At 38.8% G+C, this 57,671-nt stretch carries 61 protein-coding genes and 1 other annotated feature (2 of these 62 cut by a window edge); of the genes, 46 read left to right on the forward strand and 15 right to left on the reverse strand.

The genetic code is table 11. From position 1 onward, the window contains the following. The 3 genes from C1N55_RS02015 to C1N55_RS02025 all read left to right on the forward strand — a co-directional run. Positions 1-110, forward strand: the 3' end of a protein-coding gene (locus C1N55_RS02015) for an SRPBCC family protein (RefSeq protein WP_137727256.1). It extends 280 nt beyond the left edge of the window; the window shows 110 of its 390 coding nt (coding positions 281-390); its start codon lies beyond the left edge, outside the window; it ends in the stop codon at positions 108-110. Positions 111-381: 271 nt separating this feature from the next. Next, positions 382-1,176, forward strand: coding sequence for an SRPBCC domain-containing protein (locus C1N55_RS02020; RefSeq protein WP_137730498.1), 795 nt, complete (start codon positions 382-384; stop codon positions 1,174-1,176). Between the two features lie 89 nt (positions 1,177-1,265). After that, complete coding sequence (locus C1N55_RS02025) at positions 1,266-1,721, forward strand: SRPBCC family protein (protein ID WP_137727257.1); 456 nt, start codon at positions 1,266-1,268, stop codon at positions 1,719-1,721. A gap of 93 nt (positions 1,722-1,814) precedes the next feature. On the opposite strand, the gene C1N55_RS02030 is transcribed toward C1N55_RS02025, so the two are convergent. Continuing rightward, entirely contained in the window at positions 1,815-2,669 is an 855-nt protein-coding gene (locus C1N55_RS02030; RefSeq protein WP_137727258.1) for a dimethylarginine dimethylaminohydrolase family protein, read from the reverse strand. A 263-nt stretch (positions 2,670-2,932) separates the two neighbouring features. Between C1N55_RS02030 and C1N55_RS02035 the strand changes: the two genes are divergently transcribed. Beyond that, the gene (locus tag C1N55_RS02035; RefSeq protein WP_137727259.1) at positions 2,933-3,862 is read left to right on the forward strand and encodes a ketopantoate reductase family protein; all 930 of its coding nucleotides are present in this window, start codon (positions 2,933-2,935) and stop codon (positions 3,860-3,862) included. Positions 3,863-3,975: 113 nt separating this feature from the next. Here the strand turns inward: C1N55_RS02035 and C1N55_RS02040 are convergent, their stop codons facing one another. Beyond that, positions 3,976-4,467, reverse strand: coding sequence for a hypothetical protein (locus C1N55_RS02040; protein WP_137727260.1), 492 nt, complete (start codon positions 4,465-4,467; stop codon positions 3,976-3,978). Positions 4,468-4,724: 257 nt separating this feature from the next. Here C1N55_RS02040 and C1N55_RS02045 point away from each other — a divergent pair, with 257 nt between their 5' ends. Continuing rightward, a complete protein-coding gene (locus C1N55_RS02045; RefSeq protein ID WP_137727261.1) occupies positions 4,725-5,000 on the forward strand; it encodes a hypothetical protein in 276 nt (91 codons plus the stop codon). Between the two features lie 374 nt (positions 5,001-5,374). Continuing rightward, the gene (locus tag C1N55_RS02050; RefSeq protein WP_137730499.1) at positions 5,375-6,166 is read left to right on the forward strand and encodes an endonuclease I family protein; all 792 of its coding nucleotides are present in this window, start codon (positions 5,375-5,377) and stop codon (positions 6,164-6,166) included. Positions 6,167-6,262: 96 nt separating this feature from the next. Here C1N55_RS02050 and C1N55_RS02055 read toward each other — a convergent pair whose 3' ends face one another. Continuing rightward, complete coding sequence (locus C1N55_RS02055) at positions 6,263-7,228, reverse strand: SMP-30/gluconolactonase/LRE family protein (RefSeq protein ID WP_137727262.1); 966 nt, start codon at positions 7,226-7,228, stop codon at positions 6,263-6,265. 353 nt (positions 7,229-7,581) lie between these two features. Between C1N55_RS02055 and C1N55_RS02060 the strand changes: the two genes are divergently transcribed. The 8 genes from C1N55_RS02060 to C1N55_RS02095 all read left to right on the forward strand — a co-directional run bounded on the left by C1N55_RS02060 (position 7,582) and on the right by C1N55_RS02095 (position 14,046). Continuing rightward, positions 7,582-7,980, forward strand: a complete 399-nt coding sequence (locus C1N55_RS02060) for a nuclear transport factor 2 family protein (protein WP_137727263.1) — start codon at positions 7,582-7,584, stop codon at positions 7,978-7,980. A gap of 75 nt (positions 7,981-8,055) precedes the next feature. Then, the gene (locus C1N55_RS02065) at positions 8,056-8,682 is read left to right on the forward strand and encodes a hypothetical protein (protein ID WP_240758352.1); all 627 of its coding nucleotides are present in this window, start codon (positions 8,056-8,058) and stop codon (positions 8,680-8,682) included. 6 nt (positions 8,683-8,688) lie between these two features. Continuing rightward, positions 8,689-8,943, forward strand: a complete 255-nt coding sequence (locus C1N55_RS02070; RefSeq protein ID WP_137727265.1) for a zinc ribbon domain-containing protein — start codon at positions 8,689-8,691, stop codon at positions 8,941-8,943. A 101-nt stretch (positions 8,944-9,044) separates the two neighbouring features. Further along, positions 9,045-10,844 (forward strand): PDDEXK-like family protein, encoded by a 1,800-nt coding sequence (locus C1N55_RS02075; RefSeq protein ID WP_137727266.1) that lies wholly within the window; start codon positions 9,045-9,047, stop codon positions 10,842-10,844. A 196-nt stretch (positions 10,845-11,040) separates the two neighbouring features. Continuing rightward, complete coding sequence (locus tag C1N55_RS02080) at positions 11,041-11,481, forward strand: ORF6N domain-containing protein (protein ID WP_137727267.1); 441 nt, start codon at positions 11,041-11,043, stop codon at positions 11,479-11,481. After that, positions 11,462-12,256, forward strand: coding sequence for a conserved phage C-terminal domain-containing protein (locus C1N55_RS02085; RefSeq protein ID WP_137727268.1), 795 nt, complete (start codon positions 11,462-11,464; stop codon positions 12,254-12,256). The genes C1N55_RS02080 and C1N55_RS02085 overlap by 20 nt, the downstream gene beginning before the upstream one ends. A gap of 20 nt (positions 12,257-12,276) precedes the next feature. Next, complete coding sequence (locus tag C1N55_RS02090) at positions 12,277-13,578, forward strand: replicative DNA helicase (RefSeq protein WP_137727269.1); 1,302 nt, start codon at positions 12,277-12,279, stop codon at positions 13,576-13,578. Positions 13,579-13,695: 117 nt separating this feature from the next. After that, on the forward strand, positions 13,696-14,046 hold the full coding sequence (locus tag C1N55_RS02095) for a hypothetical protein (RefSeq protein WP_137727270.1): 351 nt from the start codon (positions 13,696-13,698) through the stop codon (positions 14,044-14,046). 149 nt (positions 14,047-14,195) lie between these two features. Here the strand turns inward: C1N55_RS02095 and C1N55_RS02100 are convergent, their stop codons facing one another. After that, positions 14,196-14,621 (reverse strand): very short patch repair endonuclease, encoded by a 426-nt coding sequence (locus tag C1N55_RS02100; protein ID WP_137727271.1) that lies wholly within the window; start codon positions 14,619-14,621, stop codon positions 14,196-14,198. Between the two features lie 334 nt (positions 14,622-14,955). On the opposite strand from C1N55_RS02100, the gene C1N55_RS02105 reads away from it, so the two are divergent. The 5 genes from C1N55_RS02105 (at position 14,956) to dcm (ending at position 21,377) form a co-directional block, all read left to right on the forward strand. Beyond that, on the forward strand, positions 14,956-16,887 hold the full coding sequence (locus C1N55_RS02105) for a hypothetical protein (RefSeq protein ID WP_137727272.1): 1,932 nt from the start codon (positions 14,956-14,958) through the stop codon (positions 16,885-16,887). After that, positions 16,877-17,725: a hypothetical protein gene (locus tag C1N55_RS02110; protein ID WP_137727273.1), complete on the forward strand. Its 849-nt coding sequence runs from the start codon at positions 16,877-16,879 to the stop codon at positions 17,723-17,725. Before C1N55_RS02105 ends, C1N55_RS02110 begins: the two co-directional genes overlap by 11 nt. A 4-nt stretch (positions 17,726-17,729) precedes the next feature. Then, entirely contained in the window at positions 17,730-18,488 is a 759-nt protein-coding gene (locus C1N55_RS20710; RefSeq protein ID WP_240758353.1) for a DUF6339 family protein, read from the forward strand. A 98-nt stretch (positions 18,489-18,586) separates the two neighbouring features. Then, complete coding sequence (locus C1N55_RS02125; protein ID WP_137727274.1) at positions 18,587-19,942, forward strand: Sau3AI family type II restriction endonuclease; 1,356 nt, start codon at positions 18,587-18,589, stop codon at positions 19,940-19,942. Between the two features lie 184 nt (positions 19,943-20,126). Beyond that, the gene (gene dcm / locus C1N55_RS02130; RefSeq protein WP_137727275.1) at positions 20,127-21,377 is read left to right on the forward strand and encodes a DNA (cytosine-5-)-methyltransferase; all 1,251 of its coding nucleotides are present in this window, start codon (positions 20,127-20,129) and stop codon (positions 21,375-21,377) included. An 84-nt stretch (positions 21,378-21,461) separates the two neighbouring features. On the opposite strand, the gene C1N55_RS02135 is transcribed toward dcm, so the two are convergent. Together C1N55_RS02135 and C1N55_RS02140 are read right to left on the reverse strand one after the other, a co-directional pair. After that, entirely contained in the window at positions 21,462-22,115 is a 654-nt protein-coding gene (locus C1N55_RS02135; RefSeq protein WP_137730501.1) for an SMI1/KNR4 family protein, read from the reverse strand. A 16-nt stretch (positions 22,116-22,131) separates the two neighbouring features. Then, positions 22,132-22,863, reverse strand: a complete 732-nt coding sequence (locus C1N55_RS02140) for a nuclease-related domain-containing protein (protein WP_168193776.1) — start codon at positions 22,861-22,863, stop codon at positions 22,132-22,134. 171 nt (positions 22,864-23,034) lie between these two features. Here C1N55_RS02140 and C1N55_RS02145 point away from each other — a divergent pair, with 171 nt between their 5' ends. The 13 genes from C1N55_RS02145 (at position 23,035) to C1N55_RS02205 (ending at position 34,709) form a co-directional block, all read left to right on the forward strand. Beyond that, positions 23,035-23,547, forward strand: coding sequence for a GNAT family N-acetyltransferase (locus tag C1N55_RS02145; protein ID WP_137727277.1), 513 nt, complete (start codon positions 23,035-23,037; stop codon positions 23,545-23,547). Between the two features lie 271 nt (positions 23,548-23,818). Beyond that, positions 23,819-24,199 (forward strand): YbaN family protein, encoded by a 381-nt coding sequence (locus C1N55_RS02150; protein WP_137727278.1) that lies wholly within the window; start codon positions 23,819-23,821, stop codon positions 24,197-24,199. Between the two features lie 463 nt (positions 24,200-24,662). Then, positions 24,663-25,805 carry an acyl-CoA dehydrogenase family protein gene (locus C1N55_RS02155; RefSeq protein WP_137727279.1) on the forward strand — a complete coding sequence of 381 codons (1,143 nt, stop codon included), beginning with the start codon at positions 24,663-24,665 and terminating at the stop codon, positions 25,803-25,805. Further along, entirely contained in the window at positions 25,802-26,854 is a 1,053-nt protein-coding gene (locus C1N55_RS02160) for an acyl-CoA dehydrogenase family protein (protein WP_137727280.1), read from the forward strand. The genes C1N55_RS02155 and C1N55_RS02160 overlap by 4 nt, the downstream gene beginning before the upstream one ends. Before the next feature lie 13 nt (positions 26,855-26,867). Next, entirely contained in the window at positions 26,868-27,674 is an 807-nt protein-coding gene (locus tag C1N55_RS02165; protein ID WP_137727281.1) for an enoyl-CoA hydratase/isomerase family protein, read from the forward strand. Between the two features lie 22 nt (positions 27,675-27,696). After that, positions 27,697-28,656, forward strand: a complete 960-nt coding sequence (locus tag C1N55_RS02170) for a TAXI family TRAP transporter solute-binding subunit (protein ID WP_137727282.1) — start codon at positions 27,697-27,699, stop codon at positions 28,654-28,656. A gap of 12 nt (positions 28,657-28,668) precedes the next feature. Beyond that, entirely contained in the window at positions 28,669-30,669 is a 2,001-nt protein-coding gene (locus C1N55_RS02175; protein ID WP_137727283.1) for a TRAP transporter permease, read from the forward strand. 25 nt (positions 30,670-30,694) lie between these two features. After that, positions 30,695-31,834, forward strand: coding sequence for a CaiB/BaiF CoA transferase family protein (locus tag C1N55_RS02180; RefSeq protein ID WP_137727284.1), 1,140 nt, complete (start codon positions 30,695-30,697; stop codon positions 31,832-31,834). Between the two features lie 63 nt (positions 31,835-31,897). Further along, entirely contained in the window at positions 31,898-32,674 is a 777-nt protein-coding gene (locus C1N55_RS02185) for an IclR family transcriptional regulator (RefSeq protein WP_137727285.1), read from the forward strand. A gap of 150 nt (positions 32,675-32,824) precedes the next feature. Further along, complete coding sequence (locus C1N55_RS02190) at positions 32,825-33,256, forward strand: general stress protein (RefSeq protein ID WP_137727286.1); 432 nt, start codon at positions 32,825-32,827, stop codon at positions 33,254-33,256. Positions 33,257-33,487: 231 nt separating this feature from the next. After that, positions 33,488-33,904 carry a general stress protein gene (locus tag C1N55_RS02195; protein WP_137727287.1) on the forward strand — a complete coding sequence of 139 codons (417 nt, stop codon included), beginning with the start codon at positions 33,488-33,490 and terminating at the stop codon, positions 33,902-33,904. A 232-nt stretch (positions 33,905-34,136) separates the two neighbouring features. Next, positions 34,137-34,517, forward strand: coding sequence for a general stress protein (locus tag C1N55_RS02200; RefSeq protein WP_168193777.1), 381 nt, complete (start codon positions 34,137-34,139; stop codon positions 34,515-34,517). 75 nt (positions 34,518-34,592) lie between these two features. Beyond that, complete coding sequence (locus C1N55_RS02205) at positions 34,593-34,709, forward strand: hypothetical protein (protein ID WP_137730502.1); 117 nt, start codon at positions 34,593-34,595, stop codon at positions 34,707-34,709. Positions 34,710-35,207: 498 nt separating this feature from the next. Here the strand turns inward: C1N55_RS02205 and C1N55_RS20715 are convergent, their stop codons facing one another. Both C1N55_RS20715 and C1N55_RS02210 read right to left on the reverse strand, forming a co-directional pair. Continuing rightward, entirely contained in the window at positions 35,208-35,435 is a 228-nt protein-coding gene (locus C1N55_RS20715; RefSeq protein ID WP_240758355.1) for a VWA domain-containing protein, read from the reverse strand. Continuing rightward, complete coding sequence (locus C1N55_RS02210) at positions 35,386-36,495, reverse strand: VWA domain-containing protein (protein WP_240758356.1); 1,110 nt, start codon at positions 36,493-36,495, stop codon at positions 35,386-35,388. Before C1N55_RS02210 ends, C1N55_RS20715 begins: the two co-directional genes overlap by 50 nt. A 362-nt stretch (positions 36,496-36,857) precedes the next feature. On the opposite strand from C1N55_RS02210, the gene C1N55_RS02215 reads away from it, so the two are divergent. The 8 genes from C1N55_RS02215 (at position 36,858) to C1N55_RS02250 (ending at position 45,390) form a co-directional block, all read left to right on the forward strand. Continuing rightward, the gene (locus C1N55_RS02215; RefSeq protein ID WP_168193778.1) at positions 36,858-40,127 is read left to right on the forward strand and encodes an Ig-like domain-containing protein; all 3,270 of its coding nucleotides are present in this window, start codon (positions 36,858-36,860) and stop codon (positions 40,125-40,127) included. A gap of 150 nt (positions 40,128-40,277) precedes the next feature. Then, positions 40,278-41,096: an enoyl-CoA hydratase/isomerase family protein gene (locus tag C1N55_RS02220; protein WP_137727290.1), complete on the forward strand. Its 819-nt coding sequence runs from the start codon at positions 40,278-40,280 to the stop codon at positions 41,094-41,096. Positions 41,097-41,596: 500 nt separating this feature from the next. After that, positions 41,597-41,962, forward strand: a complete 366-nt coding sequence (locus C1N55_RS02225; protein ID WP_137730503.1) for a Na-translocating system protein MpsC family protein — start codon at positions 41,597-41,599, stop codon at positions 41,960-41,962. 250 nt (positions 41,963-42,212) lie between these two features. Next, a complete protein-coding gene (locus C1N55_RS02230; RefSeq protein ID WP_137727291.1) occupies positions 42,213-42,383 on the forward strand; it encodes a multidrug transporter in 171 nt (56 codons plus the stop codon). 128 nt (positions 42,384-42,511) lie between these two features. Then, positions 42,512-42,789 (forward strand) — a binding site (T-box leader). Positions 42,790-42,854: 65 nt separating this feature from the next. Then, positions 42,855-44,111, forward strand: a complete 1,257-nt coding sequence (locus tag C1N55_RS02235) for an MFS transporter (RefSeq protein ID WP_168193779.1) — start codon at positions 42,855-42,857, stop codon at positions 44,109-44,111. 172 nt (positions 44,112-44,283) lie between these two features. Next, positions 44,284-44,397: a YjcZ family sporulation protein gene (locus C1N55_RS02240; protein WP_137727292.1), complete on the forward strand. Its 114-nt coding sequence runs from the start codon at positions 44,284-44,286 to the stop codon at positions 44,395-44,397. A gap of 183 nt (positions 44,398-44,580) precedes the next feature. Next, entirely contained in the window at positions 44,581-44,778 is a 198-nt protein-coding gene (locus tag C1N55_RS02245) for a hypothetical protein (protein ID WP_137727293.1), read from the forward strand. 177 nt (positions 44,779-44,955) lie between these two features. Next, complete coding sequence (locus tag C1N55_RS02250; protein ID WP_240758357.1) at positions 44,956-45,390, forward strand: putative periplasmic lipoprotein; 435 nt, start codon at positions 44,956-44,958, stop codon at positions 45,388-45,390. Between the two features lie 115 nt (positions 45,391-45,505). On the opposite strand, the gene C1N55_RS20425 is transcribed toward C1N55_RS02250, so the two are convergent. Next, positions 45,506-45,673, reverse strand: coding sequence for a hypothetical protein (locus tag C1N55_RS20425; RefSeq protein ID WP_168193780.1), 168 nt, complete (start codon positions 45,671-45,673; stop codon positions 45,506-45,508). 192 nt (positions 45,674-45,865) lie between these two features. Continuing rightward, positions 45,866-47,038, reverse strand: a complete 1,173-nt coding sequence (locus C1N55_RS02255) for an MFS transporter (protein ID WP_137727294.1) — start codon at positions 47,036-47,038, stop codon at positions 45,866-45,868. A gap of 82 nt (positions 47,039-47,120) precedes the next feature. On the opposite strand from C1N55_RS02255, the gene yeiL reads away from it, so the two are divergent. Continuing rightward, on the forward strand, positions 47,121-47,792 hold the full coding sequence (gene yeiL / locus C1N55_RS02260) for a transcriptional regulator YeiL (RefSeq protein WP_137727295.1): 672 nt from the start codon (positions 47,121-47,123) through the stop codon (positions 47,790-47,792). A gap of 236 nt (positions 47,793-48,028) precedes the next feature. On the opposite strand, the gene C1N55_RS02265 is transcribed toward yeiL, so the two are convergent. From C1N55_RS02265 to C1N55_RS02280, 4 genes are read right to left on the reverse strand one after another with little or no spacing between them, the layout of a single operon-like run. Further along, entirely contained in the window at positions 48,029-49,147 is a 1,119-nt protein-coding gene (locus C1N55_RS02265; protein ID WP_137727296.1) for a GerAB/ArcD/ProY family transporter, read from the reverse strand. 24 nt (positions 49,148-49,171) lie between these two features. Continuing rightward, positions 49,172-49,393, reverse strand: coding sequence for a hypothetical protein (locus C1N55_RS02270; RefSeq protein WP_137727297.1), 222 nt, complete (start codon positions 49,391-49,393; stop codon positions 49,172-49,174). Positions 49,394-49,400: 7 nt separating this feature from the next. Further along, positions 49,401-50,612 (reverse strand): Ger(x)C family spore germination protein, encoded by a 1,212-nt coding sequence (locus C1N55_RS02275; RefSeq protein ID WP_137727298.1) that lies wholly within the window; start codon positions 50,610-50,612, stop codon positions 49,401-49,403. A 7-nt stretch (positions 50,613-50,619) separates the two neighbouring features. Further along, on the reverse strand, positions 50,620-52,227 hold the full coding sequence (locus C1N55_RS02280) for a spore germination protein (RefSeq protein ID WP_137727299.1): 1,608 nt from the start codon (positions 52,225-52,227) through the stop codon (positions 50,620-50,622). 476 nt (positions 52,228-52,703) lie between these two features. Here C1N55_RS02280 and C1N55_RS02285 point away from each other — a divergent pair, with 476 nt between their 5' ends. The 4 genes from C1N55_RS02285 (at position 52,704) to C1N55_RS02300 (ending at position 55,695) form a co-directional block, all read left to right on the forward strand. Beyond that, the gene (locus tag C1N55_RS02285) at positions 52,704-53,222 is read left to right on the forward strand and encodes a sigma-70 family RNA polymerase sigma factor (RefSeq protein ID WP_137727300.1); all 519 of its coding nucleotides are present in this window, start codon (positions 52,704-52,706) and stop codon (positions 53,220-53,222) included. After that, positions 53,222-54,211: an LCP family protein gene (locus C1N55_RS02290; protein WP_137727301.1), complete on the forward strand. Its 990-nt coding sequence runs from the start codon at positions 53,222-53,224 to the stop codon at positions 54,209-54,211. The genes C1N55_RS02285 and C1N55_RS02290 overlap by 1 nt, the downstream gene beginning before the upstream one ends. A gap of 411 nt (positions 54,212-54,622) precedes the next feature. Continuing rightward, the gene (locus C1N55_RS02295) at positions 54,623-55,150 is read left to right on the forward strand and encodes a GrpB family protein (protein ID WP_137727302.1); all 528 of its coding nucleotides are present in this window, start codon (positions 54,623-54,625) and stop codon (positions 55,148-55,150) included. 260 nt (positions 55,151-55,410) lie between these two features. Beyond that, complete coding sequence (locus tag C1N55_RS02300; RefSeq protein WP_137727303.1) at positions 55,411-55,695, forward strand: hypothetical protein; 285 nt, start codon at positions 55,411-55,413, stop codon at positions 55,693-55,695. 238 nt (positions 55,696-55,933) lie between these two features. On the opposite strand, the gene C1N55_RS02305 is transcribed toward C1N55_RS02300, so the two are convergent. Then, a complete protein-coding gene (locus tag C1N55_RS02305; protein WP_137727304.1) occupies positions 55,934-56,332 on the reverse strand; it encodes a winged helix-turn-helix domain-containing protein in 399 nt (132 codons plus the stop codon). 213 nt (positions 56,333-56,545) lie between these two features. Here C1N55_RS02305 and C1N55_RS02310 point away from each other — a divergent pair, with 213 nt between their 5' ends. Next, positions 56,546-57,671, forward strand: the 5' portion of a protein-coding gene (locus C1N55_RS02310) for a TrkH family potassium uptake protein (protein ID WP_137727305.1). The gene runs 239 nt beyond the window's last position; only the first 1,126 of its 1,365 coding nucleotides appear in the window; it begins with the start codon at positions 56,546-56,548; its stop codon lies off the right edge, out of view.

Raw genomic sequence — 57,671 nt, forward strand, 5'->3', positions numbered from 1 at the left:
TTCACCTTGAACAAACAGGATTCGAAAAAGAAGACCAAGCGTACAATGGTGCAAAATATGGTTGGGCGAATATGGTGGAGGAACTTAAGAAAGTGATTGGGGAAGAGTAAACTCAACCTCAGAATCATTTTTAGTATTAAGTTAAACGATTAGAGAAAGGCAAACGGTTTAGTATAGGACTAAGCCGTTTGTTTTTTTGTGTACGGGAATCCCAAATAGTTAAACCTTTATTTCTGATAAATTTGTATCACCCTATTGCAGGTTGCAAAAAGTAAGAAAAAGTTTGACTACAGAATGTTTACATGTTACTATTTTGTCACATATTAAATGTTACCTTTTAGTCACATGAAATCTAAAACCAAAAATGAAAGGATCGTAGTGATGGAAGACGAACTTTCTATATTATTTAAAGCCCTAGGTCACCCAATTAGAAGAAGTATTCTTGATATTCTGAAGCAATCTGCTAAAACGACTGGTGATTTAAATGAGTATTTCCCCGAAGTCACAAGGTATGCAATCATGAAGCACTTGACGATATTAGAGGAAGCAAATCTAGTCGTGGTTCGACGTGAAGGAAAGTATAGACGGAATTTCCTAAATGCTGTTCCACTTCAAGAATTGAATAATCGATGGGTAGGAAAATATTCACAAACAACAGCCAATTCACTGCTTAACTTACGTTCAGTGGTTGAACAAAAAGGAGGAGATTTGAAAATGACAGCACACGAGCAAAGTCAGGTATTCCGTATTGAGCAAGAGGTATTTATAAATGCCCCGAGAGAGCAGGTTTACAAAGCGTTAACTGAACAGATTGGAGATTGGTGGGAATTTCGTTTAGCTCCAAAAGGGGTACTCTCTCACTTTACATTTAATGCAGTTCCAGGAGGACAATTAATTGAAAAATGGGGTGAAAAGGAGGGAGCTGTTTGGGGGAATGTATACTTTGTAAATGCTCCACAAGAAATCCGTCTTCAGGGTCATCTAGGAATGCAAGGCGCTGTAAATAGTGCTTATACCTATCGACTTTTAGAGGAGGATGGAGGGACAATGCTTCAACTCTCCCATACGGCTTCAGGTTTACTAGAAGAGAACTGGGAACAAGATCATACAAAAGGATGGAAGCATCTTCTTGGGACCTTGCTGAAAAATTATGTTGAACAAAATAATGATAACTAGGTGCAGCTATTTAAAGTCGAAATCCAAAAGTTTAGAGTAGGATCCATTATTAAGAAGATCGAAGATGAAACAATGTGAGGTGAGCAAACTTGGTAGATGTCTATACAGAGATAATCATTAAGCAACCTATTGAAAAAGTGTCTGAATATGCAGCGAACCCAGATAATGCGCCTTCTTGGTATGTAAATATTCATTCAGCCCAATGGCAAACACCAAAACCGCTGAAAATAGGTAGCCAGATTGCCTTTAAAGCAAAATTTCTTGGAAGAGAACTTGCTTATGTCTATGAAATTAAGGAATTGATTCCAGGGGAGAAAATGGTGATGAAAACGGCAAACGGGCCATTTCCGATGGAGACCATTTATACATGGGAAGCACCTGACCATGAAAGCACGAGAATGACTTTAAGGAACAAAGGAATTCCGAGTGGCTTTTCAAAAGTTTTTGTACCCTTTATGTCCCTAATGATGAAAAGAGCAAACAACAAGGACTTACAGAAACTGAAAGATATTCTAGAAAGGTATCGATCAGAGAGTAAAGCTTAAATAAGCTTCTTTCAAAGGCGACAGTTTAACAAAAAATTATACCCATAAAACAATTGCTCATCTAAGAGACAGTTGCTTGTATGGGTATTTTAGTTAGCCTTCTCTCAAAATCGGGAGCGTACAGCAACGGAAGGAGCCGCCGGATTTGATAATTTCGGTGATATCCACTTCAATGACCTCAAAGCCTCGTTTGCGGAGTTGGTCGTTAACATTCTTATTTACGGGCAAGCTAATGACACGTTTGTTGCCTATACTTAAGACATTGGTACCCAACTGAAATTGTTCTTCTTCCGAAACTTCGATTAAATCATAGCGCGAAGAGAAAAGCTCGATGTCCTTTTGTGTCAGGGCATGTGGGTAAATTAGAGCCACTTCCGGCGAGACCACATTAAACACACAATCCAGATGCAAATATTTGTCCTTGAAGGGAATTGTCACAATGTCAAAGTTGTTCAAAATACGCTTTAAATGTGTGGTCGCTTTTTTATCTGTTCGACTACTTAGCCCGACATAGATGGTGTCCCGATCGATTATCACATCGCCACCTTCAATATACTCCTTGACCAGATTAAAATAAGAAATCTCCTCATCTTCCAGCCACTGCTTTAAAACATTTTCTTCACCCGAGCGTGCATCCGTCGCCATATTCGCCACAAAAATCGTTTCGCCCAATGTAAACCCAATGTCCCGTGTGAAAACTTGTTCCGGATATTTCTTGTGATAGGGTAATAAAATCACATCGATATCATGTTTTTTAAGCGTATTAACAAATTCAGCATGCTGCTCGAGGGCACGTTCAATATGAATGCCTTCATCCTTAAAATGCTCCTGCGTATCATTAATTACATCGCGAATGGTCATATATTGAGGCTGACAAAGGACCACTCGTTTTAATGTGTCATACTCACTCTTACAAAAAACTTTACTTATGTTTGTCTGTTCTTCCATTCTTCTTCATCCCATCTTTTCCTACTTTGTATTAGTTTCTCCTAAAGATAGAGGATTCTATCCTTCAAATAGGGTACTTTTTCCGCCAGCATTCCTGCTAATACCCGCTCTTTTAAGAAGATAATCGCCATATCCAGTTCAACGCCGATTTGTCTGAAAAATTAGTAAGTTATAAGCACGCTATGTCGCAAATATGGTATATTTATTGATAATATGAATTTGGTAGTTTCTTGAAATGCAATCACGGGGATGGAGGCAGTATAATGAAAATTTTAGTATTTGGTGCAGGAGCGTTAGGGGTTTATTTTGGGGGAAGGCTGCTCGAGGTTGGACAGGATGTTGCTTTTTTTGTAAGAGAAAAACGCGCGGAGCAACTGAAAAAGGAAGGACTGAAAATTGTCAGTCCAGAAGGCGATTTTGAAAGCAGGGATGTCTCGATTTATACATCACGCCAACAAGTCCAAAGTGCAGATTTGATCATTCTTTCTGTCAAAGGCTATCATCTAGACACAGTCATTCCACAGATTGTAGCATTAGTAGAGCAGACAGGGGCATGTGTTTTACCTTTACTGAATGGTATCGAGCATATTGAAAAACTGCAAGAGGCGGTAGGTAAAGAAAAAGTAATGGGTGGACTTGCCACAATCGTTGCCACATTAAATAAAGAAGGGCATGTGGAGCATACAAATCCAACCAGTACGTTAAAATACGGGGCTCTTCATAGTGAACAAGCCCATATTTGTGCACAATTAGAAGAAATACAGCATCAGCTGAAATCGAACGTTATAAGAGAAGACGATATCCTAAAACATCTATGGATGAAGTATGCCTTCATCACGGCACTTTCAGGCATCACTTCTGCTATGCAATTGCCATCAGGTTTTATCGGAAGTAACCCTGCGACTTTGTCCGTTGCCAAAAAGGTAGTTCATGAAATGAGTACGCTGGCTGAAAAAGAGGGCGTTCCTCTAACGGATGCTGAAGTGGACGGGATCATCAATATGCTGCTAGGCTTTAAAAAAGAGGCGACCTCCTCCATGCACCAAGACCTGAGAAAAGGTCTCCCGATTGAAATCGAACATTTGCAGGGAGGGGCACTAAGATTGGCTGCAAAATATGAGGTTGAGATTCCGGTGATTGAAACGCTTTATGGGGTGTTGAAGCCTTATGAGTTTGGGAGACCGGAACAGTGAAGATAATGGAGCTTAAAAATCTAATGCTGACTCCTTGCTTAAAAGGGGTCGGCTTAATTATGAATAAATTGAACCTTGCACGAAATGCATAGACCATTTCGTGCAAGGTTTTTCTAACACCAAACAATGACTTCAGAAGGTGTGGTTTGAGCAGGAATACTTCTGGTAGTGGGGCCATAGATCACGATGAGGTTATGGTTGGCCGGATTTTGTGTAAAGGGCTGCCAATTTCTTAACAAGATTGGTGTATTTGGATCTAGATTTAGTTTTAATTGGCCATCACGACTTACGAATTGGCTGTTAAAAAAGTCTATTTTCACATTTTCGTTAAAATGTTCTTTGACGACAATCAGCGCTGGATATTGGGGTGGGTAAATTAAGATAGCTGGTGCGTCGCCATCATAATAGCCTGTCACTAAATCGCCTGGGTTCACTACTTCAGCGTAAACAAAGTACGTTGTAGGGGAGATGACGAAATTTACGATGCCACCTTGCCGATCCTCCACCGTCATCAATTTATAACAACCTGCATCTTCTCCATTTTGACCCATTCTAAAATCCTGAATCTGTGTCACCGTACCACGAAAAGATTGAAAATTTACCATAGCCATCCCTTTCCTTTATGAAATTTCCGCCCTCCAAAAGGAACAAACTACCATAGAATTCGTTCCCTTAGGTAGAGCTATTTAAATTTACTCCGAATAATCATAGTAATTTATGTGAGATTGCCGGGATAGGTGAAAAAAACACGAAGTTATTTTTGCGTAATGAAATCAATCAATCGTGGTCGATTAAAAGTGTTTAACTTTTGAATTCACGAGAATAAATACTATAAAGGGGGAGAAAAAAAGGAGGGGGTTCTATGTACATCGCCAAATTGATAGAAAATAAAAGTGAGAGATTACTAGGGAAAGTGGATAAGCCATTTTTTGTTCCTGTTCAAATGATTGAACTAAAGCTGAATGTGAATAGCTTGGAGAGCGCTGTAGCATTAGCAAAAGGTAAATTAAGTTCAATCATTAACAATCCAGCCAATATGCGAATCGAACAGCTAAAGAATGAAACACTCGTATTTTCTTTTAGAAATAGCCATGATGGCTTAAAGGTGACTTATCAAGTCGAAGAATACAATGAATAAAGAAACGAACCAAAGACCTATGTTGGATAAGCTTTTATCAACTAGGTCTTTTTGAGTTGAAAAACCGCTTCTTAGTAGAAGAAGTATTTTCCGAATTTTATAGATTGACATGAAGATTTTATAATTTCCCACCCTTGTACTCCCTATTTTCTACTAGAATCAAAACACGCCAAAAGTTACTATAAAATAATTTTTAGAATTGTTAAACTATTAACAACATCATGAATTGGCTTCAATTTAATCCTACAGGAGGGAAGAAAATGGAGCGTAAAGTGAGTTTGATTCCATATCAAGTAGTAGAAGAAATCAGTCGGATGAATGAAATTCCAAGAGGCGCAGAATTGACGCAGAATCAGAAAATCGGGATTCAAGAAATGCTGGCAAAAGAACTGGCTACTGCAAAGGAAGTCTACTTAGAGTACAGCAAAAACCGCATCTATTATGAGGAAGAGCGAGACGAAGAAATCAAACAAACGTATTATAAAAATACGTCACTTGATAGAAAGAGTATGCATGATTTGCTAGAAAAAACCCATCAAAATAAGTTAAGTTACGCTCCGCACCGCTATGTCTATCCATGGGTAGATCTGAATGAAAATGGCAAACTTAAAAGCATCTATTCCGGTGAGGAAATGGATCCGATCGCTGTCATAGAAGAGGATATAAGGCTTCTTAAAGATAGAAGTATGAATACTTTAACTGATAAGGTGACGTTAAATTGCGAGCATGTCGTCCCTCAGTCTTGGTTTGAAAGGCATCAGCCAATGAGGGGGGATTTGCATCATCTATTTGCTTGTCATCCAGGATGCAACAGCCGTCGTGGAAACTTCCCTTATCATGATTTCGATGACTATGTTCCGGAACCCCGTATTTTAGGTATTGTAGAGGGCTGCGGCAAAGCGGAGGAAGGAAAGTTCGAGCCTGAATATGGAAAGGGAATTGTTGCAAGAGCCACCTTCTATTTTATGGCTCGTTACCCAGGCGTGATTGACAATCATTTGGTGAATCAGGAGCTTTTACTGGAGTGGCATCAGAAGTTTCCAGTGTCCTTATATGAAAAACACCGAAATCTGGCCATCTATGACTTACAAGGAAACCGCAATCCGTTTATTGATGATCCGGAGCTTTGTGAAAAGTGGATATATGAGAAAGATGGTTTTGAGTAATAAATGAGGCTTAAAAAGTAACCTTATATAAATACTATAAATACTAACTGGAGCAACGAATAGTAATCGGTGCTCCAGTTTTAAATTCAAAAGATACTATTTCAATCCATAAGGTTTTAAGCCTTCTTTTTTCACTTTAATGCGCCACACTTCATTTTTGGATGATTCTGTTATATAGAGGTATCCATCATGGAAAGCGAGATTTGTTACGAATGTACCCGCATCTTCAGGAAGGCGTATCGTACCGTACTTAAAGCCACTCGAGTCGACCACCACAACTTCGCCAGCTTGGAAATGGGCGACATACAGATTTCCTTCCGTATCGACAGTTAAGCCATCAGGACCGATGCCACCTTCAAAACGCGCAAAAACAAACGGTGATTCAGGCGACTCGACTGCACTCAAAGAAGGCACAGAGAGGATCTGGTTTTTATCGAATTCTGAAATATACACGCGTTGGCCATCCGCTGAAAGTGCGATGCCATTTGGATACGCGATATGTTCTGAAAATAATACAGCTTCATTGCTGTTAGGAGGTAAGTAGAATACTCGTCCAGTAGGGTGTGTAGCACTAGATCCCATTGGTTCGGTAAAGTAAATACCACCCTTTTCATCGAAGACAAGGTCATTTAACCCATTGAAAGGTTTTCCATCATAGGAATTCACAATCGTTTGACGTTTCCCAGTTTTCGGATTATACGCATAAAGTTCTCCGGTCCCATCCGTTATAAAGAGGCGGCCATCCTTATGAAACTTAGCTCCAATCGGCATTGGCGTTTTGTTAACGGTTACAACTTTGCCGTTCTTAATCGTAAAGATTTCTCCAGTTGGCGGGCTGACCATCCAGATGTTGTCCTGGCGATCAAAATTGATTCCTTCCATGAAACCACTACCCGTTGCTACCTTTTCCCACTGGCTATTTTTCTTAACAATTTCAGATATCGTATGTCGTTCTCCCTTAGGCACAGGCTTTGACTCATACAACGCCTTTGCACCAACAAATGAAGCTGTTACAAGTGTAAAAATAAGAAGTAGGGTACCTAAAAATGCACCTTTTTTCATGACAAGAATACCTCCTCCATAATGAAAATGTTATGCTATCGAAAATATTCTCTGTAGATTCCTGATGATTTTTTCAAATATAAGCGCTTATATTCCTTGTATTCTATCATTAGATAAATCTTCTAAACTACTGCGAAACATACTGAGTTACCTGAAGACTAAGTAAAATTTTTATCTATTTTAATAATCGGTGTTTTGTTATAGTAGAAAGTTGGATTAAAATTATATTTTAGATAATAAATAAAGCTGATTAAATGGGCCCGAGCCTAAACGATACCTCTGGCAATTGACATAAAGTGGTAGGTGACTTAAAATTCATTTAATTTTAAAAAGAGATGGAGAGGCTGATTAAAATGAAAACTGAACAGCAATCTAAAGAGACAGACTCACACAAAGAAATAGCCGTGTCGTTTTTACAACTTGTCGCATCGGGGGAAGTGCGCGAAGCCTATCAGAAATACATTGGCCCTCGCTTTAGCCATCACAATCCCTTTTTCTCTGGCGATGCCAATTCGCTGATGCTCGCGATGGAAGAGAATGCAGCCAAAAATCCTCATAAGTCCCTTGAGGTGAAGCAAGCGATCGAAGAGAAGGACCGTGTTGTCGTTTTCTCCCATGTGAAGCAGAATCCGAGTGACCTTGGTGGGGCAGTTGTTCATATCTTCCGTTTCCAGGATAGTCAAATTGTTGAACTTTGGGATGTAGGTCAGGCGATACCAGAAAATTCGCCAAATAGAAATGGCATGTTTTAGAAAAACTCAACAAAACTCCTGTATAAATGGACTATTACACAAAATAGAATTAAATTGAATAAAAGAGGGATTATCATGTCAATCGTAAGTAGGCTAGCTTCTCAACTAAATCGAAATGATGAAGTGGCAAATATTGAACTGGCTCATGAATTAGCGAATGCAGAAAATCATGCAGGCATCGAAGAAATCATCGAAAACCTATCGAACAAGGATAAAAAGATTCAAAACGATTGTATTAAAGTTGCCTATGAAATTGGCCAAGTTCAACCAGAGCTTATCAGCAAATATGGACTCACTTTCATGGAGTTACTCAATAGCCGTAATAATCGCCTGGTATGGGGGGCGATGACGGCTCTAGCAACAATAGCTGAGCTGGCATCAGAAACCTTGATGGCGCACCTAGACACATTAAAAAATGCATTCGAGACGGGATCGGTTATTACAATCGATAAAGGGGTCCTAACTCTTGCGAAGCTAGCGACAGTCAGTAAGGAAAACAATGAGGCGATTTTCCCATTCCTGCTGCAGCACCTGGAAAATTGCAGACCTAAAGAAATCCCACAGCACGCTGAAAGCACACTCATGGCAGTAACCGATGAATATAAAGCAGAATTTTTGGCTGTGCTACAAAAAAGAGAAGAAGAACTATCAGCGCCGCAACTAAAAAGAGTGAAAAAAATAGTCAAAGCATTAGAGGTGTAAGTAAGAATGAAAGAATATAAAAAATGCCAAAGCTGCGCCATGCCATTAAAGAAAACGGAAGCTCGTGGGACGGAAAAGAATTTAAGTAAAAGTGCCATGTACTGCAAGCATTGTTATCAGGAAGGCGAATTCACGCAAAAGGACATGTCTGTAGAGGAAATGAAGCAATTTGTAAAAGCAACATGCATCGAAATGGGGCTTCCCAAGTTTTTAGCGGGCATGTATGTCAAAAACCTTCACAAATTGGAGAGATGGAAGTAGGTTGAGAAGGTGCAAAAAAGATGATATGAAACACGTTACAAGTTTTTTGAAAAAATCAACCTATCCTATATGCAAAAATAGATGATACGGAGTGTAAACACATGGAAATTCGAGATTTGTTCGAATTGGAAAACGATACAACTTTCCAACAGCTCAATAAACAAGTGAATTCATTTAATACGTTGAAAATATTAAAACTAGAAAACCATGAAATCCGTCATTCGAATGTATTGGCGTGGTTACTAAATCCAAAAGAAAACCATGGTCTACGGGATTATTTTTTACGGAAAATGGTGGAACACCTTATCTTAACAGATGAAAATAGCAACAATTCACAGAATAAAACCGTAGGAGAAATTCTCAATCATTCATTAATGGATAGCCATGTCTATCGGGAAGTAAAAACGTCCAACAATCGGTTTATCGATTTACTTATTGTCAATCAACAATTGAAAACGGTCTTTCTCATTGAAAACAAATTCTATTCGACCGAATCCAAAGATCAGTTGGATGATTACCTGAGTTATATCGATGAATCATTTAAGGAGTTCACCGTCATCCCAGTATACTTAACATTGGATGGAGAAGAACCCTCCAATCAGCACTATTTTATTCTCTCATATGAACGAATTGAATCGATTTTAAATACAGTCCTCATGTTATATAACGAACAATTAAGTGATAACGTTTATAAATTCATTGAAGACTATAATAATATATTGAAAGAAAAGTATTATCCAAACCAAAGTCAAATCGTCCAAGCAATTGATATCTATCGTAATCATAAACAAGTTATTGAGTCATTATTTGAAAAAACAGCATCACTGCACAAGCAGCTGCATTTTGAATCAGGCTACCAATTTGAATTCATGATGAAATATCGAAATACCATTCAGTATATACATAAACATGGTCAAAACATTTTGTCTTATAGTTTCGAGAATTTTATTAACCAGCAGTTTGGCGGAGAAGTCTTATATAAAGCCCACCCGACACTGCCATATTTACTGCCTCCTGAATGGGAAGCGATAAGCCGAGTTCATGTAAAGGATTCAAATTATTGGTTGGGGAAGGGCCTCGTTGTTTGGTTTGAACAAACAAATGATAGCAGATTACGTATCATTGCTGAGATAGGGCCGATAGAATATAGCTCAAGATTATGCCTACTTGAACAATTAGAAAAAGTAGGTTTAACGTTCAAAGAGAGTTCAAAATTAGAAAAAGCACGATACACACGTTTTTACACACAGAAAATGGACGTAAATAAATGGGACGATATGAACGAACTGACACAAGTGATGGTGGATTTATATACGAGCCCTGAGTTTTCATTGTTGCGTCAACAAATGGCTGCGATATTAAATAACGAACAACCGATGAATGAAGCATCTGTTCCTACAGTTGAAAGCACGCCTTTAAATGATGTAAGCGTGAAAGTGCAAAATGCATTTAAAAAATGGATGGAAAGTCAAAACATGCAACCATCTCAATATCGCATCTCCTCACGCCATCTATCATTTAAAATTCTACTCTTTGATGAATTTAAAGAAAAATTAGGTGAAACGAGAGAAAAATGGTGGTGGGACAATGGGCCGTTTCTGTTTTGGTTTTACATAAATCCCGATTCGCTTTACTTTGTGTTAGAGGTAGGTCCGATTGAGGCAGACAAACGAGTCATGTTGATGGAAAGCATTCAAGAAAAGGGAATCAAGTTCTCTAAAAAAGGTCTTACATTAGACGCCAAATTTAATCGCATTCATACTGAAACAATCGAAATTAATGGAATGGACGAAACAGAAATCATTCCTATTTTCGAAGCCTTATATAACAGAAATGAATTACAAGAAACTCTACAAAAACTACTAATCATCTACAATGAGACTGTTAGTAAATTAGATTAAATGAAATACCCATGTGAAAGAAGAAATTATCAGTATTGATGATTTCTTTTTTTACTTTCCCATCATGAAACCAGCAAAAATCCTTTTCCCAATCCCCCAAAAAAATTTTTTCACACAAGATGTCTCTTTTTTCCCCTAAAAACACTATTTAATAAGTGAAGACAAGTTCACCACATAGTAAAAGGAGAGATGACACTTGAATATTATTGAATTCAATGGAGAATCGGTCGTTGAGACGCGGGAATTAGCGAAGCTGTATTGTAAAACGCCAAATGCCATTACTAGAACCTACTTTCATCATCAAGACAGATTTAAAGAAGGGGAGCATTTCTATTTAATAGATGACCGGTACGAAGACTTTGAAGAATTTAAAATGGAATGTCTGGATGGTGAATGTTTGAACCACGAAAGAATCTATTTGTGGACAGATCAAGGGTTGTATGAGCATGCATTGTTAATGAATGGAAAACTTGCATGGCATTCGTATTGTCAGTTCATCTACTTTGTTTTCAACAAGTCAGAAGAAGTGAAGCAGGCGATTCAGGTACTCAAGAAAGCAGAAGATATCATTACAAAAGAGAAATTTTTATATGTCCTTGTAAAGGAGTTGTTCCAACATGAAACTCCTTATAAATGAACCGGCCCTACAGACATTGCCAACCCTAGCAACAAAACTTGGATTAAATGAAGCCATTGTCTTGCAGCAGTTACACTTTCGGTTATCAAATTCTCCGTTGCGTTACGGAGGCTATACTTGGTTTCTCCATACTTATTCGAAATGGCAGAAACAGTTTCCTTTTTGGTCGGAGAGAACCATTAGCAGGATCTTTTTAGCGCTTGAAAACCAAGGCATCATTGTGTCTACACAACATTACAACGAGATGAAAATCAATAAAACGAAGTGGTATCGTATTGATTACGATGTGCTTTATGCTGTTCTTGGATGTCAAACTGACCTATTAGATGAATCGGACTGTCAGCTACCAAGTGTTTCAATCTTGTCAAAGGTAGAACAAGATTTGGACGCATCAGATTTAAAAGACTTAAAAAAAGAAGAAAAAAAGAATAATGTGCCGATTATTTCTGAAATTGTTAGTTATTTAAACCAAAAAGCAAAGACAGCATTTCGAGTGAATAACAAAGCAACCAAACGACTAATCAATGGTCGACTAAGTGAAGGGTATACATTACAGGACTTTAAAACAGTCATTGATCGAAAGGTACTTCAATGGCTAGCTAATCCAGAGATGAAGCCATATTTGAGACCAAGTACGCTTTTTAGCCCTACAAACTTTGAAAATTACCTCAATGATTCGACCAATACACAAGTACCTAAAAAGAATACTACTATACAACCAATTGTTTTAGACTTTGATGCTGGAGAAGAAGAAGAGGACAAACAGTTATCCTAAGTGAAAGGGGAGTTCACTCAATGTCTACTGAGCTAAGCATTGATTTACTAGAAAAAAGTTTGCTAGGAACTATGCTAAAAGAAAATTATTTAATTATCGATGAAGGCATCCAGCCAAGTTTGTTTCAATCCCAAATCCATCGCTCCATCTACCTGGCCATGCAACATTTAGCCAGAAACAATCAACCAGTCGATTACATTACAATCCTGACGATGGTGGAGCCAAGGGAAGTGGGAGGAGCGAATTATTTAGCGAGTTTACAAACTTTTGCCGATTCGGAAAAATTCGAAGCCTATTTAGGGATCGTCAAAACGGAATGGCGAGAAAAGCAAAAACAAACCATTCTTCACCAAGCGACTAGTCGTAATTGGCCCATCGAAAAAATACAAAAAGAGCTCGATGACTTACAAACTGACACCCTTTCGGTAGATACAGATGTAAAGAACGACATCGTGAAAATGGCGGAGCGACCCTACCTCCCCATAGAAGAAGTCCGGGTAGTACCGACCGACTTAAAAGAACTGGAAAAACTGATTGTAGGCTTTCGACAAGGGGAACTCACCATCATAGCGGGGAGACCCTCAATGGGCAAAACAGATGTTATGAACTATTTTGCGCTCACGTCAGGACTCGCAGGTTGCCTGCCCATCATCTTCTCACTGGAGATGAATAAAGCAATGCTCCTCGATCGGCTCATTGCAGCTTGTGGCAGAATCAGCCGCCTAAAAATGCGGGACCCGTACCAATATTTTTCTGAAAAGCAACGGGAACAATGGATTCCAGTACTAACGGAATTAAGTAATGTCAATCTACAAATTGATGATCGCGCAGGACTAACAGTTAGCCAAATGCGAGCCCAGGTAAGGAAGTTAGTGAAGACGAATCCGGATTTGAAACCCATTGTGTTCATCGATTACCTACAAATCATTTATTCCAATATGGCAAGGGGGAGCAACCAGACATCCATCATCGGACAAATCAGCTGGGAACTCAAACAAATGGCCAAGGAATTTGCCTGCCCGGTAGTTTGTTTATCTCAACTCAATCGAGGTGTAGAATCCCGCCAAAACAAGCGACCCCTGATGAGTGACCTCCGAGATTCAGGCAATATTGAGCAGGATGCAGATGTTATCATTCTCTTGTACCGGGATTCTTATTACGGGCAAACGGCAGATGAGGAGCATGCACCTGAAAACAAAGGGGCAGGGGCTACCAATCCAACAAGGGAGAAACTCGAACTCAATGTCGCCAAAAATCGCAATGGCCCCACAGGAATTGTCACGGTCAATTACTCCAAAATGACTGGCCAACTAAAAGAGTAAAGCTCGATGGATTCCAACCAACAAACGATTCAATCACTCTTCGAGGACGCCATTCATTACGACGAACCCTACACAGCCCACCTTATTTACTTCGCCACGAGGAAAGGGAAAGTCAAAATGCAGGAGCCCGTGTCCAAGTTATTTGAAATGGATTTGACTCGAGAAGAACAGAACGAAATTAGGGACATGCATGTAGCTGACATACTTCAAATGAGGAGAATTAAACTATATGCCATCCAGCGAGGCGAAAACACATACAACTTTTACTTCGCCAACAATGCTTGGGATGCAAGAGAACTACATCATCAAATTTATGGGGAGTGGAAAAAGCACATCATCTCTGCTTATAACCAGATGATCGATAGGGCATTGTATTTTCCGGATACAAAGGAAACGAAAACCTTTCGAGAGTTGAAGCGGGAGACGGTGGTGTTTCCTCGGTGGGTTTGTGAGATGGAGGGGAGCTAGTAGGGGAGTGTGAGGTATTGATAGCAGGTAGAGCGAAGAGTTAGGCCAATTCAACCTTTGATAGTAGCTCATTGTATTTATTTTAAACAGAAAGCGTAGTTATGTGAATTTAATTGCTATTATAGAGCCTTGTTATAGTGAACTATATATCAAGGCTCTTTTGATTTTTTTATATTATTAATAAATTGAGAGATATCATCTATTACCGCATAAAAATCCTTTCTAATCTCGTGTTCCCATATTCTTTTTATATTCCAGCCAAGACTTGAATAATATTCATTTACTTCAATATCACGTTGCTGGTTACGAAGTAGTTTCTTTTTCCAAAACTCTTGATTGCTTTTAGGTTGGTTGCCATGAAGAGGACAGACATGCCAAAAGCAAGAGTCGATAAATATAACGATTTTATATTTCTTTATCGAGATATCCGGTGTTCCAAACATGGCTCTTACATTTTTCCTAAATCTGTAGCCCCTTCTCCAAAGCTCCTGTGTAACCAAATTTTCCAATTTTGACTGTGCTCGAATTGATCCCATTACTTTACTTCTTTGTTCTTTAGTCAGATTATCAGCCATCTGTTCCCCCTCCTTTACCGTTACTTTACCCTGAATTGAAGATACTAAAATCTACTCTTGGATTAGTTATAGGTAAAGGAAGAGTAATGCTAAACGCCAAAATCAGTTCCTATCAACCAAAGAAATTATTTCTGCCATGTTGCCTCTTATTTTAAGCTAGAAGGCAATTAATGAAGACAAATTTAAAGGGCTTACTAAAAGGAAAGGTAATTCTATACTATACCGAAAATCCCCATTCCCACCGTCAATCGACTAATTACTCCAATCCTGAAATTTGTTATAATATTACATTAGACATAGTAGGATAGTACATAAGACAGAGAAGGAGATTGACATGCAACAGCCATTTTGGAACTTTCCAGCGGCCGCTGGGGGAACGATAAATTCGATAAATAATGCAGGGATTGAGACGTTTCGTGGGAATGAACTGGATTCTTTGACACGGGAAATCTGCCAAAACTCATTGGATGCGGTAAAAGATGAATCGCAACCAGTTATAGTGGAGTTTAAAAAGTTTAACTTAAAGAATCATCGCTTTCCGGAACGTAACGAACTCATTCAGGCATTTGATAAATGTGAGACAACTTGGAAAGGCAAAAATGCAAAAATTGAGCAGTTTGTAGACCAAGCAAAATACATATTAGGGCAAGCTGAAATTCCATTTTTACGTATCAGTGATTTTAATACAAAAGGATTGGAGGGTGCCCAAACAGGGGAGCTGGGTACACCTTGGAGTTCTTTAGTAAGGGAAGCTGGTTCATCCAACAAAGGGGACAGTTCAGGAGGAAGCTTTGGTATAGGGAAATCGGCGCCATTTGCCAATTCGAAGCTCCGAACGTTATTTTATTCCTCTTACGATTTAGCGGGCTACCAATCACATATTGGTGTAGCAAACATTATGTCCTTTGAAAAGGAAGCAAACTTTAATACATTAGGTACAGGGTATTATACAAATCATGACAACTCGACTGCTATACCGAGTCTATTAAACTTGGATTCTACTTTCGAACGGAAGGAAACAGGAACAGATATCGAAGTGGTCGCTTTTGAGCCAAAGGATAATTGGGTGGAAGCAATGCGAAACTCAGTTATTTATAACTTCTTTATTACCATTTGGCAGAAGAAGCTTGTAGTGAAAGTTGAAGATGAAGTGATTTCTCATGAAAACATCGGGCCACTTATTGCTAGTCTTGATGATACCAATGAAGATTACCGTCATGTGAAAGCATATTTCAATCTTCTTACTTCTCAGGATGCCATTCAAATTCCTTATCCAGCAAAAGAGTATAAAAAGCTTGGTAAATTCGAAGAGGGAGAGGCCTCTCTTTACATCATGAAGGGGGAGGATCTTAATCGTCGCGTCCTCATGACACGTAAGGCAGGGATGCGTCTTTTTGAGCAAAACCGTATAAGCGGAAGCATCTCTTTTACTGGTGTTTTAATAATTACAGGCAAACATATGAATCAAGTGTTTAAACAAATGGAGAACCCCGCACATACGGGGTGGGAGCCCAATCGAATAGAAGAAGCACCGAAAGAAGCGGCCAAGGCATTTAGTGATCTACGTAAATTCGTGCGTGAAACAGTACAGCAACAATTCCAGGCTGAAACAACTGATATGATGGATGCTTTTGGGTTAAGTGACTTCCTGCCAGATACTACAACAGAAGCTGGGGAAGGCGAAGAAAAGAAAGAATCCCTCACTATGAAAATAAAAACCATCGTTCAAAAGAAAAAAGAAAAGCCGAAAAAGAAACTGAAGAAAAAGCAGCCAAAAGAAAACTTTGAGGAAGAACTTCAAGATGCAGGGATTACACCTGAGGGCGATTTAGCGGGTCATACCAATGAGGATCGTAATGAAGGTCAAGGAGAAGGTGGCGGTTCAGGTAACCAACACGGTGAACAAGGGGCAACAGATGAAGGAACTGGTGGTGCAAAAGACGGAAAAGGTGAAAAAGAAAAGAATAAACCGGTCGATGCAGAAACTCGTTATATTTGTATGCAGAAGGATGAGGGCCTCTACCGAGTAAACTTTAAACCTGATAAGAAGTTTGAAAAAGGCAAACTAGAATTTAAAGTCGTCGGAGAACAAAGTGAATATATTCTACCGGTTATTTCTGTAGAGTCTATCGATATTGAAATTATTAGTATCGATAAAAATGCCGTACGCTTTATAAATCTCACGGGGAAGAAACCAAAGAACATTCAAGTAAAAGTGGATTATGAGCAATATTGTGTACTGGAGGTTGATTTATATGAAATTTAATAATTCCTTCCCGTACCCTGTACTTTCATCCGAAAATGATAATTATAAAAATTCAAAGTTTGAGACATCCATTGAGGCTCAAAAATCCTTTGGCCAACTCTATATCAATCTAAAATGTAATCTGCAGGATTCAGTGATTTCACGATTGATTGGTGAAGAAAAAGCGAAGTACGCGTTGCATATTGAATGTCCCCAAACAAGTTTCCGTCAAATTTTTCAGTCGGATGATCCATTTATTGTCGCAACTATACCGGACAATCGTTTGCGTGGAAAAGTGGATGTCCATCCGTTTATATTGGCGAATAAGAGAATCGAAGACTATGATAATCCAAGTCTAAATGATTTTTATAAAGGATTCCCGATTACCTTTGAAAAAGGAAACCTTTTAGCTCTTGGTGAAGCAGTGGAAATAACTTTATTTGAAGAAGATGAAGAATCCCAAAACCTTCCGTCGATTGTAACAATTCGTCGTTCTGAAAGTGCAAAAGACATGGTGGTTTCATTAAACTCACCTCAAATTATCATTGAGCTACCCAAACATGTGTATGACAACTATGCACAAAATGCCGGGTCAAGGTTGAAAGAAACCATTCTATCATTGGTGATTTTACCAAGTTTAATCGATGTCTTTTATTCACTAAAGGAAGACAGTGCGGATTACAGTGAATATAAGTGGTACCAAGTATTAGAACAAATCTTTAAAAAGAACAATGTGCCATTCAGTCATATTGTGGACGGAACATTACCCGTATTGAAAGCAGCTCAAATGGTGCTGCAGAACCCATTAGAAAAAGCGTTTGAAGAAATCCATAAATTAAACGAAGCGGAGGCAGAGTAAAACGATGAAAATTAAATTTTTATCTGAAGACACATTACAAGACCTTCGCGTTAACTTCGAAACCTACAAAACGAACTATTATAAAAAAGACGATGCATGGTTTGATGCGTATTTTAAAGAAGAAGGTCGTTTGATAGAGTCAAAGATTGAGTTTGAAAAGCCTGTATTTAATGACGATGAAAATTATATGGTGAGTGATTTTGAAAACGTCAAAGTTATCTATGAAGCTCTGAAGCATTTAACAGTATCCCAAGCAACGCAAGAACGGCTGTGGGCTGGGTTATCGCATGTTCAAATGCGTGACTTTAGCTATTATCGTTTAGAGAAAGACTTAGATAAGAAGAACGATAATCGAATTTTTTCTGCATTATTTTATAAATACAATGTAAAGCGATCCATCTTCATCCATATTATTGCTCGACTTTGGTGGGTAGGCTACATGACATACGATGAAAACAATAAACAAAATCCATACTGGTTAACAGAATTCTTCTGCTCAGCAGATTTCTCTGCTCGAGCTGTTGTTTTCTTCTCAAGTAATTTCACATCAAACCGTGCCATTACAAAAGGAATACTAAAAGCACTCATTACCCTACGAGATGAAGGTGTAGCGATTAAAAGAGACCACTTTGTTGAAGCGAACAAATATCTAAACATCTCAGGTGGTGCAATGGTTCTTGACCTACTTGAGGAAGATGATGTGAGAGAAATGATTGAGAAGAGGTTACGTAAGGTGTTTTCATTAGAAGGTGTATCTATTTAATTTTCAATTAGCTAATTCTTCATATAAGAAATTTCAATTAGGTATCAACAATTCTCGTGAAGATTAGAGTATTAGAGAATCTATAGGGAGATGAAATTATGTACTTTGAAAATGAAGAAGATTTGATAAAAAAGGCTCGGGAAGCTTGTGGTAAAACCTTCAAAGAAATTGATCAATATAATAGGCTGAGCAAAAAAGGAGCAACAGGTGCACTTGGTCAAATAATTGAAGAAAGCTTCTTCGGCTATGAGCTAAATAGTAAATCGGAAGCTGATTTTGCTAATCTGGGTATTGAATTAAAAGTTACCCCCTTTAAACAAAACAAAAATAAAACACTATCTGCGAAAGAACGCCTTGTACTAAATATCATTAATTACATGGAAGAAGTACATAACGACTTTTGGACATCGAGTTTTTGGAAGAAAAACGAAAAGCTTCTTTTGATGTTTTATGAATGGAAGTCAGATATAGATCGTGGAGATTTCCGAATAATAGAAACAGTCTTATTTACAATTCCAGAGGAAGATTTAGAGATAATAAAAAAGGACTGGGAATTAATAGTCAATAAAATAAGAGCTGGAGAAGCCCATACTCTTTCAGAAGGGGATACGCTGTATTTAGGAGCATGTACTAAAGGGGCAAATAAGAATTCGGTCCGTCCTCAACCATACAGTAGTGAGATGGCAATGCAAAGAGCTTACTCTTTAAAACAATCATATATGTCTGCTTTGGTTAGACAGATTATTTCGAATGAGAAGTTAGTTCAATTTGCAAATGCTGCTGAATTAAAGAATAAAACAATAGAACAATTGTTACATGAACGTTTTGATTCCTTTATTGGAATGACTATGGAAGAAATGGCAGGTCACCTAAATATAAAAATTAATCCTAAGAATAGAAGTGCTGTTCCAAATTTAATTAGTGCATTGTTGGGTGTTAAAGGAACAAAGCTGGATAAGATAGCTGAGTTTGCGAAGGCGAATATACAATTTAAGACAGTACGATTACAACAAAGTGGGAAACCTAAAGAGAGTATGTCGTTTGTAAACATTGACTTTAATGAAGTATTACAAGAAACGTGGGAAGAATCTTTTATCCGAAATTATTTTTTAGAAACCCAAATTCTATTTGTAGTTTTTCAATACGATGATCAAGATGCCCTTCGTTTTAAAGGAATAAAACTTTGGCACATGCCTCTAAATATAATTGATAAGGAAGTTTTTAATTATTGGAATGAAATTAGACTTGTCCTGGAAAATGGAGTAATTCTAACTAAAACTAATAAAGGGATTCAAAATAACTTTCCAAAATCAAACTTTAACGGGATTTTACATGTTCGACCTAAAGGGGCAGATGGAAATGATAAAGTACAGCTTCCTGATGGTCAGTGGATAACAAAACAGTGTTATTGGTTGAATGCTAGTTATATTGGGAAAATAATAGAAGAGCTATAAGCAAAACTTGGATAGTTACTTATTACCAATGACATTTATCGATATTATGATAATCTAAGAAATAGAGCTAAAATAGGCACCCTCAAATGTCTGAAATATTAAATTTAGCCAAGTTGAACTAAAGTAGTTGATCTTTCGGTAGATTTTTATTATAATAGAGAAAAAGTAGAAAGGATGTTCGCTTATGAGTAAAACTCTGAATGTAGTCGAGTTGTTTGCGGGCGTGGGCGGATTTCGATTAGGGTTAGAAAAAGCGAACTCAGACGTTTTTAAAACCGTTTGGGCGAACCAATGGGAGCCATCACGCAAAACACAAGATGCTTTTAATTGTTATACAAGAAATTTTACTGAAGGAATTCATAGTAATGAAGATATTACGACAGTACCAGATGAAACGTTTCAACAACTAGAAATCGATTTATTAGTGGGAGGTTTCCCTTGTCAAGACTATTCAGTAGCTCGTTCACTATCAGGTGAAAAGGGGCTTCAAGGGAAGAAGGGGGTTTTATTCTGGGAGATTAAGCGAGTTCTAGAAAACTCTCACCCTAAATATGTTTTGCTGGAAAACGTGGATCGTTTACTAAAATCACCTTCGAAACAACGTGGGCGAGATTTTGCTATTATGTTAGCAACGTTTAGAGATTTAAATTATATTGTTGAATGGCGTGTTGTAAACGCGGCAGAGTATGGTTCTGCCCAAAAGCGTAGACGAGTATTTATCTTTGCATATAAAAGAGACTTGGACTTTGCAGAAAATCAATTCAAGTTCAAGAAGAATGAAATAGTATATAAAGAGGGATTTTTTGCAAAAACCTTCCCTGTTAAATCAGAACCCTATAAAGGTAGAGAAACAGCTGATAAGTTACCACAAGATGTTTTACAGATATCTGATAATTTCTCTTTTGGTTTCCATACAGCAGGCGTCATGATGGATGGAGAATTCTTCACAGCACAAACTGAAGTGGCAAATGAGTCATTTATTCCTTTAAAAAATATTATTTTAGATGAATCAGAAGTGGATAATAAATTTTATCTAACAGGAGCTCAAGCCGAGAAGTTTGCTTATTTACGTGGCCCTAAAAAGATCGAAAGAACTTCGGCTACCGGGCATAAGTATTTCTTTGCTGAAGGTGGGATGTCCCCAACAGATGACCTTCAAGGGCCAGGTAGAACAATGCTAACAAGTGAAGGTTCTGTAAACAGAAGTACACATATCATAGAAGTTAATGGTAGAAAGCGTTTCTTAACGCCAATTGAATGTGAGCGTTTAAACTCCTTCCCAGACAACTGGACTGAAGGAATGCCAGACAGAATGAGATATTTCTGTATGGGAAATGCACTTGTGGTAGACCTTATTAAAAAAATGGGACAAACTATTTTAGAGATTGATGCAGATGAAAAAGTGACATCCGAACAAATTGAATTATTGATTTAAATTAAGAAAAGGCTAGCAGCTAAATTGTAGTTGCTGGCCATTATTCTTTGATAAAGTTTTTCAAAAGTAAAGAGGGGCTAGTGATTAAATCCCCAACCCCAACCACTCCCTAAATCGATTCGCCGCCTCACCATCTGGATCAATTCTACTCGTTGGGCTTGTTGTGAAGGGGAGCCATTGCCAATCCTCACAGCCGACAAAAGCTATTCTTGACCAGTTTTCAAGTAACTCTATGAAATGATTCGCAATTTTGTATCCGTGTCCTTCTCCGTCGTCGTGACTGAGGTAGACGATCGGAGCATCCGTCGTACCGTCTTCCAGGTCAAATGCAAGGTAATCCCCATTGCCCACTTCGCAAAATGCTAATTTGTTATGCCAGATTACATCATAGGAATCTTCTGGATTTGGAAATACGGCGTCAATCCAGCCTTTTCGACCTTCTTCAAATTGAGGAAGAAGATCCAAACTCCAGTTAGGTGTCCCACTAAAAATCTCTCTAAATTCATCGGGTTGCTCTAGATTGTCAGGCAAAAACCATCGGAAACTAAAGTGTCCAGAGAATTCAGTTAGGACGGTTTTGAAACTATCTGGCAGTTTTACGCCAAGTTTTTCTTCTGTTTGAGTGATTTGTTCGAGGGAAGCGGGTTCACCAATTATAATTTCAGGAACCTCTCCATTTATTTCTTGTATTCTAGCAGCGATGATTTCGATTCGTTTTTTGATTAATTCGTCATTCATCTTGATTCCTCCCATTTTATGATTGCTTGCCGTTTTTCTCCACAAGCTGCTTCTCCTTAATCTTCTCCACATGCTCCTGCTTTACGGTCTGATCGGCCTTCTGGTATTGTGCCAAAAAGTTATAGATTCGGTCGATGTAGGCGGGTTCCAGAATTTTGGGTGAAGCTTCAATTTGTTTGGTCATTAGCTTCGCTAGATGATACCGTTTGATGACATATGTATTATCTGCCTCGAAGGAGATTTTTTTCAGCTCGCATCTTTCGCTGAAGACGATGACCGATTGATATTGCGCCTTCTCAATAGAAGGGAGGAGCGCTTGAAGTGCCTTGATATGGCCGATATTTTGCTTGATTGGGTTATAAAACGGAAACTTTTGGCCGTTCGGGAAGGTCTGCATCCACTTTTGCGATTTTTCATCTCCAAAAATCCAGCCGCTGTAATTTTTGGATTCGATGACGTAAATGCCTGTCTCATGGATATAGACTAAGTCAATTTCAGTTGTTTGCTCCTTGCCGTTCGGAATATAGAGATTGAATAGAGCTTTATGGTAGCCAGGCAATTTCGCCATTTTGCCATAGGAGGAGAACTCCCCATAATTGCCTTTGTTGAACAGGGTCGTTAAAAAACCATTTCCCGTTTGTTCCTTGTATGTAGAGAGCACCGACTTTTTCTTGAGCTTGGCTGTGGGGGCCGTTGAAGTAGGCGGGTTTAGCAAATCTACGACGTTACTTATTAGTTTTTTAAACAAAATCGCCACTACCTTTCTTATCATTACTTATATTATTTTACTAAATAATGGAATTTTTGTAAGTCGTTTTTTCTATGGGTTGGAAGATTTTTCTTAAAGAAGGATTTTGATTGATTGAAACGAATAAGTTAGAGAGACTTTATTTGAGAGAACGTAACTAGGAGGATCCTCATGAATATTCGTATATTAAATGAAGCGGATGCACAAATCTATCAATCCCTTAGATTAAGAGGGTTACAAACCGATCCCGAAAGCTTTGGGTCTACTTACGAACGGGAAGTGAATTTTCCAATAGAAGCAGTGGAAGAGCGAATTCGCCAAGGGGAGGATCGATTTGTGCTGGGTGCTTTTAATGAGGAAGGTTCGTTGGTGGGCGTGGTTCGCTTTATGCGCGCTACGGATCGAAAATCTAGGCACAAGGGAGATATATATGGAATGTACGTGGCTCCTGAAGTACGCGGTCAAGGTGTAGGAAAAGCTCTGATGATGGAGAGTATCACACGAGCAAAGGATTTTGATGGGGTAGAGCAGATTCATTTACAAGTGGTCTCCAAGAACAAGTCGGCCAAGAAGCTCTATCAGTCGTTAGGATTTGAGACATATGGGGTCGAGCCGAGGGGATTAAAAGAGGGCGACGAGTATTTTGATGAAGATTTGATGGTGCTCTTTCTGAAATTAGATTAGGGAAGTGTAATTTTCAATAATAAATCGGATACCGGCGTAACGTTTGATGAAATAGTTGTTTTTTTAGGTAAGGAACGAATCTTCTAAAGGGGGATTCGTTTTTTCTATCAAAAATGAATTTTACAAGAATTTTTTATTTACCTTAGGGTAGGTTTTTAACTTAATAGAAAATTACCAAACCACTTATTATCCATGTTATTGTACAATTAGAGTCGATTGAGAAATAAATGAGAATTGAAATGAAACTATTTCATATAGAGGGTAAATATGCATGATAACGATTAAAAAAATAAAAAGTATTGTCTTGTTCATACTCGGTAGTATCTTTCTTGTGATTGGGATTATAGGGACGGTGATTCCTCTCTTACCAGGAGGTCCGTTTTACTTGCTTGCTGCGTTTTGCTTTGCCAAAAGTTCAAAACGCATTGATGCCTGGTTTAAAAGTACCCCTGTATATGAAAGGTATGTTGAAGCATTTCTTCAAAAAAGGGGGATGAAGAGAAAAGAGAAAATTCGAATCAATTTAATTGCGGATTTCTTTATCGTCATCTCGATTATTTATGTGGATATTCTATTGGTTAAAATACTATTAGTCTTACTAGCCTTGTACAAGCATTATTATTTCATTAAAAAGATTAAAACAATAGGCTAGGGATTTGTCACTCCGATATCCATATTGATCACGGGGAGTGCCGGACGTTTTGATCTAATCATTCATACAGTAAGATGTGATATTCATAAAAATCAATGAGGGGATGCTCCAAAAGCTTATTTTTGGAGCATCCTTTTTTGAACGTTGCAGAAAAAAAGCGATCAGTATGTCATGAGATTCCATAAGACGCCGAATCACTTTATTTAGAAAATTTATTTTCCTCCTTATTTTGATCACCATCTCTTAGCCCCTTGTGTCGAGCAAACAACTAATTACCCGCTAATCTCTTAACCTGCCATAGTATTACAAAAGAACATGGTGTAATCGATTTTCTCTATTAGACGTCATTATTCTGTCTTGTGTAAATTTATTTGTAAAAAACCATTGACATACAATATTCTGAAAATATACACTATTTATATAAGGTAATGATTACCGCAAATGCGTAAAAGGGGTGGCTAGATTGAATTTACCTACTGTTCAATTTACAAAGGAACAAGAAGTATTCAGGGAAGAGGTTCGAGCTTTCCTGCAGGGGGAGCTGCAAAAAGGGACGTTTCAAACAAAATGTGATTCATGGTTGAGTGGGAGTGACCCGGGATTTTCAAAATTAATCGCTGAGCAAGGCTGGATCGGCATGACGTGGCCGAAAGAGTATGGTGGGGCTGAACGCAGCTCGATCGACCGTTATATTTTGACGGAAGAATTTTTGGCCATTGGAGCACCGGTTGCAGCCCATTGGTTTGCGGATCGACAAACGGGCCCTTTATTACTTAGATTTGGGACCGATTATCAAAAGAATTTCTTCTTACCTCAAATCGTCAAAGGAGAATGCTTCTTTGCCATTGGGCTAAGTGAACCGAATAGTGGCTCGGATCTTGCGTCAGTAAGAACGAAAGCTGAAAAAGTAGAGGGTGGCTGGATTGTAAATGGCGCAAAGACATGGACGAGTAACGCCCAAGATGCTCATTATATGGTCACTCTTGTTCGTACAGAACCCGTATCAGAAAAGAAGCATCAAGGCCTGAGCCAATTAATCATCAATCTAAAATCAGAAGGTGTAACCATCACACCGATTCGCTATTTAACAGGCGAGCATCATTTTAACGATGTATTTTTTGATAACGTTTTCGTTCCAGATGAAATGGTCGTTGGGACTTTAGGAAATGGGTGGGCACAGGGATTAGCTGAATTAGCTTATGAGCGCAGTGGCCCAGAACGCATTTTAAGCACATTCCCATTACTGAATGAAGCGTTGGAGGAACTCAAACGCCAGCAGGATTTTGAAGGGTTAACGGAAGCCTCGAAACTAATAGCTGAGTTATGGAGCTTGCGAAATCTATCAATTGGCGTTGCTAAAGTGCTGGAAGAGGGCGGAGAAGTTAGTGTCCCGGCCGCCTTGGTAAAAAGCATCGGAACAAAATTTGAACAGAAGATTCCAGAAGTTGTTCGATTATTGCTGAATGTTTATCCACAGCTTCAAGCTGACCGTGCATTGGACCGTTACTTAGCAGAATCTACACTCCATGCACCTGGCTTTACGATTCGTGGCGGAACATCAGAAGTGCTATATGGCATTATTGCGAAGGGAGTGCTTGCAGGATGAGTGAAATGAAAGACATGATTATCGAGGTCGTTGAAAGAATTTTTAAAGAAAAGGTGGAAAAGGAAACGGTCGACCTGTTAGAAGCAAACCAATGGGCAGAAGATGTTTGGCAATTATTGCTTGAAAATGAAATCCAGCAGGTTGCCGTTAAAGAAGAGCATGGTGGTGCTGGTGGGGACTATGAGGATTTGTTCCACCTGTATCGATTAGTTGGAAAATATGCAGTACCGGTTCCATTTATCGAACATACATTGGCGAACCTGGTTTTAGATATTGCCAATATTCAACCTCAAACTGAACTTTCAACGGTGCACCTTGTAACGAAGCCTTTAGACATGGCAGATGGGAAAGTTTCCGGTAGCTTACAGCATGTTCCATGGGCAAGATACGCAAAAAAACTCGTGACGCTCGCAACAGAACAAGGAAAACAGTCTTTAATTTTACTAGATTTAAAGGATGCTAGCATAGAAAACCACACCAACCTGGCAGCAGAGCCAAGAGATCGTCTTCAATTTACCGATGCCAAAATTCTGGCAAGTCAGCCCCTCACAGATGAACAGCATGAATTCCTAACAAAATTACAGACAGCGGCCACAGTAAGTAAAATGGCTGGAGCAATTGACCGTGCATTTGAATTATCCGTGCAATTCAGTAAAGAACGTGAACAATTTGGTCGCCCCATTCACCGCTTCCAATTAGTGCAGCAGCATCTTGCCGTACTCGCAGGTGAGCAAGCGCTTTCAGGAGCCGCACTCGAAAATATACTCGCGTTACTCCTAAAAGAAGAAGCAGCAGATGAAATCGCCTTTGCCCGATTAAAACTGGATGATGCGAGTCGCATTGTGGCAACAAGTGCACACCAGGTCCATGCAGCGATTGGTGTCACACATGAACACCGATTACATCACTATACACGCAGATTGTGGGCTTGGCGAGATGAGGACTTCCATGCGAAGTATTGGAAAAAAGAGCTTGCTAAGAAATGGCTTCATTCATCAAATACGCTTTGGGATACATTAACAAAGAAAAAACAAGTTGAACATATTTAAGGGGGATGAATCAGTGGCGGATTTACTATTTGAAGTGAACAGCGGGATTGCAACGATTACATTGAATCGACCGGAGAGCTTTAATGCTTTCAGCGAGGAAATGATTAAACTTTGGATTTCGGCTTTAGAAGAGGTAAGGGATAACGACTCGATCAGAGTTTTGCTGCTAAAAGGAAACGGAAAATCCTTCTGTGCTGGTGGCGATGTGAAAGCGATGGTGGCAGGGAAAGGCTTCTTTGAAAGTCAGGAGGATATCACATCCACAGCCCTTGCTAGAAAAAATTCACTGTGGAAGAAAGTGCAGCGCATCCCACTCTTATTGGAGGAAATTGATAAACCGGTTGTCTGCCAAATGCATGGCTATGCAATGGGGGCAGGATTGGATATGGCCCTCATGTGTGATATTCGAATCGCGGCAGCTTCAGCTAAAGTCTCTGAAAGCTATATCAATGTGGGGATTGTACCTGGAGATGGCGGCGCTTACTTTTTACCGAAATTAGTGGGAATCGATCAGGCACTGGATCTGTTGTGGACAGCTAGAGTCTTAACAGCAGAGGAAGCGAAAGAAAACGGGCTCGTTACCTTTGTTGTAGCAGATGAAGAACTGGAGACTTTCGTTCAAGCTTATATTGAAAAACTAAGCAATGGTCCACAAGAGGCGATGAGAATTATTAAAAGGGCAGTTTATCAAAGCCAAACGATGAGCTTGCGTTCTTCACTAGATTATATTTCATCCAAAATGGGGGTTGTCACGGAATTACCGGATTATAAAGAGGGTGTATCGGCTGTGCTAGAAAAGAGGAAAGCAAAATTTAACTAAGCAAATCAAGGGGGCTGGGGGGATGAAAGGTAGGTTTGTTTTAACGATTTTGTTATGTGTCGGTCTTCTCGTAGGATGTCAAAGCAATGCGGAGCGGTATGGGGAACCGCTTATTTTCACTACGGGAACGACAACAGGGGTGTTTTACTCATTGGGTGCTGGACTTTCTACTTTATGGACGAAAGAAATGGGACAGCGCGTAGCCTCCCAAGCATCCAATGGCAGTGTTGAAAACTTGAAATTGATGAGTAAAGGGGAGGCCAATATCGCCTTTACCACTGTGAATATTGCCTATGAAGCCTATAATGGCGAGGGGACTTTTAAGGAGAAGCCCTATAAAGAGGTTCGGATTTTAGCCAATCTATACCCAAATGTCAGCCATATCGTGGCAGTGAATGACGAGGATATTCAATCGATTGAAGATTTAAAAGGAAAAAGCTTTGTCTTTGGGGCTGCGGGCAGTTCCACAGAGATGGAATCCAAGCTTGTTTTAGAGTCTCATGGTATTGGAGCAGATGAAGTAAAGGGGAACTATGTGGGGTTTACTGAGGCAACGGATCTAATGAGAAATGGCCAGGTCCATGCAGTGAATATTTATTCTGGTGTACCTGCTGCCGCAACAACAGAACTAATTTCAACACTGGACACAAAGGTTCTCGATTTTTCCGAAGAAGCCATTGCGAAGATGACAGAGGACTATCCATGGAACTTTAAATATGTCATTGAAGCAAATACCTATGACAAGCAGCCTGAACCAATTGTCACGGTTGGTCAATACAGCACTATCGTGATCGACGAAAGTGTATCTGAAGAAGCAGCCTACAATCTAACAAAGATGCTTTGGGAGAATGTGAAAGAACTCGAAAAATCCTTCAGCATCGCCAAACAGTTTGATCCGAAAAAAGCCATTGAAGGAACTGCTGGGGTACCACTGCATCCAGGAGCGGAAAAGTACTATAAAGAAATTGGCGTAGTGGAATAGGGGGCGATTTGAATGACGACAAAAAACAGTATGGATGTTGATGTACAGGGGTTAGTGGAAATCGAGGAGAAGACCCTTAACTCAAGAAAGTATATCGGTATTTTTGGAAAGGTAGTTGTGCTTCTCGCCATCATTTGGACCGTATTTCAGCTGTATATGAGTAGTATTGGTGTAATGGATGCCGTGAAGTTTCGTGCTTGGCATTTAGGGTTTCTTCTATTATTTAGTTTCATTTTCTACCCAGCGACTAAAAAGAGTGTCGGTACGCGGAAGCTGCCAACGATACTAGATCTTCTTTGCATCGGGCTATCGGCATTTGTTATTTTCTACTTTCTCTTTTCTTATGACACATTTGTACGTGATCGTGCAGGAGAAAATACGACGCTTGATATTTATGTAGGGTCATTGGCTTTAATTCTCTTATTTGAAGCAAGCCGACGAGTAGTGGGACTTGGCTTAACGCTGATTGCCTTGTTCTTCCTAACGTATAACTTCTTTGGTGCTTATATTCCTGGGTTGTTGGGGCACTACGGTTTTAGTATCGAACGCGTCGTGAACCTTATGTATTGGGGCGGTCAAGGGGTATTTGGGACAGCATTAGGTGTTTCGGCAACCTATATTTTTGTCTTTGTCCTATTTGGCGCTTTTCTTAAAAATAGTGGGTTCTCGGATTTTATCAATGACTTAGCTCTAACCATTGCAGGCAGAACAGCTGGCGGACCAGCAAAAGTGGCCGTTTTTGCAAGCGCTTTAATGGCAACGGTAAGTGGTAGTGCTGTCAGTAATGTTGTGACAACGGGTACCGTCACAATTCCAATGATGAAAAAAGCGGGTTATTCCAAGAAGTTCGCAGGTGCTGTGGAATCGGTCGCTTCTACAGGCGGGTTAATCGCTCCACCGGTTATGGGGGCAGCAGCCTTTATCATGGCGGAGTATCTTGGCGTTTCCTATTCAATCGTGTTGCTTGCAGCGATCATTCCGGCGGTTTTGTATTACTTAACCCTGTTTATGATTGTGCATTTTGAAGCAAAGAAAATGGGGCTCTCAGGCATTGCAAAGGAGAATATCCCGAATGCCAAAAAGGTATTAAAAGAAGGCGGTCACCTGTTTATTCCATTAGTCATCTTGCTCATCATGTTATTTGGTGGATTTTCCCCGATCTATGCGGCGATCATCTCGTTGATTACGGTTGTACCAGCTGCAGCCATTCGTAAAAGTACGCGAATGAGCTTTTCCGTAGTTATCGATTCGATTGTAGAAGGTGTAAAAGGTGCCATTAGTGTAGGGATTGCTTGTGCGGTTGTAGGCATCGTGATTGCGACCATCACGTTAACAAGTGTGGGCTTGCTGATTGGAAACAATGTCTTAAGCTTTGCTGGCGAAAGTATTCTTCTGGCTGCCATTTTAACTGCTTTTATCAGCATTGTGCTTGGGATGGGGGTTCCGGCAACTGCCGCGTATATTATTGTGGCAACGATTTCTGTTCCTATTTTGACGAAGCTCGGTGTAGCTCCAGTTGCAGCCCACATGTTTGCGTTTTACTTTGCAGCGTTATCTAGTATCACACCTCCTGTTGCTTTAGCTGCCTATGCAGCGGCCGGTATTGCAGGGGAGTCGCCAAACAAGGTAGCCATCGAATCGGTTCGTTTAGGGTTTATCGGTTTCATTGTTCCCTTCTTCTTTATCTTTAACCCGACTTTGTTGTTAACGGGTGGAACTGTTCCGGAGTATATCTATGCCGGTGTTACAGCAATCATTGGTGGGGTTGCTTTAGCTGCAGGCCTAAAGGGATATATGTTTAGAAATACATTCTTAGTAGAAAGAATTTTATTATTACTAGCTGGAATTAGCTTGATGGATACGACGCTGCTGGTCAATCTCATTGCATTAGCGGTTGTGGGAGGGGTCGTGGCTGCCCAAGTGCTGATTAAACCAAAAGCCGTGAAAGTGGAAGAACGGTTGCGCGAAATGGAAGAAGCGGAACAAGAAGTTCGCGAAAAAGCGACGACCTAAGTAAAAGACTAAAGGAGGGTGAGCTATGCGCCCGTTAGATGGGATTCGAGTATTGGATTTATCAAGAGTGTATGCTGCACCAGCTGGTTCCATGTTGATGGCGGATTTAGGAGCCGAGGTCATTCGGATCGAGCATCCAGATGGTTCAGATAGCATGCGGCATTGGGGTCCATTTGTGAATGAGCAAAGCACCTATTATCTATGTGCGAACCGAAACAAAAAATCCATTTTACTAGATTTGAAGAAAGAAGACGATAAAAAGTCGTTCCTATCATTGGTTGAGGATGCAGATGTGGTCTTAGAAAATTTCAAAACGGGTGATATGGCGAAAATGGGGTTAGGCTATGAAGTCTTAAAAAAGGTAAACCCCCGAATTATCTATTGTGCTGTCACTGGCTTTGGACAAACTGGGCCGCTTGCACAGGAACCGGGCTTTGACCCAGTGATTCAAGCAATGAGCGGTCTAATGGACGTAACGGGCGATGCAGAAGGTGAGGCGACAAAAGTGGGGGTGCCTATTGCAGATATCCTAACCTCGAATTATGTGGTGATTGGAATTCTAGCTGCATTGCGCCTACGTGATCAAACAAACGAAGGCCAAATGATCGATCTTGCTCTTCTGGATGTACAGCTAAGCTCTCTGGCAAATGTATCAAGCGCCTATTTAAATGCCAATTTCGCCTCAAAACGTTTAGGCAATAAACATAATAATGTTGCTCCTTATCAGGTGTTTCCTTGTGCGGATGGGCCCTTAATGTTCTGTGTCGGGACAGATGCCCAATTTGAGAAGTTCTGTAAAATGATCAACAGAGAACAATGGGCTGCAGACGAGCGTTTTAAAACAAATACAGCAAGAAAGCAAAATGAACAGGAACTAACAGAACTTCTTCAGGAAATCACCGTAACGAAAACCCGTGATGAATGGCTAACGCTCTTGCAGCAATATAAAATTCCTGGTGGTCGGGTAAATACCATCGCAGAAGCTTTGGAACAACCACAGGTCAAGGCGAGGGATTTAATTGGTGAGATGGAGCATCCGAGTTACGGGAAGGTGAAGTTTGTCAAAAATCCATTGCAGCATTCCGGGTTGAACATTTCCTATGAAGAGGCACCGCCTTTACTAGGTGAGCATACAGCAGACTATTTAAATCCCTTAAAGATTTAATCTATTAATCTACTTACCGAAAAATAGAAGTGTTTGCTATTATGGTTGTAAGGGGGATGCTTCATGGATCAAACGACATTTGAAAAAAACTATCTGATGAACACGGTTCAAAAAACGGTTTTAATTTTAAGAGCATTCACAAGGGAAGAACCGAAGCTAACACTAACGGATCTTCATAAAATGACAGGCATCGGTATCTCAAGTTTACAACGCTTCGTTGCAACATTGGTGCATGAAGGCTTTCTGATAAGAGACGAAAGAACCAAACAATATCAGTTAGGTTTATCGTTGTTTTACCTCGGAAAACTGGTTGAGCAAGAATCCACAATATTAGCCGTAGCCGAGCCGATTTTAAAATCTTTGAGCGAAAAAATCGGTGAAAGTGTCTCAATGAGCATATTTGATGGGGATCAGCGGAGATGTATATTAAATTATGAAAGTATTCATTCGCTAACCGCTCGCAATCAAGTAGGAGACACTTCTCCTTTATATGCAGGGGCATCGGCAAAGGCGTTGCTTGCTTATCTTCCCCAAGTGGAAATTGATGATTATTTAGATCGGGTGAAAAGAGTGCCCATTACCAAATCAACAGTGGTTGACCGGACGAAGCTTTTGGATGAATTAGAATTGATACGACGTCAGGGCTACGTGAAAACTAAGAGTGAACGAATTATTGGGGCATGCTCAATAAGCACACCGATACTGTCATTAGGAAGACCCATTGCCTCGATTGCCATCATTATTCCGGATGTTCGCTATCAGGATGAGCAGACAGAGATGTATGCACAGTATATTTTAGAGGCAAAAGAAGTGATTGAAAAGCAACTTTCGATGAGATAGATTGCTAGAGTTCGTTATGTAAACTGCTTGGTCTGGTAAATGACCGGCAGTTTTTTTATTTTGGGTTGAATTGTTGAGGATACGATAAAGGTTTACCCCATTTTCGGGAAGGGTACAAATCTACAAATTTAAAAATTAGGAGGAAACCATATGTATCCAGTAGATAATGATAAACCAGGGAGAACGAGTATCGCGGTCACTCACGATAAACAAGAGGCACTGGCAATCATTGAACGATTGAAAGTAGACGGCATGCCGAAGGGCGATATTCATGTAGTGGGAAAAGACTTAATTGAATTTGCGAATCTAAAATGGGATGCTGAAATCAACTTGCACCGAATCGGGAATAATGGCGACAAACTGAAATCCTTTTTCACAGGAGAAGACGCCGAAATAGAAGGTTTAAAGCATGCAAAGCTATCTGAAGACAAGCTTAGCCACTACAAACAAATTGTCGATGGCGGCGGCGTATTAATCTATACGGACGAATACCTGCACACGAAAAAAATTGTAAATGAAATGGAAAGAGATCCGAATACGATAGAAGACTCGCCTACCTATGAGGAAGGTCCACGCTATTAGAAGCAGAAAAAGTTGAATGAAGGAAGGCCACTTCGCGTAAGCAATTTGCGAGAAGTGGCTTTTATTTTGGGGTAGGTAGACCTTCGACTAAGTGCCCTTCATCCCGGTAAAGGAAACTTCCACACCGCTCCATGAAAAATGGGCCTACCTGAAGTAGTAAGGCAAAAAAATGTTTACACCTTGTCCCAAAGGGTACAAAACTAATAACCTATTAAAAGGAGGAATTCAAGAATGTATTCAAACAATATGAACGATAGTAACTACAACATTGAGGTGGCACACACGAAGACGGAGGCACTGGCGATTATTGACAGATTGAAGAGTGATGGAATTCCAAAAGGTCAAATTAATATTGTCGGGAAAGATTTATCAGAATTTACGAATTTAAAATGGGACGCGGACGTAGATGTACACAATGCAGGGAATTTTGCAGACAAGTTTAAATCATTCTTCACAGGGGATGACGCGGTGATGGAAGGTTTAAGAGACGCGGATTTACCGGAAAGTCAGCTGCTCCACTATAAAGAAGTCGTTGAAAATGGCGGCGTCATCATTTATACAGATGATTACATGGATACGACAGTCGTAGAACGTGATCTAAATACAGGTTTAGATACGTACTCAAATGATCGTAACCCGTTAATATAAACTGATGGAACAAGAGCAGGATACTGGCTCTATCGATACCCAAACCGTTAATGAGGGCGGATGCTTTTATTAACATACGAGAGGCGTTAATCCTAGAAGGGGTTAATGCCTCTTTTGCAATCAAATGTTTTAGTCATTCACGTCTCGGGTAGGAGTTTAATAGACGACGAAAAGGAGGAATTCAGGCATGTATTCATCAAACTATGACAACTCAGGGAATCTGCACATTGAGGTGGCACACACTAGAAATGAGGCAATGAGTATTATCGAGAGATTGAAGACTGGTGGAACTCCGATGGGTCAAATTCATCTGGTGGGAAAAAATTTAGACAAGTTTGCAGAGCTCAAGTGGGACGCTGATGTTGACATGCATCATACCGGGAATACTGTAGATAAATTTAAGTCGCTATTTACTGGGGAAGATGCCGTTATAGAAGGTCTAAAGGGAACAGATATACCAGAGGCACAGATTCAGCATTATAAACAGGTAGTCGATGGCGGTGGCGTACTGATCTATATAGATGATGAAACAGAAGACTATTTAGATACGACCATGGTAGAAAGAGATCTAAAAGCGGACCATACCTATTTAGATCGCCGCAACTATTATTAATCAAATATATCAAACTAACGGCGTGAATCATCTGAGGATTGGCGCCGCTTTTTATAATCCGCAGTATCATTAGGAATCACATCGCTTCAAGAAAACGATGTGGCTTCAAAAGCCATCATTGAAAGAGCCGACAAAGCCCTTTACCAATCAAAGCAAGCAGGGAAGAATCGGGTAACGGTTTTTAAAATCTGATGGAAAATCTGGATGATAAAATTTATAGTTATGTAAGGACTAGGGGAAACCTTAGTCTTTTTTATGTACAAAAATAGCAAGATACCAAACTGCACTGCTAATAAAGTTAAAAAAATTTTACGGATAGTGATATTTTTTGAAGGTCGATCTCGTTTTACTTAGTGAGATGACAAGGAGGGGTGACATGGATATGAAACTTATTCAGCTACCATCCGTATATAAATCAGAAGCACAATGATGGTGAAATTTCACCCGAGTTTATGTGTAAGAAGGAGAAAAGAGTTTACTTTGAATCGTTGACTGAAAAAACTATTATTTTTAGTCTATTTTGTTACTATAGCGGACGCATATTATTCTACTATCTTTTTGGAACCAAAATTGCCTCCGCGTCCACAAGCCCAAACGATGCAAGTGGCAGTGCAAGCGGACATATCCATGGTGTACATGCGGTAGCAAGGATTAATAAAAGGCCTCCAGTTTTTGGAGGCCTTTAACTTTTTAATCGGTTATCCCGAATCGTCTCGCCTCTCTTAACCAAAGTGGGAATTCTTTAAATACTCGATTATAAAGCTCTTCATCACTGACTTTATCTAAATCATCAAGGGCAAAGAAGTTGGCATTATCTACCACACGCCCAGATAAGGTATCGAGTCTTTCCAGTACGCCATATTTAGCATTACCAATTCCGACAAACTGCCAAAAGATATTTTTCCTTCGAGCTTTCAATTAATAGATCGGATATTTTATTTTCCGCGTAAACCCCGCCATCGCTAAAGAAAATCACATAAGTAGGCAAGACTTTAGTAGGCTCTTCCACAGTGAATTTTCGTATGACGTCGGCCATGACACGCGGTTCATTATTGCCGGCTCCAACTCCGCCAAAGATACGTGGCTTTGGATAGGTCCGTTTTACATAATCCTCGTAGTCATTTTCGGTCACACTTGGTGCCCGCATAAATTTATCGCCGAAAAACCATACATCAAGCACGCCATCATCATCCATGCATGCAGCGATTGCTAGAACTTTTTCAAAAGCACGCTGGACGGTCCCTTTACTATACAGCATCGACATTGAACCAGAAGCATCAATCACAACAGCAACGCGAGCCTTTTCTGTAGTTAACTTGTGTTTTTCAAGGGAGACGGTTACTTTTTTCTTCAATAGATCAATTTTTGTTAGATTTACTTTTGAAGAGGGTCCTGGCGAAGGTGCAGTTACAGTCTCGATCTTAGCCGGTGGGACTTCAATAGCTGCAACAGCTTCATCTTCTACGACAACCCCATGTGCTTCTGCTAATGGTTTGAGTCCACCGTTAAATCCTTGGCCGATTCCTCGAAATTTAAACCAATCCTTGTAACGATAAATCTCAGCCATTACCAGAGAGGTTTCTTCACTTAGCTGACGAATACTAAAAAGAATGTCACTATTCATTGACTTAACAGTGATTTTTAGGTTTTGTACTTCTTTTAAAGTTCCTGGACCATCCAGTGTTACGGCAAAGACGCACTTTTGAATAGTAGATTGTTGTAGTGAGGGTAAGGAAAGTGAAAAGGTTTTAATTGTTGGTGCAGTATCCTGGAGTGTAATCATGCTGAAAGGATCAGTCGGTTGATTATAAAAAATCATATATTCATCTGATTGTACTTTTCCATCAGCTTGGACCAAGAAGCAGCTTATATCTAAATCAGCAGGGGAGTAGCTCCACTCAACAACGATATCGACGGAAGCATCATTCGTCATAGCTGTGTTAGCCCCTTGAACTAAGGTAACGATATTTTTGGTCATCTAATCCCTCCTTATCTATCATCCTCTTATTAGTTTACTGAATCCGTCAGTAATTTACAAAAAATTACTTATTGAATTCACGTACCTCTAACAGGAAACTTTTTCCTTCTTGCAAACGTAATATTGTATATTAGTGCTGATACGCTCGCTGTTATAAAAGACATTGTTTTAATGGCAGAAGCCATGGGCGGATTTTGATTACGTTGAAAATTTTGCTTTACCCATTTCCTTGCTGTAACGTAGGTGAAATGATGGAATCCATCACCTCTTCTATTGGATAAGGTTTCCTATATTAGTAGAGTTTCATTTGTGCTAATATCGAAATACATAATGACCAATTACACAAGAATATGGAGGACCAAATGCAATTTAAACAGGTAGTTTCGCTTCTTATGATCGTTACAATTGTCTTCACACAACTGCCTATGGATTCATCTGCGGCAACTTCTACTGCCTCAGGAGATGAATATACAAAAGCCTATACCAATCCGGATTTATCACGGTCAATGGAGTTATATCCATTTTCCGTATTTACGCAAAATCCGAACACTCTATCATGGAACAAAAAACAAGAAATCGATATGCAGGGTGGAACCATTTCATATACCTCAAAAGCAGAACCGGAAAGTAATTTTTCCTCTGTTAATGAAGTGAAAGTTGGAAGAGATGAAACCCATCAATTCGACACCTTTATAAAATTTGGCAACAGCCTTCCATCATTAAATGGAGGCTTATTTTTGGGAGCAAAACTGCATCTAAAAGAGCAAGGAACCAATATGGACTGTTATTATTGCCAATATACCATCAATGATCTATATGCCATTTATAAAATTCTCGAGCCTTGGAATGCACAAGCATTAACCTGGTCCAATCAACCAACCGTATCGGATCAACCGGTAACAAAAAATACTTTGTCCATGCCGGTTGGTGGAAGCTACTACAGCTGGGATGTATCAACGCTCGTATTGGATTGGTATGAAACTCCAGCAAAAGATTTCGGGTTAGCCCTTAAAACGAATAGCAGTTCTACCAACACCATCACGACTTTTACTAAGTTAAACCAAGAACTCAATCAATTGCCCATGCTGGAAATCAATTATTCTAGTAAACCGAAGGCACCCATTGGAATTTCAAGCGGAGCAGGAGTCAATTCTGGAAAAGGCAATGTAAATCTACAATGGTCTTCTGTCACGGGAGCCACGGGATATAGAGTGTACCTCTATAATGGAAAGGATTATGAATTGGTTCATGAGGGAGCTGGGACAAGCTGGTCTTCAACCGGAAAAAATCTATGGCCAACAAATGAGCAACTAGAGCTGGGCGAACGTTATCTTCGAAAGGATGGTTCAGGTACAGATTTATCCGAAAATCCAGGCCTTTTATATCAGCAGTTCGAAAAGAATGAACAATTGCAAGGAGATACTTATTATTTCAGGATTTCTGCTTATAACCAATACGGCGAAACGGAACAATCCGATATTACAGCAGTAAAAATGCCAGATATTACTGCCCCGACCGTTCCGGAAGATATGAAGGCTTCAAGTGAGCTCGTTTCAGATTTTCTGCTGGTATGGGAGCCATCGACTGACCGATCACCTGTTGAATATCTAGTAAAGTTAACAGATTCCTCAGGAAACCAGGTGTTCCTTGGGACATCACAAGCAAATCATATCGTAGTTCCTGAAAATTATTTAATACCTAGAATTACTTATCAAGCATCCGTTAAAGCAATCGATAAAAGCAGCTACCAAAGCAATTATTCAGCTTTTTCCACACCGGTAAATGTGACGGCTCGGAAGAAAAACGATGCACAGTTAATGAGCATTTCCTATCCAACTACTGTTTCGGAAGCTGGTAGTCAACCTACAATCAGGATTCAGCTGAAAAATGTGGGAGTGGAATCCTGGACTCAAAGTGGCGGGTATTTGTTAAAAGCGGATGGAACTTCTTTTACATCCACACTTGGGGAAAAGGAAATCATTCGTACAGGCGACACAAAAACTTTTGAATATACACTGCCTTCAGATATGAAATTAGGCACATCTTCATTTCTTTGGCGAATGTTCAACGTCAATTCAGGTACTTTTGGAGATGGGGGTACAACGAAGGTTACCTTTGAGGACCGCATGAAACCTCAAATTTCATTGACCTCCCCGATGGCCGATAAAACTGTGAAAGGAAAGGTTTCACTTGAAGGGTCCATTAGCGATTATCAACTGAGCAAATATCAGATTTCATATGGATATGGAGAGAATCCTGATGAGTGGGTTCAAATACATGCAGGCAGTGAAACATTTGGAGCTTTAGGTGAATGGGAAACCACAGCGCTTAAAAATGGAACTTATACACTACGTATTGAAGCTGAAGATGCCTTGGGAATGTCTTCTACTTTGGAGCAAATTGTGTATGTAAAAAATCCTGTTCCCGCTCCAACGATTCAACAAGTAACCGACCAGTCAACATCGGTAAGTGGAACAGCAAAAGCGGGTACAACCATTAAAGTCTTTGCTAACAGTGTTCAAATCGGCAATGGATACACGACCGATGAAGGGACTTACACGTTAAGTGTTCCCGCACAAAAACCCGGAACCGAGTTAAAAGTAGTGTCCCTTGATGGAATTGATGAAAGTGAAATGGTGATTACCAAAGTTAAGGATATTACGCCTCCCAAACAGCCGGTTGTGAATCCAGTCAACAACAAGACAACTGCCATCTCTGGGAATGCAGAGCCTTTATCAACGATATCAGCGAAAATTTTAGATAAAGTTTATACAGGAAAAGCAGATGCTACCGGAAAATTTACTATCTCTATCCCGGGCCAAAATTATGGAACTCTCGTTGTGCTGACAGTTATCGATAGTGCCGGGTTTAAAAGCATAGAAAAGAAAATGACTGTTACTAGAGTGGCGCCTAATCTGCCAATCGTAAACACAGCAACAAATACAGCACCTTTTGTATCTGGAAAAACGGAACGATATGCAACGGTTATCGTGAATATCGGGTCACGTTCCTACACAGCAAAAGCCGATGCGACCGGTTCTTATAAAGTAACCATTCCTGTCCAAAATAGTGGAACCGCTGTAAAAGTTTCAGTCAAGGATTCTGCGGGAGCATACAGTCTTCCACGGACTGTTACGGTCGCGAGAGTCGCTCCAAATAGCCCAATTGTAAATCCAGTTTCTAATAATGCAGGATATGTAACAGGGAAAACGGAGAAATATGCGCTTGTAACAGCAAGCATTGGTTCGAAAAGTTACAGTAGCAAGGCTGATGCTTATGGAAATTATAAAATGGCAATTCCTGTCCAAAATAGTGGGGCAAAAATCTCGATAAAATCCAAGGATACAGCTGGCAGAATAAGTGCAAACACTTCTGTGACAGTCAACCGAGCAGCGCCTAATCTTCCTGTGGCCAATCCGGTTAGATATTATTCAACTTCTGTAACCGGAAAAACCGAGGCCCATATTAGTGTGAGTGTGAAAATCGGTACTCGTACATACAGTGCCAAATCTAACTCTTATGGAAACTATAAAATAACTATCCCCAAACAAAAAAAGGGGACTAAACTAATGTTGACAGCCAAGGATGTTAAAGGGAAAATCAGTGCTCCCCGAACGCTGACTGTCTACTAAATGAATCTATTTAAAAGAAGATCCTCAGGCATTTTTCAACGCGCCGAGGATTTTTCTTTTTATTCGCTAGTATACTTCATATTTCAGAATGCCTACATATTTAAACAATCCTGTTCATAGATTCAATTATAATTCGAAATTATTAGTCCCATGTTATTTTCCGTTGAGGAGGAATTAGAGATGGAACATATTATTGTTGAAACGAAAGATGGGGTCCGTACACTAACACTAAACAGACCAGAGCGCCTGAATGCTGTAAACGATACACTTAGTAAGGAGATTATCTTAGCTATTTCAGATGCATCTGCTGATGATGACGTACGTGTCATTGTCATTACTGGTAGTGGACGAGGATTCTGTTCAGGTCTTGATTTGACCGATAATGCCAAGAGAAATTCAGAAGCTCCATCCCGCTATAAAAAATTAGACGAACTGGGTTGGGTTGGCCATCAGGCATTGAGGATTGTTCATAGTGATAAGCCCGTCATTGCCGCGATTAATGGTACAGCAGCAGGTGCAGGGCTTGCACTAGCACTGGCGTGTGACTTACGCTTCATGTCTGCAAGCGCAAGGGTAACAGCAGGATACATCCGCCGTGGTCTTAGCCCTGATGCCGGAATGAGTTATTTTTTGCCGAGGTTGGTCGGGCAGACAAAGGCAGCCGAATTAATCCTAACCGGTCGGGATATTTACCCTGATGAAGCAGAACGAATTGGTTTGGTAAACGGGATCTTTCCTGATGAAGAATTTCAAGAGCAGGTGATGGAATTTGCCAGGGAATTAGCGGCAGGACCACCTGTAGCGATGACGCTGTCTAAAAGGTTACTCTCTACTAGCCCTGACATGGATCTTATAACGATTCTAAAACAAGAGTACGCTTTTATAAAACAATGTTTTGGGACAAAAGATGTTCAGGAAGGCGTTCAAGCCTTTGCTGAGAAGAGAAAGCCTGTCTTCCGAGGGGAATAGATTGTTAAAAAGTAATATAGAAGCTTGACGGAGAGTGAACCAAATAATATAATTTTATGTAATAAATAGAGTTTATCCGTTCCTTTTACCTTTAGCTAGATAGTCAATAGACATTGATTATCCATCCAAAGCCAAACAGGATACTAGAATACGAATGCAAATAATAGGTAGACGATTTAAAAAACCTAGATTAGGTTAGTTAAAAGTAAACCGACAATTTTCAAAGTATAATGGTTTGAGTATTTGAGACCATTATCTTTTAATTGTCGGTTTTTTTATTTATATGTTCGACATCTTGGATTCGATTGACCTTAAATGATTCATAGCGAGATGGGGAGAATAGGATTAAGTTATTAGTTTTTTCAAAAATCAAGACTTGTGCCATCTAGGAAGAAGTAGGCTTTTAGCTTATAGTTAAAAACTAGAGGATATAGTCTTAAGTCAAATTTTCAAAAAATAGAAGTATGCCAATTTATTACGGAATGGAGGAAGGAGTCATGATGGAGAAAACAAAAGGTGTTGTGGAAGCCGAGATCAGTAAAGTGCTAACTCATTGGGAGAAAAATTATCTAGGACGCGGTTCCGTGTCGGTTAAATCAGATATCTTGCGAGATATGGTATTTGTTGTGTTGAAAGGGGTCTTAACACCTGCTGAATATGCTGTTTGCCAACAAAAAGAGGGCCTATTATCAGTGAAAAAAATGCGCAATAGCTTGGTAGAATCAGGGGTGGATGAAATAAAAGAAGCACTAGCAACCATAACAGGGCTGGAAGTGGTGAGTTTTCATACCGATTTGAGTACCATTACGGGAGAACGCATTATGGTGTTTAAGCTGTCAGAGGATTTGCAAAGTAAATTAAGCTAACAAAATCTGGCGCTTTACCAAAAGAACGATAAGAGGTATCCATCTCAAACGAGATAGTCTTTTTTATCTATAAATATATTAGATATGACACAATGTAACTGTGTTTCTTTAACTTCTGTCATAAGGAAATGGGTATAAAAAATCTTTATTTTCCAACGTAGGGGATTGGTACCTAGACTTAGCATACATGTCGTATTCAATTCAATTGATTATAAAAAAGAGAAAGGTCATACAGGAGGTTTAAATTGATATGGATAAGAATAAGACACCAGTACCTCACATAGATACAAACCTAAATACTGATCCTGAAACTAACGATAATGAAAAGGATTTAAATCTAAAGGATACAATAGCGAAAAATAAAGAAATCATAGAGAAAAATCGCAATATGCTACAGAAATATAGAATATCCCCTTCTTGAATGATGGTAGGGTCATCATTGTTGAATATCTATATTTCTTTGGGAGTTGTGATTTTCAACCGATTACATAAAAAAATTAATCGGTCCTATTCCAAATTTTATTGAATTGCAGTAAAATATTTCTAATTCAAAAAGCGATGAAGAGAAGAGTATACGTGTTTAAGCATTACAGAGAACTCCGTTAGCTGTGAAGGAGGATGTAGAAGCACATAGAACCAAGCCTCGGAGCTGCACATAGGATATTGTCTTTTTCGGATTGATGATGTGTCGGGTTCTCCCGTTATCGAGATAGAGTATATCCTGCTGACTATTTTTGTAGATGTACTTGATAAGGTCTTTGTGGCGACACAAGAGCAAACTGGGGTGGCACCGCGAACTTCTAAATTCAGGGAGTCTCGTCCTCAAGTCTATTGACTGGGGGTGGGATTCCTTTTTGTTGTCTTCAAAAACCTGAATTTAGGAGTGAATGTGATGTTGAAACTTAGTGGGTGGAAAAACCCCATTTTACTATTATTGGGTATTGGCGTATCAAATTTAGGTGCCTGGATTTATTTAATTGCGCTTAACCTGATTATTTTGGAATTGACAGGATCTGTATTAGCAGTAACTGTTCTATATATGCTAATCCCAATTGCCACTTTATGTACGAATTTTTGGTCGGGGAGTTATATTGACCGGTTAAATAAAAGGCATCTAATGATTTTCCTGGATTTGATTAGAGCATTGTTCATCTTTTTGCTTCCGTTTATGGATTCGCTGATTTTCATTTATCTTTGCGTTTTTATTATCAAAATGGCAGGCTCCATTTTTGAGCCTACCTCTATGGTTTATATGACAAAGTTAATCCCTAAGAAAAACCGTCAACGATTTAATGCGCTTAGAAATTTCATAAATTCCAGCGGTTTTATACTGGGGCCTTCCATTGCGGGTTTTTTGTTTATGTTGGGTTCTCCATATTTTGCCATTCATCTGAATTCTCTGGCATTGTGTATGTCAGCGATCATCATCTTTCTTCTTCCGAATGTGGAGTCAGGAGGGGATACGGTACTTTCTGAAAAAGTGAGTATGAGCGTAATTAAGAGTGATTGGAGACAAATTCTACGTTTTAGTCAATCCAACAAACATATTGCAGTGGTCTATGTCCTTTTTAGTGGAATTACCGTATTTATGTCGGCTCTGGATTCTTTGGAAGCTGCCTTTGCAACACAGGTTCTTTCACTGTCCCAAAGTACTTACGGATTTCTTGTAAGTATTGCAGGAGTAGGGATCATCATAGGTTCAATAATGAATGCGCTATTTGCCAATCGGTTAAAAACGAATGTCCTTATGGGCTTTGGGGCATTATTTACACCAATTGGGTATTTGATTTTTGCATACTCTCAAAATTTCACCTGGGCATCCATAGGGTTTTTTACAATGACATTTGCCTTGTCTTTTGCCAATACTGGCTTCTTAACCTTTTATCAAAACAACGTACCAGTCAATATTATGGGGAGATTTTCAAGTGTTTTCGGCATATTGGAGGCAGTTCTGATCATTATCTTGACGGCAACAGCAGGTGTTTTGACAGAGTTCTTTGAGATGCGGTTCGTATATATGATGGGTTCCTTTGCCTTTTTGGCTTTAGGATTTATGATGAATTTAGTCGTCTGGGATAAATCAAAAAAAGCCTATTACGATCAAGTAAATAATGGAGATGAAAAGTCGCAATACATCGGATACAATTAGTTGCTTAACAAAGGGTTTTTTTTTGACGCCAATATGACGAACTTCATACTGATTTTAATATAGACTGAGCACATTTTGCTCGGTTTTTTTTATATTTTCCGCTTTTATACCGTAACACGATTCCACTAATCCATAAAATATTATATCTTGCTCAAGAGGAGGGGGTGGAATTATGTCAGGTTGTTATGATGGCGGTGGTTACAAAAATAACGGTAGTCAATTTGTATTAATCGTTGTGTTATTTATTTTACTAATTATTGTGGGTGCATCGTTTATGGGATATTAAATGATTCCACAGTCAATTACATGATGTGATGTGGGATGATGAAACCGCCTTTACGATGTTTTAAGGCGGTTTTTTGTATTATTCCTCGTCAAGATTTGGTTTAAGATTGTAAAGATTTCGCTTGTTTCAAACTCCTGAAAGATAACCCGCATAACTTAAATTAAATGAAAAAGGAGGAAGATGATGCAATATAATTACGAACGATATGGCGGATATGGGGACTATAATTATGATTATGACAGCTATGGAAGAGGGCCTCGAAGAAGAAGACCACGTTATCAGTACCCGTTTTTCCCATTCTTCCCTATTTATCCAGTCTACCCACCGTACTATCGCTACCCATACTATAACCGACCATACAACAGACCTTATGGCTACTAATAGCGGAATCTTAAGGGCTCTGTAAGTCCGTTTTTAACCAACCGGCACATTTCTTTACTAAGAAATGTGTCTATTTTAAGTGTCATTGAATACTAGAGAGGTATTTTTAGAAGTGTGTTTGAAATAAGAATATAGGAAGAAGATTCAATTCATTATTTTGGGAAGGGGAGACATCAGATGAAGAGATTAATGATTTTATTTGTTACAGTCATGTTTTTAATAGCTTGTTCAGAAACGACGATGAATAATTATCAATTTAGCGGAGAAAGTGAACATTGGGAAGCTGAATACTTTTATAAAGGAACAGAAAAATGGGGAGAAAAAGACGGGAAAAAAACTTATTCGAACGAAGATAGCTATGAGTTTGTTTTAAAATATAAAGGTACTTTAGAAGAATTGTCTTCATTACAAAAACTCGAATATGCTTATGAAACGCTTACTAGTAGTGGCCAAGGCATTAGAGAGTTCACGGAACCACCAACAACATTAACCTTTTCGTCTTCAGGTGGGTCAAAAGGTGGGGCCAAAATTGGCGAAGATGAGGTTATAAAAGTAACTGTAAAATGGGACGACTTTGAAGAGTCGTTTGAATTGCATAATAATAGACAATAAATTTGTTGATCGAGAACGAATTGTTAAGTAGATCGTATAGTGGTTATATGATGCTAGTATTCCCAAACTATTAATTGAGAACAAAAATGAACATGATTTAGTAGAACGATCCATTTCAATTATCCGTTTTTAATAGACCTTTTAATATAAAGGCAAATAACAAAAGACCGAAGAAAGAGCTAATCAAAAATGTGAACGAGAACCAATCAAAAAGGAAGTATAACATTAAAGTTACAGCAATATAGCCAAGTGAATAAGCTAAAAGATATTTTGTGTATGCCACTTTTCTTCCTCCGAACATCGAATTTTCTATATTTTACCATAAACCAGACCATTAATCTTCATTTTTAGTTAAAGAAGATGAGACTCATCTAAAGCAGATCCATCTCATCTTTTAGTGCTGGCAATATCTTTTATCGATCATTATTAAGAATGTGAAGCTCAAACATAGCTTCTAAAGAACTAGGCAAAAGAGTTAAATCGATAGTAATGCTTCTTTTTTTAGTTCTAGTTTTCGATATACAAGCGCAATCAATAATGCGGGCAGAGTACAAATAATCATTCCGATAAAGGCATATCGTGGGTCAACTTCGTATAAAAAGCCCCCTAAAATGGTAAACAGTGCCGTGCTCCAGCTAAGTGCAAGCGCTGAATACATGCCCTGTGCTCTCGAAACCTGTGCTTGTGGAATGTAGTTGATTAAGTACTTCATAAAAGCGTAATGCCCCATAGCAAACGAGAATGCATGTAACGTTTGTGAGACGCTGAAAACAATGACATTTGGAAAGGCAAACACGAGTATCCATCGAATAGAAGAACCGATTGCTGCAAATGCCAATAAGGTGCCTACTGAAAATTTGCTAAATCGTTTATCTGCTATTGAGAAGAAGACGATTTCTGCAATCACGGCAATGTTAATAATGAGACCAATCATATATACGGGTGCATGGATATCCTGTAGAAAAATATAGCCATAATTGTAATAAGTGGCATGCGCTGCCTGTAGCAAAACGACAATCGTGAGTACAATACCAAAATGTTTGATCCGGAATAAATGGTACAAGCCTACTTTTTGTGTTGGGTCTACTTGCGGCTTTTCAGATAAAACATCAGGTGCTTTCATAAAACCAAGACATACAAAACCAATTATTCCAAGCAAGAGTGCCCAAAAAATTACACCATCTCCCAAGAGTCCTGTGAAAATGGTTAAAATCATGCCGACAGTGACAAACCCTATAGATCCCCATTGACGACTTCTTCCATAGTGCTTTAATTGTTTGCTTTGTACAAGAACACTGGCAGCACTATCTAAAGTAGGCATCAAAGCTGGATAAAACAAGTGTAAAAAGATGGTTGCTATTAGTAAACCGGCAAACGAGCTTGTCGGAATATAACAAAGAAGAGCAACCAGTGTGCCGATTCCAGATAGTTTTAATAAAGTTTTACTGCTAAATTTTCCTGATAAAAAAGGAAATGCAAATAATGTGGAGATGCCTCTTGCAATTAAACCGAAACTCATAATCAAGCTAGCTTGTGATACGGTTACTCCTTTTATATAAATCATCCACCCTGACCAAAAAGGTAGAAAAATGCCCCATGTCAGAAAAAAACTAAAAAAACGTATACTCATCCAGCGTTGTGCGTTCATTCTTATTCCTCCTTGTTGAATGCATGATATCATGTAAAGAAATAAGAATAATATGAGATATCTCATGTTTTCGAGGTGGAATATGGAAGTTTACAAAGGTGAAAAGAAAAGAAGGTATTTGGAAAATCACCCCATCGAAGCTCTTTTTGGCTTTCAAGTTGAGGAATTTATGGAAGTACACGAATACCAACGAGATGAATGGATTATTCAAGAGGACAGGAGACCGGATTTTTTATTTTATGTTCTAGAAGGAACAGCGAAAATTTATGTAACACATCAAAATGGAAAAGTTTCCTTAATTAATTTTATCCATGCCGATGATTACATTGGGGAAATGGAATTATTAAATGATGTGTATTATACGAAGGGGATTCAAGCATCAACGAAGACCATTTGTTTTGCACTTCCATTTAACCGATATCGCAAACAATTAATGGAGGATGCAAAATTTCTACGGGAATTAACCAAATTTTTGAGTGCAAAAGCCACACATAGGGCAGCAAAGTATTCCCAAAGCCTCGCGTTCCCGCTAGAAAATCGGCTTGCGGATTTTATTTTGCAAACGGCAGATGCAGGGATATATAAGGAGAAACACATAACGGTTTGTGACTATCTAGGGGTATCCTATCGGCACCTATTGCATGTACTTAAGCAATTTTGCGATAAAAATTACTTGCAAAAGGAAGGACGGAACTATCAAATTATCCAACCCGATTCCTTGCATGAACTTGCCGAGGTATTGAAGCATCATTAACTACTCATCAAATTTACTATCGCTTCTTCAACTAACGCGTCTGAGTGGATTCAACATGACATGAACGCCATTTCTCGTTGCAGTGATTGAACTAACGGACAAGTTAGTTGAAGAGAGTGAAGAGTATGTGAGATATTGAATATTTGTGTTAATAATTAGGATTAGGACATCATGAACTAAGAAACAGGTTATTTCTCCTGATGCTGTACAGTTCCTGAAGAGTTAGTATTTAAGTATTACGTGTTTAAGGGGGCCTTTTTAGTAGTAATTCGCTTTTTTATTTTATCTATTATCAAAGTAATGAGAGGGATGACAAATCCCATGATCAGGGTGTATGGAGCCCAATAAGTAGAATCCCAGTGAAGCATATACTCAATATCTGGGTATACCACTGTGGAAAAAGCAGCTGTCAAAAGACCCAATGGAATTACCAGAAAACGATAGTTCTTGACTTCCAAAATTTGTGCAAATCCAATCACGAAAGCATAGAAATAGAGAGCGGTTTTAAAAAACATGGTTGTAATCCAAAAACCGGCAATTAAAGATTCGATTCTCTCAATAATCTTAAATACACTCACCGTCTTGGCAAGAACGTAGGTTGGATACAACTGTCTAGCTGTAGTTGAAGCGCCTAAGACGAGAATGCAAAGCACAATAATAATGGAAACTGCAAATGTACCAATAAATGATCCGGCAATAAAATTCCATTTCACTTTGTCCGGACGGTTTATGTGTTTTGGGAAAATTACTAAAAACAGAACTAACGGAAAACCAGCAGATGCTATGAATGTTAGAATTGATTTTGCATGATTCATGGGACTTGCCTCATTAAAAGGACGTAATCGTTCGAAATCCACTTCCGGCAAAATAAAAACGATCAAAGCGAAAAGTAATAAGAAAATCCAAAAGATTAAAAGTTCTCCTGTACGGGCTAATACCTCAAGGCCGGCTCGTACCACTAAAATAATCAATATGGCCAACGATAGATTCAAAATTTCGAATGGGGTATCCGTCAATATTTGAGTGGTAGTGAAAAAACCATAGTACGACAAAAGTGTACTGGTCCCGATAAAACCCAAAAAAACATATAACAAACCAATCAACTTTCCGAGGACTTTCCCGTACACATCCTCAAGATATTGGAAGTAGTTTTTTCTCCCCATAGACCTGCTGCAGACAACGTAAAAGTAGGCTAATCCACAACAAATTATGATACCGATCAGGGATGTTAACCAAGCGTCTTGATTAACCTCGGCTGCCATGCCAGAAGGAATGATAAGGATGGATGTGCCTATCGTGAATAAAATGGTAAGCACGCTAAGTTGAAAAGGACTGATCCGTACTTTTTCCTCCAATGTGTGAACCTCCCTTTTGAACGCTTAAGAAAATAATTGGATTAAAGGTTTCATTGTAAATGCGATTAGCTCCAGTGGGTTAGGAATAGATACTTGATTGACCTTTGCAATTGTAACTACAGCTGCAAAAACCATAAGGAAAGAGAATATGACAATCTCTCTGGTAAACTTTTCTTTAGCAAGCTGTGGAATCTGGAATAGGGCAATGATAATGAAAATAAGTAGTACCCCTAGGCTCATTAGCATGTGTTTTCTACTCCTCTAACAATTCATTTTTGAATGGATTTGTAATCGTTCCAACTCTTCTGATATTTACATCAACATTCACATCGACCTGTATATCTGGGTACATTTCTGTCCAATTTTTTTTAATTTCCTTCCACAATTTTGGGTTGTTTTTGTGGATTTGGTCTCCAAAGCCGAAAATATCTGATTCATACTCATTTTGGGATTTATTGAGCGCTTTTTTAATGGTATCTTCTATAGCATTATTTACTTTTTCTTCAATTTCAGAAAAGACATCTTTACTCATCAGATCTATTGTAGTATTTACTTCGGCTACATTAGCTTCTCCTGATATCTTCACTTCAAAAGAAGGTGTGTCACTCCCTTGAAAACGAGGAATGATTTCAGCTTTAGTATCAAAAATTTCAACCCCAACCGGTCCATTGTTAATATCAATCACAACAATTGTGTTTTTGACTTTTCCCTTTACATAGTTCAATCCTTTACTTTCATCTTCACTTAGCCAGCCTACTAGCTTGTTTTTTCGGAAAGCCGCCATGCCGTCAAAAGCGAGGCGTGCTTTAGGGGCAATTGTCTGAACATTCTCAGCAGAAGCACCTGCCTTCGGATCACCGAAGATTTTAACTGCTGTCAGAATGGGTTGTGTGCCTTCACTAACTATGTCATCCATAATTTCGTTAATTTTCACCTTTCCGGTAGCTGCCCATGCATCATGTGAAGCTTCTAGTGAATCGAATAACTTACTAGCAGGGATTTTTTCGATAGAGGTTAGTACCTCCAAAATTTCCTGAGCCTTAGAATCTTTTGAAACGACCAGATAAAAATCAGTTCGCATCGAATGATCTCTTGATAAGAAATCGATGGTGTTATAAATATCATCTTTTGCGACCTCTTCTCCAATAACAATCATTCGAAGGTGTGCAAGATATATTTTGCGAGGTGCCTGTTGTGTTAGTTTCCGTATCGCTTCAAACATAATTTCTCCTGATGCTGTATAAGAAGTAACAGGAGTCGTGTAACCACTACCGCCACCTGTAACAGAGGATGCAACTTCCGATGGATTTAGTACTTGTACAGTAACCTTATATTCATCATCTTCCGTTTTGTCGATTCCGAGAGCTACGCCAATGGCTATATCATTTACTTCATTACTACCCCAACATCCAGTCAAAGTAGGTAGTAAGAAGGCAATTAGTATAATGAAACGGATTTTTTTCATAAGGATCTCACTGCTTTCTTGTTCCGCGTTCTGGTTTTGATGGGGGATTGATTTGCTCTCGGATGTTATTATTCTGGCTAATCAGTCGCGGTCGAGAAAACATGGACCATAACGGCATTCGGAAAATGACATCTTTTTGATCCTGTAAGATAAAAGGAGCAGCTGGTGTTGTGTAAGGTACCCCAAAAGACCTTAGTGTGCATAAATGTATACAGAGTAGGATAATCCCGAACATAATCCCAAATATGCCGAATACTGCCGCTAAGCACATCATACCGAATCGAACGATGCGTACGGATGTAGCTAAATTAATTGCCGGGAAGCAAAAGTTAGCGATTGCGGTAATCGACACTACAATCACCATTGCGTTTGACACAATTCCAGCTTGAACCGCGGATTGCCCTAAAACTAATGCACCTACAATACTCATCGCTTGACCAACTGCCCGAGGCATACGAACGCCAGCTTCTCTTAAAATTTCAAATGTGATTTCCATTATTAGAGCTTCAACAAAAGCAGGAAAAGGAATTCCCTCTCGTTGAGCAGCGATACTAATCAACAATGTCGTTGGTAACATCTCTTGATGATGCGTTAACACCGCAATATAAATAGAAGGGGCTAATAAGGCAATGAAAAAGCAAAAAAAACGTAAAAAACGTAATAGAGTAGCGACATCCGCTCGTTGGTAGTAATCCTCACTAGCTTGGAAAAATTCTACCATCAAGCTCGGTACGACAATCACAAAAGGTGAACCATCCACTAAGATTGCTACACGGCCTTCTAATAACTTCCCTGCGACAGCATCAGGTCTTTCTGTACTGAAAATTGTAGGGAAGGGGGTGTAGCCTTCATCTTGAATGAGCTCTTCTACATAACTAGTTTCTAAAATGGCGTCTATATTAATTTTATCTAGGCGTTCATGTACCTCTCTGACTACATTTTCATTTGCAATTCCTTTAATATAAGCAATCATTACCCTTGTTTTGGTAACCTCGCCGATTTCCTTGGATTCCAGCCAAAAATTCGAACTTCTAATTCGCCGTCTTAATAACGAAGTGTTCGTGCCAAGTGTTTCTGTAAAACCATCACGAGGTCCTTTAATAAGGGTAGCAGACTGTGGTTCTTCTACACCACGCTTCTCGTGCCCAGGAATACTAACAGTAATCGCTTGTGGTTCATCTTTAATCAATAATGCTGCATGGCCAGAAAGGACATTGGTAATCAATTTATCCAAATCTTTTACTTCTTCTACTTCGCCAACGGTCACTGCATTTTTTTGAATGGCCGTTACGATGCTGGTTCTGTCAGGAGAATTGATATCATTTGGTTTCAGTTTGTTAATCAAGGAATCCAGTAAATCTTGAAGTGCCGTTGTGTTAACCATTCCATCTGTATAGAGCACTCCAATCGTTACACTATTTTCAGGTCCGATGTGCAAAACTCGTATGATCAGATCGGCGCTGTTACCTAGTGTCTTTTTCACTTTAGAAATGTTGTCTTCAAAAGAAGGTAAGAGCATTTCCTTCTTTTGTTGTTGGTATTGTATAGCCTGTTCATCGTTAGATGTTTCTCGAGAGCTGTTATTTGGTTTACGTTGAAAAAATCTCCCTACCATTAAGTAATATCACTTCTTCCGTTCCTTTTTCTTTATCGTTCAGTGAGTAATGTAAAATTAAATAACTATATTATTTAAGAACTTTTAGAAGTTTCGATGGATTTGTGGAAAAGCAGCCTTCAATTCCTTTGATAGCCAATCTCCCTTTTTTAGAGTTTCCTTGGTTACGTTGCTAATGTTTATATTTTGTGTCTTAAAATGTATTTTATTCAAGAGAGTGCTTTTTTCCATTAAAGGTCAAGAGTGTGGTGGAACAGCCCTTCTAATAGGCTTTAGCACTACTGTATTTGTTACTTCAACAACGATAGAAAACTGACACTTATAGCATCTATGCAAATATTTGATATATATTTTTACATAATATTACAAAAATGAGGAGCTTGATTAAAATAAAGTTTTTCTTAAATTGAACCTATTATGATTTGGCAATCGTCTAATAGCAGAATTTAAAGTAGGTTGAAAGAGAGGGTAGCCCTTTGGACAAAGAAGAAAAGGATTTCTTATTAGAAAAAATAATGATTGAATATGGTCATGAGCTGGTGCGATTGGCATTTACTTATGTCAAAGATGCAGGAATTGCGAAGGATATGGTTCAAAATACGTTTATTAAATGTTACAAAAACCTGGGATCGTTTCGATTTGATGCACAAATCAAAACCTGGCTCTATCGGATCACCATTAACGAATGCAAGGATTATCTAAAAAGTTGGAATTACAAAAAGGTACAAGTAAGAAGTTTTATAAGTGAAACGGCAAAATCAGTTTTACCATCAACCGAAAAAACAGTAATCGATAAATATAATAACGATGAAATAAAAGAGAATATCCTCTCGCTTCCGAAGTTGTACCGGGAAGTGATTTATCTCTACTACTATGAATCATTGAAAACAGAAGAGATTGCTAAGGTTTTAGATATTTCGGTGAATACTGTGAAAACTCGATTAAGAAGAGCAAAGCAAAGATTAGAGTCGAAGATAAAGGAGGCACAAGTTTAATGGAAGATAAAAGTTTGAAAGATAGATTATCTAATCAAGAGCTAAAATTTACGAAGGAAGACCGTGCTGAAGTGTTTGAAAAGCTTCATAAATTGGAAAAGAATGTGCAAAAGAAACCTCTCGTATCTTTTTCAAAAAAATTAGCACCACTGACTGTAACTTTGTTAGCAGTTGGCTTGTGTCTATTTTTCATTATGCCATCGATTCTTCAAGGAAATACTCATAACGAAGAGAACGGAACTGTTTCAAATGGGGTAGTAGCTCAAAAAGACAAAGAGTTTACCGCATTATTAACGGTTAAAGATGAGGAGAATAGAGTACCTATTAACCTTTTACTTACTTATAGTAATGAAAAAAAGATGATGAAGGTTCTATCCATCCCTCGGGATACGTATGCGCCGATTTACGGTAACAATGATGGAACTACTTCATATGACAAATTGACACTTGCTTATAGCAACGCTTCGGGCGGAGCTGAAAATGTAAAAACAACAGTTTCCAAACTATTCGATATAAAAATTGATTATTATGCGGTTATCGATATAGATACCTTTTCGGCGATAATTGATTCAGTAAACGGGATTGATTACGACTTAAAAGAAGATATTCAGGTAAGAGCGATATCCAGCGTTTCCTTTGATTTCAAAAAGGGGACGAATCACTTGAATGGAGAAGAGGTTCTGGCTTTAATGATGGATGCTACGGTGGGAAGAAGCTTGGATGAAGAAGACTTATTAAACCTCATCAATGCTGTTATTGATAAGGCAAAAAACGAAATCCCACTCGCACAACTCAAACAAATTACTAGTGAAATAGAAGGCAATATATCAATTGATCAATTGGTAGAGAATCATATGGAACCTCAATCGATACAATCATTATCCTTAATCAAGGGAATCAAGAATGAGAGGATAGAGGGTAGTTACTATATTAAATTTGAAGAAGATTATTTAAATTCCGTTTCAGAAGAGTTAACGACCTTTAACTAAATAGAGATGGGACTATTTATGCTCGTTTCAATAGAGGAAGGTACAACCAAAACGGATAAAAGACTACAACAAGTGGATTAGAGAAATAGGACATTGGAGCGAAACCAAACCCGCCATCATAAGCCGTTATAGAAAAAAGCCTATGAATATGTGACAGGTCTAAAAGGAAAACAGCTATAGCGGCTGTTCAATATATTATTCAACAATCTGGTGCGATTCTTCCATAAGAAGATCGCTTTTTTCCGTTATAGAACCACTTATTTAAGCACCGTTTTTAAAGAAAATCGGTGATATTATGTTGAAGTTCAGTTTATATTGTGAAGTACTTAAACTCATACAGAGGTGTAATTTTAGAAGGATAAAGAAATAATGGAACGAATTAGTTAACTATATTAAAAATGAGGTGACTAAATGAGTTTAGGATTAAAACGAGATGAGATAAGGTTAGAAGCACATTACGATGAGTGGAAAAAAGAGTTTCTTAGGGTCAAGCGGGATATTCTAAATTCAACATCAATTCAGGAGAATAGAATTGAACACATTGGTAGCACAGCCATTAGGGATATAGTTGCCAAACCAATATTAGATATAGTTGTCGGTGTTGATGATATCGATAATGTTGATAAATTAATTGTTCAAGGACTAAAGGAAGCTGGTTTTTTAAAACTTAAAGTGGAACGTCCTAATGAAATTGTGCTAGCTAAGTTTACTGATGATACTTACGTAGAAAAAACACACTTTATTCACTTAGTAGAATATAACAAAGAACACTGGAATAATTTAATCTTCTTTAGGAACTATTTAAATTCAAACAAAACAGCAAGGGAACAGTACAAAGAGCTGAAAATGAAGTTTCTTGAAGAAATAAATGGCGGGATCACTGAATACACAGACTATAAGGAACAATTCGTAAAAGGAATCTATGAGAAAAGAAAATAAATTCTTATTAAGCTAACGAATTGCATTACTTTTAACAATCAAAAGGCAGAAATCATTCACTCTGATCGGCACCCCAAATGAAACACGAACATTTGGAGGTGCCTTTTTTATGGCACTGAAATGCTTAATTTTTGGATTGAAATCAGGCCCAATAATTGAACAACAGCCTTTTATGAAAGGTTACTAAATAACGCATCGGGAACCATAAAATGACAATTTATGTCTATATTAACAAACGGAAGAATAAGGGAGGTCTAGTTATGTGGGTAATATTTGGGGTGATTGCAATAGTAGTAACTTTTATAAATCTTTATAGGTATACAGCAGGAAAGGATTATAAGCTTGCTATGGCGATGGGATTATCCTTTACAGCATTAACACTTTGTGCAGAATACAGTCTTGTATCGGAGTGGGTAGAAGTGAAAGATTGGGCAGCTTTAGAGGATGTAGTACCTGGTATGGAAAGGGCATTATGGTTTTTAACAATGGTTTCAATCTTACTGAATATAGCACCTATACTTTTAGAACTAAAAGGTAAGAAATAATTACTTATTGTTATCACATCATTACGATGAGCTTGTGAAGAAATGTACTTAAACAACGGGGCAGGGAGTTTAATAATGAAGGAGGGGGATGTAATAATGGAAGACATTCCTTTCTGGTATTGCTGGCGTGCTTATAGCGATAATAGTTGTAAGTTTAATTCATGATGGTGAAATAGATTGGGTTACAAATAAAAAGACAAGGGGACCTGGACAGGAGCCGTGTCCCTCTTGTTTCTGCCTATTCTTCTTCCACATGGCGTAACATTCGGTAACCAACACGAATGTGTGTCTGAATATATTTCGGGTTTGCTGGATCTTCTTCAATCTTTTTACGGAGTGTTGCCATAAAAACTCGTAGGCTAGGGACATCTGACTGCAGTACTGTTTGCCATACTTCCTTTAATAAAAAATTATGAGTCAGCACCTTGCCGACATGCTTGGATAAAACGACTAACAGCTTATATTCAATCGGAGTCAAATGCACTTCCTTCCCATGTACAAAGACTGTATTTGCTAAATAATCAATTTGTAGATTTCCATTAACAAATATAGGCTGAGCCTGATCCAAGCTTTGCTCGCTTATATTCCTTCTTAATGCGACTCGAATACGAGCAAGCAATTCTTCTGGACGGAACAAATAGTCAACCCTTTTCCATCAAAGGGTAAACGTGTTTAATGATTGGGAAGCTAAGGCTTTTAACCCTATCTTGTTTTTCCACACTATTTGTAAGGCTCTTATGTACATGAATAAATTTAAAAGCTTTTTGCATAATAACCAAAGTAGAGTGATAGCTAGCATTTAGACAAAATTTAAAGATTAAAAGGGTTACGAAAATTGAAGGGGTGCAGTATGATCAAAATACCAGTCGGGCTGAATAAACTTTCGCCTGCCCAAATTATTGTTGGTTATTATTTATTGGCAGTCATTATATCTAGTCTATTATTTTGCATTCCTGCAGCTTATAAACCTGGGGTAGAAGTGTCTTTTTTTGATACGATTTTCATGGCTGTCAGTGTAGCAACTGACACAGGTATGACCCTTTTTAATATATCCGAAACTTATAGTGTATTTGGATATTTTATAATTATGATCGTATTACAATTCTCTGGCCTTGGCATTATGGTTATGAACACAGCTCTTTGGTTGTTTCTAGGACAGAAAATTGGATTTCGGCAACGGCAACTAATAATGATTGATAATAATCAATATGCATTATCGGGACTCGTCCGATTAGTTAAGGATATTTTAAAGATGATCATCTTTATTGAATTAATCGGGGCACTCATTTATGGAGTATATTTCTTAAATTATTTTCCTACTTGGAAGGAAGCATTTCTTCAAGGTCTATTTGCATCCGTTACTGCGACAACAAACGCTGGTATAGATATAACAGGGGAGTCTTATGTTCCCTTTGCAAGTGATTATTTTGTACAACTGATGACGATTATACAAATTATTATTGGATCAATCGGGTTTCCCGTATTAATCGAAGTGAAGGAATATTTATTCAAAAGAAAGACCGAACTTGGATATCCTTTCCGCTTTTCGTTATATACAAAGCTAACGACCATAACATATGGAATTCTGCTTATTATTGGGACAGGCCTTATCTTATTACTAGAATTTCAGCATTATTTTAAGGATATATCATGGCATAAATCATTTTTTTATGCTTTTTTCCAGATTGTTTCAACAAGAAGCACTGGATTTTCTACAATGGATATTACAGAATTTTCATATCCTACCCTTATTGTTATTGTTATTTTTATGTTTATAGGTGGATCTCCTAATTCTATGGGGGGTGGAATCAGGACGACTACATTGGCTTTAAATCTGTTATTTATTTATAATTTTGCGAAAGGAAGGCGTAATATCAAAATTTTTAACCGTGAAATTCATCAGGAGGATATTATGAAATCTCTAGCCATTACGCTAATAGCTATTGTAATGTGTTTAGCATCGGTGATTATGATAA

The organism is Lysinibacillus sp. SGAir0095, from assembly GCF_005491425.1.
In the GTDB taxonomy this organism is placed as follows: domain Bacteria; phylum Bacillota; class Bacilli; order Bacillales_A; family Planococcaceae; genus Ureibacillus.

Excerpts from the sequence above, each read along its gene's own strand:
- C1N55_RS02125 (WP_137727274.1), top strand. The coding sequence starts at position 18,587 with ATGTACTTTGAAAATGAAGAAGATTTGATAAAAAAGGCTCGGGAAGCT.
- C1N55_RS02100 (WP_137727271.1), bottom strand. The coding sequence starts at position 14,621 with ATGGCTGATAATCTGACTAAAGAACAAAGAAGTAAAGTAATGGGATCA.
- C1N55_RS02040 (WP_137727260.1), bottom strand. The coding sequence starts at position 4,467 with ATGGTAAATTTTCAATCTTTTCGTGGTACGGTGACACAGATTCAGGAT.
- C1N55_RS02105 (WP_137727272.1), top strand. The coding sequence starts at position 14,956 with ATGCAACAGCCATTTTGGAACTTTCCAGCGGCCGCTGGGGGAACGATA.
- C1N55_RS02275 (WP_137727298.1), bottom strand. The coding sequence starts at position 50,612 with ATGAAAAAAATCCGTTTCATTATACTAATTGCCTTCTTACTACCTACT.
- C1N55_RS02235 (WP_168193779.1), top strand. The coding sequence starts at position 42,855 with ATGTTGAAACTTAGTGGGTGGAAAAACCCCATTTTACTATTATTGGGT.
- C1N55_RS02075 (WP_137727266.1), top strand. The coding sequence starts at position 9,045 with ATGGAAATTCGAGATTTGTTCGAATTGGAAAACGATACAACTTTCCAA.
- C1N55_RS02210 (WP_240758356.1), bottom strand. The coding sequence starts at position 36,495 with ATGACCAAAAATATCGTTACCTTAGTTCAAGGGGCTAACACAGCTATG.
- C1N55_RS02175 (WP_137727283.1), top strand. The coding sequence starts at position 28,669 with ATGACGACAAAAAACAGTATGGATGTTGATGTACAGGGGTTAGTGGAA.
- C1N55_RS02225 (WP_137730503.1), top strand. The coding sequence starts at position 41,597 with ATGGAGAAAACAAAAGGTGTTGTGGAAGCCGAGATCAGTAAAGTGCTA.
- C1N55_RS02090 (WP_137727269.1), top strand. The coding sequence starts at position 12,277 with ATGTCTACTGAGCTAAGCATTGATTTACTAGAAAAAAGTTTGCTAGGA.
- C1N55_RS02160 (WP_137727280.1), top strand. The coding sequence starts at position 25,802 with ATGAGTGAAATGAAAGACATGATTATCGAGGTCGTTGAAAGAATTTTT.
- C1N55_RS02095 (WP_137727270.1), top strand. The coding sequence starts at position 13,696 with ATGCAGGAGCCCGTGTCCAAGTTATTTGAAATGGATTTGACTCGAGAA.
- C1N55_RS02255 (WP_137727294.1), bottom strand. The coding sequence starts at position 47,038 with ATGAACGCACAACGCTGGATGAGTATACGTTTTTTTAGTTTTTTTCTG.
- C1N55_RS02270 (WP_137727297.1), bottom strand. The coding sequence starts at position 49,393 with ATGCTAATGAGCCTAGGGGTACTACTTATTTTCATTATCATTGCCCTA.
- C1N55_RS02045 (WP_137727261.1), top strand. The coding sequence starts at position 4,725 with ATGTACATCGCCAAATTGATAGAAAATAAAAGTGAGAGATTACTAGGG.
- C1N55_RS02300 (WP_137727303.1), top strand. The coding sequence starts at position 55,411 with ATGTGGGTAATATTTGGGGTGATTGCAATAGTAGTAACTTTTATAAAT.
- C1N55_RS02085 (WP_137727268.1), top strand. The coding sequence starts at position 11,462 with ATGAAACTCCTTATAAATGAACCGGCCCTACAGACATTGCCAACCCTA.
- C1N55_RS02060 (WP_137727263.1), top strand. The coding sequence starts at position 7,582 with ATGAAAACTGAACAGCAATCTAAAGAGACAGACTCACACAAAGAAATA.
- C1N55_RS02220 (WP_137727290.1), top strand. The coding sequence starts at position 40,278 with ATGTTATTTTCCGTTGAGGAGGAATTAGAGATGGAACATATTATTGTT.
- C1N55_RS02295 (WP_137727302.1), top strand. The coding sequence starts at position 54,623 with ATGAGTTTAGGATTAAAACGAGATGAGATAAGGTTAGAAGCACATTAC.
- C1N55_RS02170 (WP_137727282.1), top strand. The coding sequence starts at position 27,697 with ATGAAAGGTAGGTTTGTTTTAACGATTTTGTTATGTGTCGGTCTTCTC.
- C1N55_RS02110 (WP_137727273.1), top strand. The coding sequence starts at position 16,877 with ATGAAATTTAATAATTCCTTCCCGTACCCTGTACTTTCATCCGAAAAT.
- C1N55_RS02030 (WP_137727258.1), bottom strand. The coding sequence starts at position 2,669 with ATGGAAGAACAGACAAACATAAGTAAAGTTTTTTGTAAGAGTGAGTAT.
- C1N55_RS02150 (WP_137727278.1), top strand. The coding sequence starts at position 23,819 with ATGATAACGATTAAAAAAATAAAAAGTATTGTCTTGTTCATACTCGGT.
- dcm (WP_137727275.1), top strand. The coding sequence starts at position 20,127 with ATGAGTAAAACTCTGAATGTAGTCGAGTTGTTTGCGGGCGTGGGCGGA.
- C1N55_RS02070 (WP_137727265.1), top strand. The coding sequence starts at position 8,689 with ATGAAAGAATATAAAAAATGCCAAAGCTGCGCCATGCCATTAAAGAAA.
- C1N55_RS02240 (WP_137727292.1), top strand. The coding sequence starts at position 44,284 with ATGTCAGGTTGTTATGATGGCGGTGGTTACAAAAATAACGGTAGTCAA.
- C1N55_RS02180 (WP_137727284.1), top strand. The coding sequence starts at position 30,695 with ATGCGCCCGTTAGATGGGATTCGAGTATTGGATTTATCAAGAGTGTAT.
- C1N55_RS02190 (WP_137727286.1), top strand. The coding sequence starts at position 32,825 with ATGTATCCAGTAGATAATGATAAACCAGGGAGAACGAGTATCGCGGTC.
- C1N55_RS02185 (WP_137727285.1), top strand. The coding sequence starts at position 31,898 with ATGGATCAAACGACATTTGAAAAAAACTATCTGATGAACACGGTTCAA.
- C1N55_RS02020 (WP_137730498.1), top strand. The coding sequence starts at position 382 with ATGGAAGACGAACTTTCTATATTATTTAAAGCCCTAGGTCACCCAATT.
- C1N55_RS02135 (WP_137730501.1), bottom strand. The coding sequence starts at position 22,115 with ATGAATGACGAATTAATCAAAAAACGAATCGAAATCATCGCTGCTAGA.
- C1N55_RS02055 (WP_137727262.1), bottom strand. The coding sequence starts at position 7,228 with ATGAAAAAAGGTGCATTTTTAGGTACCCTACTTCTTATTTTTACACTT.
- C1N55_RS02145 (WP_137727277.1), top strand. The coding sequence starts at position 23,035 with ATGAATATTCGTATATTAAATGAAGCGGATGCACAAATCTATCAATCC.
- C1N55_RS02230 (WP_137727291.1), top strand. The coding sequence starts at position 42,213 with ATGGATAAGAATAAGACACCAGTACCTCACATAGATACAAACCTAAAT.
- C1N55_RS02195 (WP_137727287.1), top strand. The coding sequence starts at position 33,488 with ATGTATTCAAACAATATGAACGATAGTAACTACAACATTGAGGTGGCA.
- yeiL (WP_137727295.1), top strand. The coding sequence starts at position 47,121 with ATGGAAGTTTACAAAGGTGAAAAGAAAAGAAGGTATTTGGAAAATCAC.
- C1N55_RS02065 (WP_240758352.1), top strand. The coding sequence starts at position 8,056 with ATGTCAATCGTAAGTAGGCTAGCTTCTCAACTAAATCGAAATGATGAA.
- C1N55_RS02215 (WP_168193778.1), top strand. The coding sequence starts at position 36,858 with ATGCAATTTAAACAGGTAGTTTCGCTTCTTATGATCGTTACAATTGTC.
- C1N55_RS02250 (WP_240758357.1), top strand. The coding sequence starts at position 44,956 with ATGAAGAGATTAATGATTTTATTTGTTACAGTCATGTTTTTAATAGCT.
- C1N55_RS20710 (WP_240758353.1), top strand. The coding sequence starts at position 17,730 with ATGAAAATTAAATTTTTATCTGAAGACACATTACAAGACCTTCGCGTT.
- C1N55_RS02290 (WP_137727301.1), top strand. The coding sequence starts at position 53,222 with ATGGAAGATAAAAGTTTGAAAGATAGATTATCTAATCAAGAGCTAAAA.
- C1N55_RS02050 (WP_137730499.1), top strand. The coding sequence starts at position 5,375 with ATGCTGGCAAAAGAACTGGCTACTGCAAAGGAAGTCTACTTAGAGTAC.
- C1N55_RS02280 (WP_137727299.1), bottom strand. The coding sequence starts at position 52,227 with ATGGTAGGGAGATTTTTTCAACGTAAACCAAATAACAGCTCTCGAGAA.
- C1N55_RS02035 (WP_137727259.1), top strand. The coding sequence starts at position 2,933 with ATGAAAATTTTAGTATTTGGTGCAGGAGCGTTAGGGGTTTATTTTGGG.
- C1N55_RS02245 (WP_137727293.1), top strand. The coding sequence starts at position 44,581 with ATGCAATATAATTACGAACGATATGGCGGATATGGGGACTATAATTAT.